This is a genomic window from Roseomonas sp. CAU 1739 (assembly GCF_039839775.1).
GTDB lineage: Bacteria > Pseudomonadota > Alphaproteobacteria > Acetobacterales > Acetobacteraceae > Neoroseomonas.
In genome coordinates, this window is sequence record NZ_JBDOQQ010000017.1 from 1 (window position 1) to 54,129 (window position 54,129).

Sequence of the window (54,129 nt, forward strand, 5' to 3'; positions counted from 1 at the left end):
CGCCGCCGCCACCGGCTCGCGCGCCACCGCCACCGCCACCGCCGCCGGCGGCCCGTGCGCCGCCACCACCGCCGCCGCGCCCCTGGAACTGGCCCTGCCGGCTGGCGGAGCCGCGCTGTGCCGCCGCACGGTCGCGCCCGCCATCGCCCATGCCCTGGAAGCCTTGCGGCTGGCGCGCGGGTCTCTGCGCCGGGCGGGCCTGCGGGCGTCCGCTCGGGCTCTGGCTGATCGCGGGGCGCTGCGCCGCGCCACCGGGCCCGCCCGCACCACCAGGGCGGCCAGCACCGCCGATGCCACCAGCACCGCCCGCACCACCAGGGCGACCAGCACCGCCGATGCCGCCCGGACCGCCAGCACCGCCGGGACGATCGGCCCCACCAATGCCACCCGGGCCGCCGGGCCGGCCGGCACCGCCAATACCGCCCGGACCGCCGGGGCGATCAGGACCACCTATGCCACCTGGGCCGCCCGGGCGGCCGGCACCACCGATGCCGCCAGGACCGCCCGCACCGCCGGGCCCACCAATGCCACCCGCCCCACCGGGACGCCCGGCACCGCCAATGCCACCCGGGCCACCGACACCACCGGCCCCGCCCGGGCCGCCGCGGCCGCCGATACCCTCGCCACGCTGCGCCTGGTCCACCCGGCCGCGCATCTGGTCGCGCGCCTGGGCGCGGTTCGCGCCATCGCCTCCCGGGCGGTTCGCGCCCACCTGGTTGCGGACCCGGTCGTTGGAATAGGCCACGCCGCCCCGGTGCGTGGTGTCATGCGACCAGTTGTTGCCGCTGATCTGGTTCCGGTTGGCGTTGATGTTGTTGTAGCGGTTGGCATTGACGTTGATGTTGCCGCCGCCCCAGTTGGCGCTGCCCCAGCCCCACAGCGAACCGACGATCGCGGCGCCGCCGGCGAAGGCCATGCCGGTCAGCAGCGCGCTGCCCAGGCCCCAGCCGACCGGCGGCGGGTAGTAGGCCGGCGGACTCTGCGGATAGGGCCAGCTGCCGTAGACGACGTTCGGATCATAGGCCGGCACATAGACGGTGTCCGGCTGGGTCGGCGCGATGGTGATGACCTGCGGCGGCGGCGCCACCACCGCGGCCGGCGCACCCGCGGCCGGCGGCGGCACGTTGACCGTCTGCGTCACGTTCACCGTCTGCTGCGGGCCCGATTGCAGCGTGCCGGCCGCCTGGGCGCGGCTGCGCAGCACCTGGATGGAATTCATCACATCCTGCTGCTGCGCCAGCACCGCGTCGCCCAGCTGCTGCGTCCAGTCGAGCTGGTCGTTCATCATCGTCAGCACGTCGGGGAAGGGCACCAGCGACTTGATCGAAGGATCCCAGGATTGCGCGACCAGCGCCTGCGCCAGCGCATCGCCGCGCAGCGCGGCGTTCTGCCCCTGCCCGAGCCAACGCTTCGCCTGCACGATCTCCAGCGGATAGGTCGAGGCCATCAGCATCTGCACCAGCAGGTCGTCGGGATACAACGCGATAGGCGCGAGCAGCTGCTCGAGTTGCGCCTGGGTCAGGCTGTCCTGCTGGGGCGCCGTCGCCACCGCCCGCGGCGTGACAGCGGGCGCGGCCTGGCCCAGCGCGACACGCGGCGGTGCCGCCATCACGGCCAGCATCGCCAGAGCCCCGGCGAGCAGGGCACTCGACCCCAGCAAGCCATGCCGCCGGCTTTCGCGGCGCGAAGGCCACCCACACAGAGCCATGCCATTCCTCCCTCGCCGGCGCCAACGCGCCGGACCTTCGCCAAGCCTACGCCGGACCATGTGCGCCAGACAGCATGCTTTTCGCGGCCGCCTCACCCATAATGGTGCGTGGCGGACAGGCGCGTGACGTCAACTCGTAGCGGAGAGGGGAGGGTGCCGGCATGATCTGCGTCAACCGCAACGGCGCGAGGCGGGGCTTGTCGGCCGCGCCGCCGCGACAGGCGTGAAGCCTGCCGTTTCCGTGCTGGCCGGCGCGGCGATGCTGCTGTGGCCGGCTCTGCTGAATGGCTATCCGCTGGTGTTTAGCGATACCGGCGGCTTCCTGCACCAGACTCTCGGGCCGCTGATGCTGTGGGACAAGCCCTGGGTGTATGGGCCGTTGCTGCATCTGTTCCATTGGCGGGTGACGCTGTGGCTGCCGCTGGTCGCGCAGGGGCTTGTCGTGTCGTACCTGCTGTGGCTGGTGCAGCGCGTGCTGCGAGGCGCCGCGTCGCCGGGGTTGCACCTGCTGGCCTGCCTGGTGGCCGTCACGCTGACCACGGCCCCCTTCACCGTCGCGATGCTGATGCCGGACCTGTTCGCGCCGGTGGTGGTGCTGGCGCTGTTCCTTCTCGGGCCGGGGCGGGATGCGCTGGGGTTCGCCGAGACAGGCTGGCTGGTGCTGCTCGCGACCGTTGCTATCGCCGCGCATCTGTCGCACCTGCCGATCGCCGCGGCGATGGTGGTGCTGGCGTTGCTGGCCGGGCTGCCGCGCCGCCGCGCGGTCGCCGACGCGGCGTGGGTGGCGCTGCCGCTCGGCGCCGCGGTGGCGTTGCTGCTGGCCACCAACGCGGTGGGGCATGGCCGCGCCGCGGTGTCGCCGCATGGCGCCACCTTCATGCTGGCGCGGCTGCAGGCGGATGGACCGGCGGCCGCGGTGATCCGCGCGCGCTGCCCCGACGCGGGCTGGTATCTGTGTGCCTTCGCCGACCGGCTGCCGATGGATGCCAATGACTTCCTGTGGCAGGCCGACAGCCCGGTGAACCGCGACGCACAAGGGCGGCCGCGCTTCCTGGGCGGCGCGCTGATCTCGGCCGAGGCCGGCGAGATCGTCGCCGAGACGTTGCGCGCCCATCCGGTCGCGGTCATCGGCGCAGTGCTGCGCAACACGTGGCGCCAACTGCTCACGGCCGGCATCGGCGATACGCTGGGGCCGGAGAACCTCGCCACCGCCTTGCGGCCGCGCATCGCCGAGGGCTTCCCGCCCGGTGAACTGGCCGCTTTCGATGCCGGCCTGCAGGCGCAGGGAGGTCTGGCCGGATCAGTCGCCTGGTTGGCACCGGTGCATGTCGCGGCGCTGTTGCTGGCGCTGCCGCTGCTTGGCCTGGCCGGGTTGCGGGCCTGGCGGGCGGGTAACGCGCGCGCGCTTGCCTTCCTCGCCTTCATCGTGGTGGGGGTGGCGGCGAATGCCGCGGCGACGGGCGGTCTGTCCGGCGTGTTCCCACGATACCAGGCGCGCATCGCCTGGCTGCTGCCGGTAGCCGCGGTGCTTCTGCACGCGTCGCTGCCGAGGAGACGCGTGTGATCCCGATCCTTGCCATCCTTGCCGGTGCCGCGCTGTTCCTGTGGCCGGCGCTGCTGAACGGCTATCCGCTGGTGTTCATCGACAGCGTCTCCTATCTCGGCCAGACGCTGTTCCCCGAATGGCCGTGGGACAAGACGCCGGTCTATGGCGCCTTCCTGCACCTGTTCCATTGGGGTTGGTCGCTGTGGCCGCCGGTTCTGGCGCAGGTTGTCATCCTGTCGCACCTGCTGTGGCTGACCCAGCGTGCGATGCGCGGCGAGGCGACGGTCGCCGGCCATCTGCTGCTGTGCGGCGGGCTGGCGGTGTTGACCTCGGCGCCATGGTTCGCGGTAACGCTGATGCCGGATGTCTTCGCCGGCATCGCGCCGCTGTGCCTGCTGCTGCTGGGCTTCGCCCGGGACCGGCTGACGCTGGCCGAGGCGGTGTGGCTGGTGCTGCTCGGCGCGGTCGCGGTGGCGGCGCATCTGTCGCATCTGCCGACGGCACTGGCGCTGGTGGTGTTCATCGGCATCGCGGCGCGCGGCGTCGTGCCGGCTCTGCGGGCGGCACTGCCGGTCGCGATCGCCATGGGCGGACTGGTGGCGGTCAATGCCTGGGCGACCGGCCGGCCGACCCTGTCACCGAACGGCGCGGTGTTCCTGCTCGCGCGGCTGCAGGCCGATGGACCGGCAGCGGCGACCATCCGCGCCCATTGCCCGCGCGCCGGCTGGCACCTTTGCGGCTTCGTCGATCGCCTGCCGATGGATAGCGACACCTTCCTGTGGGACGCACAGTCGCCCCCCAACCGCACCTTGGCGGGGCAGCCAATCCCGATGGGCGGGATGCGCCTCGCCCCCGAGGCCCAGGACATCATAGCGGCGACGCTGCGCGAGCATCCGCTGGAGGTCGCCCAGGCGATGGCGCGCAACACGCTGATGCAGGCGCGGATGTTCGAGGTCGGCGACACGCTGGGCAACCGGCATCTCGCCGCATCGGCCCGCCGGGCGGTGGCGCGGCTGCCGGCATCGGAACTGGAAGCCTTCGACGACGCGGCGCAGATGCGTGGCGAATTGCCGATGATGGCGCAGTCCTTGCTTGCGCCGCAGGTGCCGGTGGTCCTGGCCTGCCTGGCACTTGTGCTGGTGGCGCTGCTGCGCGCGGCGTGGCGGCGCGACCGGGCCGTGGCAGGCATGCTGCTGGGGATGCTGGTTGCGATCGCGGTGAATGCCTTCGCCACCGGGGCGCTGTCGCTGCCGGCGGACCGGTACCAGGCGCGGATCATCTGGCTGCTGCCGCTGGCGGCGGCACTCGGTCTCGCGCCACGTTTCGGTGCGGGCCTGACTGACACCGAGCGGGTTCGTGCCAGGATGAACACATGGCAGACATCCTCCTCATCCTCCCCATCTTCCTGATTGCCGGCCTGGTGAAGGGCGTGGCCGGCTTCGGCCTGCCGACGATCAGCATCGCGCTGCTGGCACTGTTCCGCCCGCTGCCGGAGGCGATGGCGCTGATGCTGGTGCCGTCCTTGGTCACCAATGTCTGGCAGGCGGTCGCGGGCGGCACGCTGCGGCAGGTGGCACCGCGGATCGGCGTGTTCCTGGCGTGTTCGGCGGCGGCGGCCTTCCTGGCGGCGGGGCAGCTGGCGCGGGCGGATGCGGTGCTGCTGTCGGGACTGCTGGGGCTGTGCATGGTGGCGTCGGCCACGCTGGCGCTGGCGGCGCCACAACTGCCGGCACCCGCGGCGGTCACCGAGGTATGGCTGGGGCCGCCGATGGGGATCGCCTCGGGTGCCATCGCCGGGCTGACCGGCAGCTACCTGGTGCCGGCCGCGCCCTGGCTGCAGGCGATCCGGCTGCCGCGGGACCAGTTCGTGCAGGGCTTCGGACTCGGCGTGGTGATGGTGAATGCCGCCATGGCAGCGGGACTGTCGGGGGCCGGATTGCTGCCGGTGGGGCTGGGGCTGGCGTCCTGCATCGGGGTGCTGCCGGCCTTCGTAGGGATGGAGGCCGGGCGGCGGCTACGCGTGCGGCTGGACGAGGCGGCGTTCCGCCGGGTGGTGCAGGTGGCGCTGGGATTGCTCGGCGTGTGGCTCGCCGTGCGGGCGTTCCGGTAGAGCAGGTCCGGGTCAGGCAGGGTCATCTGCGACCGGGTGGCGATGGTCGCCCAGGCAAGGGTCTGGCGCGGATTCCGGGGGCGAGGCACACGGAATCCGCGCCCGCTGCGTCAGCTGGTGGGCGTGCCGCGCTGCTGGCGTTCAATCTCCAGCGCCCGGATCTGCTCGTCGCAGCGCGCCCGTTCGGCCGGGCTGCAGACGCTTCGCAGCGCCTCGATCCGTGCATCGATCCGCAGCATGTCCTCACTGGGCATGGTGCCGCCTCCCGGTGCGACCATGGCGACGGTGATGCTGCTCGGATAGGTTCCGGCGGCACCGGACGCCGCATCGACCGCAATGCCGATCAGGCCGCCAAGCAGGAGATTGGCCGCGGTCATCGCCTGGAAGCCGGGCTGGACGGTTGCGACAGCCTCGGGCAAGCCATCCCGGTTGCACCGGACGGCGATCTCGCGGGAGGATTTGCTGATCCGGACGGTTCCCGGCGTGGGATTTACGACGCCGATGATGTTGTCGGAGCGGCGCAATTCGCAGACGGCGCCAGGTGGCTCAGTGATCACGGTCAGGCTGTGGCTTGTGCCGGTGGTGATGGTCGCGCAGGCGGGCAGACCCAGGCCAAGAATGGCCAGGAGCATGAGACGACGAAGCATTCGCGGTGTTCTCCCGAAGTCCTGCAAGTGCCGCGTTGGCATTCCCGGCGCGTTACACTTGGTCAGGCACGACCATTGAACGGGCTCACGGCGCCGTTATGCAATACTTGGGTCGTTGGTCCGGCGCTTATCGGATGGCCAGCACATTTCCGGGACTGCCGATCCCCCCGCGCAGGTTCAGCGGCGCCGCGGTCATGAAGGCCGTGAAGCGGCCGGTTGCCACTCTGTCCTCGGCCAGCGACTCCAGGTCGAAGAATTCCTCCAGACACAGGCCGAGCCGTGCGATCGCCAGGTGCAGTGTGGCGGACCAGATCGGCCAGCACGCAACGCCCCGCGATGCCGTGGGCCAGCGCCTTGTCGATGCCGTTGCGGCTTGCCGCGCCATGCACGATCGAGGAGAGCGGCGCGTGGTTGTAGAAGCCATGCGTCGGGTCGGCGAAATGCGATAGCCCATCCCATTGCGTGCTGCCCTGCAGCCAGAACCCGTCGAGGCGATCATCGCGGGTGACGCGGCCGGGGTGTTCCTCGGCAACCATCACCGGATGCGGGGCGGCGCGGCGGCGATGCGCGCCATCAAGCGCCAGGCCGAAGGGTTCATCGAGCGGCAGGTTGAAGTTGAAGCGCCGGCCGGTGCGGATTTCCTCCCGCGCCGCGACGACGGTCGCCTCGGTGATCCGGTTCAGCGTGCCGACCTCGTCGTCCGGGCCCCAGACGCCCCAGGACAGCGGCAGGCCGGTCGGATCATCGGTCGGGCGCGGCAGGTCGTCATAGCGGGGCGGTGTGGTCATGGCGGCGATGGCAGCGCCGCCACGGCGCGCGTCACCTGCCGTCGCAGCACGGCGCGCCGGTGAAGGCCGACATGGCATGGCGGCGGACGGCGCTGATCGGCTCCCGCCGCTGCAGCACGCAACTGTCGATGGACGGCAGCGCGTCGCGCCCGGCGATCGAGGAGACATTCGGGCCGAGGTCACGGAGCAGCCCGTCATGCATGCCGTAGATCCAGCCATGCAGGTGCAGGTCGACGCCGCGCGCCCAGGCATTCTCGACGATTGGCGTCGCCGCCACGCGGCGGACCTGCATCTCGATGTTGATCTCGCACAGTTGCTCGAAGCGGTGCGCGTCGTCGGGCATGGCGTCGAACACCGCCCGGTGCTTGCGGAAGAACATCGACAGTGGTTGCAGCCAGTGGTCCACCAGCGCCCCGCGCCGGTCCACCATCGCCCGCTGCACCCCGCCGCAGCCGTAGTGCCCAGCCACGATCACATGCCGCACACCGAGCGTGTCGATCGCGTATTCCAGCACCGAGAGAATGTTGAGGTCGGAGGTGTGCACGACATTGGCGATGTTGCGATGGACGAAGACCTCGCCGGGGTCGAGGCCGAGCACGTCATTGGCGGTCACCCGGCTGTCCGAGCAGCCGATCCAGAGATAGTTAGGCGTCTGCTGTTCCGACTGGCGGCGGAAGAAGGTCGGATCCTCGCGCGTCTTGCGCTCGGCCCATTCCAGATTGCGGTCGAACAGGTGGTCCAAGGTCTCGGTCATGTCATCCCGGGTCCGTACCCCGGCAGCGGGGCGCCGGCGCAAGGTTGGCGCGCCGCCGGCATCCACGACAAGCCCATGGCGCGACGCGGCGATCACGGTCCTGGCGCGCGAGCCGGATATCCCGGTGCGGCGGCATGCGGCTCGTGCGCGCGGCCTGCCGTCGGCGCTGGCGGCGGCGGCCGTGCTGGGGCACATGGTGCAGTCGTGACCATGCATCGGACAATCTGGCGGGGGCCGACCGCTGCCCGCACCCGCAACCCTGGCCGACGGCGCCAGCGTTGGCGTTGTGCCCTGGGGCTGATGGGCCTGCTGGCCGGCCCTGCGGTGGCACAGGACGATATCGTGAGCGTGGTCGGCCAACCCGTCCTGGCGCTGGCGCAGCGACCGGAGTTGACCACCGGGCTGCGCTTCAACAGCGGGGGGCATCGCAGCGCGCTGGCCGCCAGGCTTCGCGACCCCGGCCCGCCAGTGGCGCTGCTGGACGAGAATTACCTGGTTGGCTGGGGCTGCCGGCCGACCGGCTGCGGCACGGGCGGGGTCTTCCTCGCCTACGACCGACGAGATGAGCGCATTTACATGATCCTGACGGATCGCGGCGCGGTGCGCCTGTCGGTGCCGCCCGACCCGCGTGGCTGGCCCGAGGCGCTCCGCCCTGGGCTGGCGGCGTTCGTGCCCGCCCTGGCAGAGGCGATGGGCCCACGATAGATGATTGGGCCTGGCCGTTGGCGGCGCGGGGCTATTCCGCGTTTCGCCCGATAGCGATGCCCCGAGTCCCCGCGGACGCATCGCAGGCCCGCAATGCCCTCGTCCTGGTGGCGATCAGGCCATGAAAAAGGGGAGAGGGCGTCACCGCCTTCCCCCCCATCATGCCGAGACCCACCCAAGCCCGGGTGGGTCCACCAGCGCGTCAGGCTTCCGTTGCCTCGTCGGCCACGTCCTGCTTCGGGCCGCTGTCGAGGCCCTTGGCAGCGACGTTGCGGTCGACCAGTTCGATCACCGCCATCGTCGCGGCGTCGCCATAGCGCACGCCGGCGCGCAGCACGCGGCAATAGCCGCCGGCACGGCCCTTGTAGCGGTCGGCGATCTCGGTGAAGAGCTTCGCCACCACCTTCTCGTCGCGGATCTGCGCCAGCGCCTGGCGGCGCGCATGCAGGCCACCACGCTTGCCGAGCGTGATGATGCGCTCGACATACGGGCGCAGTTCCTTCGCCTTGGGCAGCGTGGTCGTGATCTGCTCGTGCTTCAGCAGCGACGTCGCCATGTTGCGGAACATGGCGAGGCGGTGGGACGAGGTGATGTTGAGCTTACGCCCGGCCATTCCGTGACGCATGGTGGTGTATCCTTACCGAATTGTTCCGCCACCGCGATCCACGCCCCGCCCCTCGCCTTCCAGCGGGGCTGCGCGATCGCAGCGGGAGCCCTCAGAAGGGCTCCTCGACCTTCTTCGCGAGTTCCTCGATGTTCTCGGGCGGCCAACCGGTGACGGTCATGCCAAGGCCGAGGCCCATCGAAGCGAGGACTTCCTTGATCTCGTTCAGCGACTTGCGCCCGAAATTCGGGGTGCGGAGCATTTCCTGCTCGGTCTTCTGAACCAGGTCGCCGATGTAGACGATGTTGTCGTTCTTCAGGCAGTTCGCGCTGCGGACCGACAGTTCCAGCTCGTCCACCTTGCGGAGGAGGTTGCGGTTGAACGGCAGGTCGTCGCGGATCTCTTCCTCGACCCGCGCGCGCGGCTCGTCGAAGTTGATCAGGATCTGCAGCTGTTCCTGCAGGATGCGGGCGGCGACGCCCACGGCATCCTCGGGGGCCAGCGTGCCGTCCGTCTCGACCGTCAGGATCAGCTTGTCGAAGTCGGTGCGCTGGCCGACGCGGGTCGGCTCCACGCGATACGCCACGCGGCGCACCGGGGAATAGATCGCATCGACGGGGATCAGGCCGATCGGCGCATCCTCGGGCCGGTTCTCGGAGGCCGGGACATAGCCCTTACCGATATCGACCGTCAGTTCCATGGACAGCTTCGCGCCATCGTCGAGGGTGCAGAGCACCAGCTCGGGATTCGCGATTTCCATGTCGCCGGTGGTCTGGATCTGCCCGGCGGTGACTTCGCCGGGGCCGGTCGCGGTCAGCGCCAGCCGCTTCGGGCCTTCGCCCTGCATGCGGATGGCCAGCTGCTTCACGTTCAGGACGATGTCCGTCACGTCCTCGCGCACGCCCTGGATGCTGCTGAATTCATGCAGCACGCCGTCGATGCGGATGGCGGTGACGGACGCACCCTGCAGCGACGACAGCAGCACGCGCCGCAGCGCGTTGCCCAGCGTCATGCCGAAGCCGCGTTCCAGCGGCTCCAGCACGACGGTCGCCGTGCGCAGCGGGTCCGTCCCCATTTCGACGGACTTCTGCGTCTCGATCAGCGAACGCCAATTCCTCTCGAGCACGATCACTCTCTCCTTCAGGCAATACCGGCGTGCAGGCGTCGGGCCGCGACCAGGCGCGGCCCCCGGTGACGCGCCCTCGGACGCGTCACCTTGGGCGCGTCCTCAGACGCGACGACGCTTGCGCGGGCGGCAGCCATTGTGCGGGATGGGCGTCACGTCCTTGATAGCGGTGACATAGAAGCCCACCGCCTGCAGGGCGCGCAGCGCCGATTCGCGGCCCGAACCAGGGCCGGACACCATGATTTCCAGCGTTTCCATGCCGTGTTCGCGGGCCTTGCGGCCGGCGTCCTCGGCCGCGACCTGCGCGGCATACGGCGTGGACTTGCGGCTGCCCTTGAAGCCCTGGGAACCGGAGGATGACCAGGCGATCGCGTTGCCCTGGGCATCCGTGATCGTCACGATCGTGTTGTTGAAGGACGCCAGCACATGGGCAACGCCCGAGCTGATGTTCTTCCGTTCCTTGCGCTTCACGGGGCCGCGCGAGGCGCCGGCGCGGGGTTCGCGGGCCATCTTACTTCGTCACCTTCTTCTTGCCGGCGATCGCCACGGCCTTGCCCTTGCGGGTGCGGGCGTTGGTGTGGGTGCGCTGGCCGCGGGTCGGCAGACCCTTGCGGTGGCGCAGACCGCGGTAGCAGCCGAGATCCATCAGCCGCTTGATATTCATCGCCTGTTCACGCCGCAGGTCGCCCTCGACGCGATAATCACGATCGATCATCTCGCGGATGCGCAGGACCTCGTCGTCGGTCAGCTGGTTCACCCGGCGATCGTCGGGGATGCCGAGCTTCGTACAGATATCCTTCGCGTTCGACGGCCCGATGCCGAAGATGTAGCGAAGCGAAATGAGCACCCGCTTGGTGGTCGGGATGTTCACGCCGGCGATGCGCGCCACAGTGCCTCTCCTGGGGCCATGCCCCGAAATTCGCCGAGTGGAGCCGGGAGGCCCCTGCGGCGTCGTGAAAAAGTTCCAGCTGGAACCCAGTTGTGCAACGGTCATCGGCGGCCGGAGTAACCCCCGCCCGCGGGAGGGGGCGATCTAGCCTCGGTCGCCTGTCCCGTCAAGCCTTTCCGGACAGGATGACGCCGATCTGGCGTGCCACCTCGTCCATCGAAGCCATTCCGTCCACGCCACGCAGTTTTCCCTGCGCGTCGTAGTAAGGCAGCAGCGGTGCCGTCTGGCGGTGATACGCCACCAGCCGCGCGGCCACCGTCTCCGCATTGTCGTCGGCGCGGCGGGTGAATTCGGTCCCGCCGCAGACATCGCAGACGCCCGCCTTGGCGGTCGGCTTGAAGATGTCGTGATAGCCCGTCCCGCAGGACGCGCAGGTGAAGCGCCCGGCGATTCGTTCGACCAGCGCGCCGTCATCCACCTTCAGCTCGATCACATGATCGAGTCTGAGGCCCTTGTCGGTCAGCATCCGGTCGAGCGCCGCGGCCTGCGGTTCGGTCCGCGGGAAGCCGTCCAGGATGAAGCCACGGGCGGCGTCCGGGCGGGACACGCGCGCGGCCAGCATGGCGGTGATGACCTCGTCCGGGACGAGCTCGCCGCGTTCCATGATCGCCTTGGCCGTGAGGCCGATCTCGCTGCCCGACTTCACCTCGGCGCGCAGCATGTCGCCGGTCGAGATCTGGGCGATCCCGTACTGGTCCTCCAGGCGCTTGGCCTGCGTCCCCTTCCCCGCCCCCGGCGGGCCCAGCAAAATCAGATTCATCCTTCCCCCTCGTCGCGCTCAGCGTGGGCGCGGCATGCCGCGCCCACCCAGCCTGGCCTTCTTGATCAGGCCTTCGTACTGGTGGGCGAAGAGATGCGACTGCACCTGCGCCACCGTGTCCATGGTGACAGAGACGATGATCAGCAGGGAAGTGCCGCCGAAATAAAACGGCACGCCGTAGTGGCTGATTAGGATCTCGGGGATGATGCAGACGATGCACAGATAGATCGCCCCGATCACCGTCAGCCTGGTCAGCACCCGGTCCAGATAATCCGCGGTGTTCTGCCCCGGGCGGATGCCGGGCACGAAGCCGCCGTACTTCTTCAGGTTGTCCGCCGTCTCGGTCGGGTTGAACACCACGGCGGTGTAGAAGAACGCGAAGAACACGATCAACGCCATGTACAGCGCCATGTACAGCGGCCGCCCATGGGCCACCATGCCGGTGATGGTCTGCAGCCAGCCTTCCTGCGTCGGGTCGGTCGAGAAGCCCGCGATGGTCGCCGGCAGCAGCAGCAGGGAGGAGGCGAAGATCGGCGGGATCACGCCCGCGGTGTTCAGCTTCAGCGGCAGGTGCGTCGCCTCGCCGCTGAACATGCGATTACCGACCTGGCGCTTGGGGTATTGCACGGGGATGCGCCGCTGGGCGCGTTCCATGAACACCACGAAGGCGATGACCGCCAGCGCGACGATCAGGAAGAAGATGATGAAGACGGTCGACAGCGCACCGGTGCGCCCCAGCTCCAGCGTGGTGATCAGGGCATGCGGCAGGTTGGCGACGATGCCGGCGAAGATGATCAGGCTGATGCCGTTGCCGACGCCGCGCGCGGTGATCTGCTCACCCAGCCACATCAGGAACATCGTCCCGCCGACCAGAGTGATGACGCAGGACAGGCGAAAGAACATGCCGGGGTCATAGACTGCCGATCCGAACTGTCCACGCATCGATTCGAGTCCCACCGCGATGCCCCAGGCCTGGAACACGGCGATCAGCACGGTCAGGTAGCGGGTGTACTGGTTGAGCTTCTTGCGCCCCGCCTCGCCTTCCTTCTTCAGCGTCTCCCACGCAGGGATCGCCGCGGTCATCAGCTGCACGATGATGGACGCGCTGATGTAGGGCATGATGTTCAGCGCAAACACGGTCATGCGCCCGAGCGCACCGCCGGTGAACATGTCGAACATGCCGAGAATGCCCGACCCGTGCTGGGCCAGGATCTCACCCATCACCGCGGCATCGACGCCGGGGACGGGGATATAGGTGCCAATGCGGACCACGATCAGCGCACCCAGCGTGAACCAGATGCGCTTCTTGAGTTCGGTCGCCTTGGCGAGCACCCCGAAATTGAGGTTCGACATCGCCTGTTCAGCCGCCGACGCCATACCCATCCTCCTGGAGACCGATCGGCCGGGGCAGTACGCCGGCAGCCGCGACTCGGCCTCTCCGTATAAGCGCACTGCGGCGCACAGGTTCCCCCGCGCGCCGCAGCGAAGATCCGGACCCTGACCTAGCCAGCCGGCCGGTCAGGGACAAGGGGTCACTCGGACGCGGCTTCCGCCGGCGCCGCGGTGACGGTCACCGAACCGCCCGCCGCCTCGACCGCCGCGATCGCCGCCGCCGAGGCGCCGGAGACGGAGATGGTCACGGCGCGCTTGATCTCGCCCTTGGCCAGCAGCCGGACACCCGCCAGCTTGGCCGAGGCGCGCACCACGCCCGCCGCACGCAGCGCAACCTCATCGATCGGCTGGCCCGCCGGCAGGCGGCCCGTCTCGATCGCGGCATCGAGCGTGCCGAGGTTCAGCACCGCATAGTCCTTGCGGAAGATGTTCACGAAGCCGCGCTTGGGCATCCGCCGATAGATCGGGAGCTGACCGCCCTCGAACCCATTCAGCGACACGCCGGTGCGCGCCTTCTGGCCCTTCACGCCACGACCGGACGTCTTGCCCTTGCCGGAGCCGATACCGCGGCCGATTCGCTTGAACTTGGCGCGGGCGCCATCGTTGTCGCGGATTTCATTGAGCTTCATGGGATCAGCCCTCCACCTTCACGAGGTGGGCCACCTTGCGGATCATCCCACGCACGGCAGGAGTATCCTCCAGCTCACGCGTGCGGTGACGCTTGTTGAGGCCGAGACCGATGAGGGTCTCCTTCTGGCCAGGCTTGCGACCGATCGGCGACCCGAGCTGGGTCACCGTCACGGTCGGCTTCTTCTCGTCAGCCATTCGCGGCCTCCGTCGCCTCAACGGCGTCCTTCTTCTGGCCGAGCATGTCGGCGACCTTCTTGCCACGCCGCGCGGCAACCGAGCGCGGCGAGGTGCAGCGCCCGAGCGCCGCGAAGGTGGCCTTCACCATGTTGTGCGGGTTGGCCGAGCCCAGGCACTTGGCGACGACGTCGCCCATGCCCAGCGTCTCGAACACCGCGCGCATCGGACCGCCGGCGATGATGCCGGTACCCGCCGGTGCCGCACGGAGCAGCACGCGGCCGGCGCCGAATTCGCCAACCACGTCATGGTGCAGGGTACGGCCCTCGCGCATCGGCACGCGGATCATCGTGCGCTTGGCACGCTCCGTCGCCTTGCGGATCGCCTCGGGAACCTCGCGGGCCTTGCCCGCGCCCCAGCCGACCCGCCCCTTCTCATCGCCAACCACGACCAGGGCTGCGAAGGAGAAGCGACGGCCACCCTTCACCACCTTGGCAACACGGTTGATGGTAACGAGCTTGTCCTTCAGCTCATCGCCATCCTGGCGTTCCTGACGATTGCTGTTGTCGCCGTCACGACGGCGGCCACGGCGCTCGCGGCCGCCTTCGCCGCCACCTTCGCCGCCGGACCTGGGTGCATATGCCATCTGTCAGCCTCTCAGAACGACAGCCCGCCCTCGCGGGCGCCGTCCGCGAGCGCCTTGACGCGCCCATGATAGAGATAGGGACCACGGTCGAAGACGACTTCCGTCACCCCGGCCGCCAGCGCGCGTTCGGCCACCAGCTTGCCAACCGCGGCAGCCGCGTCCTTGTCGGCGCCGGTCTTCATCCCCTCGCGCATCGCCTTTTCGATTGACGAGGCGGCGGCAAGCGTCCGCCCCTGCTTGTCGTCGATGATCTGCGCGTAGATGTGCTTGCCCGAGCGGAACACCGACAGGCGCACGCGCCCGCCGGACTTCTGCCGGAGCTGGAAGCGGAGGCGACGCCGACGGCGTGCCTCGAGGTCGAGCTTGCTGGCCATTACTTCTTCTTACCCTCCTTCCGGAGGATCTGCTCGTTGTCGTACTTGACGCCCTTGCCCTTGTAGGGCTCGGGGCCACGATACGCGCGGATCTCGGCAGCCACCTGGCCCACCTGGCGCTTGTCCGAGCCTTCCACCTTCACGGCGGTAGGCTTCTCGCAGGTGATCTTGATCCCGGCGGGGATCGGGTAGCGGATCTCATGGCTGTAGCCGAGGTTCAGCACCAGATCAGAACCCTGCACCGCGGCGCGGTAGCCGGTGCCGTTGATCTCCATGGCCTTCACGAAGCCGGTGGAGACGCCCGTCACCATCGAGTTGATCAGGCTGCGCGTCGTCCCCCACATGGTCCGCGCACGACGGTCCGTGCGGCGGGGAGAGACGGCGACCTCGGTCGGCTTGATCTCGATATCCACGTCATCCGTGAGATCGAGCTTCAGCTCACCAAGCTTGCCCTTGGCGGTCAGCGTGCGGCCAGCCAATGCGAGCGTAACGCCCGCAGGCACCGGCACAGGATATTTTCCAACGCGAGACATCTGTGCAGCCCCCGTCAGAACACGCGGCAGAGGACTTCGCCGCCGACATTGGCGGCGCGGGCCTCGTTCTCGCTCATCACGCCGCGCGGCGTGGAGAGGATGGAAGTGCCGAGCCCGTTGTAGAACTTCGGCAGCTCCGCGATCTTCGAATAGACGCGCCGGCCAGGCTTGGAGACGCGCATGATCTCCTTGATGGCGGGCTCGCCTTCCGAATACTTCAGCTCGATGTCGATGAAGCGCACGCCGGGGCGCAGCTCCTCGGTGCGCCAGGCGCGGATGTAGCCCTCGCGCTTCAGCACTTCGAGCACGTTCTCGCGCAGCTTGGACGCCGGCGCCTTGCAGCGCGACTGGCGCGAGGACTGCGCATTGCGGATGCGGGTGAGCATGTCACCCAACGGATCGGACATGGACATGGCCGGTCCTTCCTTACCAGCTCGCCTTGACCACACCGGGGATCTGGCCCTTGGAGGCCAATTCCCGGAGCTGGTTCCGGCAGAGCTTGAACTTGCGGTAATTGCCGCGGGGGCGCCCAGTGATCTCACAGCGCAGGCGGACGCGGATCTTCGCGCCATTGCGGGGAAACTGTGCGAGCTTGAGCGTCGCTTCGAAGCGTTCCTCCACCGGCAGCTCGCGATCCATGATCACGGCCTTCAAGGCGGCGCGCTTCGGCGCGTGAAGCTTCGACAGCTTCTCACGACGCTTGTTCTTCTCGACAGACGAGGTCTTGGCCATACCGTCTAGGTCCTCCGGAACCTGCCGGGGCTGCCCCCGGCGGTTTTCCAAAAATTAGTTCTGGAAGGGAAGCTGGAAGGCCTTCAGCAAGGCCTTCGCTTCCTTGTCCGTCTTCGCCGTCGTGACGAAGACGATGTCCATGCCGCGAATCGCGTCCACCTTGTCGTAGCTGATCTCGGGGAACACGATCTGCTCCTTCAGGCCAAGGGAAAAATTCCCCCGGCCGTCGAAGCCCTTGTTCCCCGGCAGCCCGCGGAAGTCGCGCAGGCGAGGCAGTGCGATGGTCACGAGCCGGTCGAGGAACTCGTACATGCGCTGCTGGCGGAGCGTCACCTTCGTGCCGATCGCCATACCCTCGCGGATCTTGAAACCCGCGATGGCCTTCTTCGCCTTGGTCTTCACCGGCTTCTGGCCGGAGATCGCGGTCAGCTCGGCGACAGCGGCGTCGAGCTTCTTCTGGTCGCCGGCGGCTTCGCCGACGCCCATGTTGATCACGATCTTCGTCAGCTTCGGCACTTCCATCGGGTTCTTGTACCCGAATTCCGTGGAGAGGGCCTTGCGGACCTCCTCCTCGTAGAAGCGGCGCAGCCGCGGCTGTTCCTTCACGTCGCTCATGCGTCGAGCACCTCGCCGGAGGCCTTCGCCACCCGGACCTTCTTGCCGTCCTCGAGCACCTTGAAGCCGACGCGGGTCGGCTTGCCCGACTTCGGATCCAGCAGCGCGAGATTGGAGAGGTCGATCGACGCCTCCTTCTCGATGATGCCGCCGGGGCGGCCCATGCCCTGCGGCTTCTGGTGCTTCTTCGCCAGGTTGATGCCCTGCACGAAGGCGCGGCCTTCGGTCGGGCTCACCCGGATCACTTCGCCCTGGCGACCCTTGTCCTTGCCCGTGAGGACCTGGACGCGATCACCCTTACGGATCTTCGCTGCCATGATTACAGCACCTCCGGAGCCAGGGAGATGATCTTCATGAACTTCTTGGCCCGCAGCTCACGGACCACCGGCCCGAAGATGCGCGTGCCGATCGGCTCATTCTGCTTGTTGATCAGCACGGCCGCATTGCGGTCGAAGCGGATCACCGTGCCGTCGGCGCGGCGCACCGGGTAGGCGGTGCGCACGATCACGGCGCGCTCCACAGTCCCCTTCTTCACCTTGCCGCGCGGAATCGCTTCCTTGACGGAGACGACGATGATGTCGCCCACGCCGGCGGTCTTGCGCTTCGACCCGCCCAGCACCTTGATGCACTGGACGCGACGGGCGCCGGAATTGTCCGCGACCTCGAGGTTGGATTCGACCTGGATCATGGATCAGGCCTCCGCCGTCACGGCAAGGAAGGCCGGGCGATCGACCGAGGCGCCGTTGCGCTCGATCACCACCCAGGACTTCGACTTGCTGATCGGGCGGCATTCCTCGATCTGCACCACGTCGCCTTCCTTGCACAGGTTGGCGTCGTCATGCGCGGCGTACTTCTTCGAGCGCCGGATGAACTTCTTGTAGAGCGGATGCATCACGCGACGTTCGACCAGGACCGTAATGGTCTTGTCCGTCTTGTCGCTGGTGACCCGCCCGGTGAGGACGCGCTTCGGCATGGCCGTCGGTCTCCTCTCAGGCTGTGGTGGCGGCGCTGCGCGCGCGCTCGCCGATGATGGTCTTCACCCGCGCGATGTCGCGGCGGACCTGCTTGATGCGCGAAAGCGCCTCAAGCTGGCCGGTCGCGCGCTGGAAACGCAGGTTGAACTGCTCCTTGCGCAGGTCGAGCAGCATGGTGGACAGCTCATCCGCGGACTTCGCGCGGACATCGCCGATCTTGGTCGCAGCCATATCAGGCCTCCGCACCCAGACGGGTGACGAACTTGGTCTTGATCGGCAGCTTCGCCGCACCGAGCGTGAGAGCTTCACGCGCGGTGTCGGCGGGAACGCCGTCGATCTCGAACATGACGCGGCCCGGCTTCACGCGGCACACCCAATATTCGGGTGCGCCCTTGCCGGAACCCATGCGGACTTCAGCCGGCTTCGTCGAAACCGGGACGTCCGGGAAGATGCGGATCCACACGCGGCCCTGGCGCTTCATCGCGCGGGTGATCGCGCGACGGGCGGCCTCGATCTGGCGCGCGGTCACGCGCTCCGGCTCGAGGGCCTTCAGGCCGAACCCGCCGAAGGAAAGCGTGAAGCCACCCTTCGCCAGGCCGTGGATGCGGCCCTTATGGGCCTTGCGGAACTTTGTGCGCTTAGGCTGCAGCATTGTCCTTCACCTTCAGCGCTGAGGCGCCTGTTCCGCGGCGCGCTTGTCCTGCGCCATCGGATCGTGCCCCATGATCTCGCCCTTGAAGATCCACACCTTCACACCGCAGGTGCCATAGGTGGTCTTCGCCGTCGCCACGCCGTAGTCGATATCGGCGCGGAGGGTATGCAGAGGCACGCGGCCTTCACGATACCATTCCATGCGCGCGATCTCGGCCCCGCCCAGGCGACCAGAGCAGTTGATACGAATGCCGCCGGCGCCGAGGCGCATGGCGGACTGAACCGCACGCTTCATCGCACGACGGAAGGCCACGCGGCGCTCCAGCTGCTGGGCGATGTTCTCGGCGACCAACGTCGAGTCGATCTCGGGCTTGCGGATCTCGACGATGTTCAGCGCCACTTCGGCACCGGCCATCTTCATGAGGTCCTTGCGCAGCACCTCGATGTCCGCACCCTTCTTGCCGATCACGACGCCCGGGCGGGCGGCGTGGATCGTCACGCGGGGCTTCTTCGCTGGACGCTCGATCACGATGCGCGACACGCCAGCGCCCTTCAGGCGCTTCGCGAGCTTCTCGCGCAGCTTGAAGTCTTCATGCAGCAGCTTCGCGTAGTCGTCGCCGGCGTACCAGCGGCTGTCCCACGTGCGGTTGATGCCGAGACGGAGCCCGATCGGATTGACTTTGTGGCCCATATTACGCGGCCTCCTGCTCGGTGGTGGCAGCCAGCTGCTGTTCCGCCACCACGATCTTGAGGTGGCTGAACCACTTCTCCACGCGGGAGGAACGGCCGCGGCCACGCGCATGGAAGCGCTTCATGACCGACGCGCGACCAACCTCGGCGAGCGACACGACCAGGCGATCGACGTCCAGGCTGTGGTTGTTCTCGGCGTTGGCGATCGCGCTTTCCAGCGTCTTCTTCACCGTCACGGCGATGCGACGCTTGCTGAAGGTCAGCTCGGCGACCGCATCCTGCGCCCGCTTGCCGCGGATCAGCCCGGCAACCAGGTTCAGCTTGCGCGGCGAGACGCGGATGTTCCACGTCACCGCCTGCGCCGCGGTGTCTTCGAGCAGACGGGGGTGCTTCGGCTTGCTCATCTCAGCCCCGCTTCGCCTTCTTGTCGGCCGCGTGACCGGTGAAGGTCCGCGTCGGCGAGAACTCGCCAAACTTGTGGCCGACCATGTTCTCGGTGACCTGCACCGGCAGGAACTTCTTGCCGTTGTAGACACCGAAGACCAGGCCGACGAACTGCGGCAGGATCGTGCTGCGGCGCGACCAGATCTTGATGATCTCGTTGCGCGTGGAGGCACGGGCCGCCTCGGCCTTGTTGAGCAGGTAGCCGTCGACGAACGGCCCCTTCCATACGCTGCGCGACATCGTCGTCAGCCCTTCGTCGCGTTGCGGCGGCGGACAATGAAGCCGTCGGACCGCTTGTTGTTACGGGTCTTCGCACCCTTCGTGGGCTTGCCCCACGGGGTGACCGGATGCCGGCCACCCGAGGTACGGCCTTCACCACCGCCATGCGGATGGTCAACCGGATTCATCACCACGCCGCGGTTATGCGGCATGCGGCCCAACCAGCGGCTGCGCCCGGCCTTGCCGAGCTGCTGGTTGGAATTGTCCGGGTTCGACACCGCGCCGATCGAGGCCATGCATTCGGACCGGATCAGGCGAAGTTCGCCGGACTGCAGCTTCACCTGCGCGTAGCCCTGGTCCTTGCCGACCAGCTGCGCGAAGGTGCCCGCGGAACGGGCGAGCTTGCCACCCGCACCGGGCTTCAGCTCGATGTTGTGGATGATCGTGCCCACCGGGATCGCCGCCATCGGCATCGCGTTGCCCGGCTTGATGTCGGCCTTCTCGGCCGAGATCACGGCATCGCCCACCTTCAGGCGCTGCGGCGCCAGGATGTAGGACAGCTCCCCATCCTGGTACTTCACCAGCGCGATGAAGGCCGTGCGGTTCGGATCGTATTCCAGGCGCTCAACGAGGCCCGGCACGCCGAACTTCGCGCGACGCTTGAAATCCACCAGGCGATAGGCGCGCTTGTGTCCGCCGCCACGGAAGCGGACGGTGATGCGGCCATGCTGATTGCGGCCACCGGAGGAATGCTTCCCCTCGGTTAGCCCCTTGACCGGCGCGCCCTTCCAAAGCTCGGAACGATCGATCAGGATCGTCCCGCGGAGCGAGGGGGTGACCGGATTGAAACTCTTGAGCGCCATGACTTACGCGAGCCCCGTCGTCAGGTCGATGCTCTGGCCTTCGGCCAGGCGCACCATCGCCTTCTTCCAGTCGGACCGCTGACCAGGACGGCCGCGGAACTGCTTCGACTTGCCCTTCACCACGATGGTGTTCACGGCAAGCACCGTCACGCCGAACAACCCTTCGACCGCCGCCTTGATCTGCGGCTTCGTCGCGTCCGGAGCCACCTTGAAGGTAATCTGGCCGCGTTCGCTGTTCAGCGTCGCCTTCTCCGTCACCAGCGGCGACAGGATAGTCTGGTACATGCGCTCCCGGCCGATCACCGGGCGCTTCTGCTTGGCGTCGCTCATGCCAGCCGCTCCTTCAGCGCTTCGACGCCGGCGCGGGTGACCGCGAGGACATCGTGCTTGAGGATGTCATAGACATTCGCGCCGATGGTCGGCAGCACCTGCACCTTCGGCAGGTTGCGGATCACGCGGGCGAAGTTCTCGTCCGCCGCGGCATCCACCACCAGCGCGCTGTTCCAGCCCAGCGCCTTCAGCTGCTTGGCCACCGCGCCGGTTTTGGCGTCGGCGCCGAGCGTCGCGGTGTCGAGCACCACGAGCTTGCCTTCCGCGGCCTTCTGGCTGAGCGCCGAGATCAGGCCCAGGCGACGGACCTTCTTGTTCAGGCTGTAGCCATGGTCGCGCACGACCGGGCCATGCACCACGCCGCCCTTGCGGTACTGCGGAGCGCGCAGCGAACCCTGGCGGGCGTTGCCTGTGCCCTTCTGGCGGTAGGGCTTCTTCGTGGTCCCGGAGACCTCGCCCATGCCCTTCGCCTTGTGGGTGCCGGCGCGGCGCTTGGCGAGCTGCCAGTGCACGACGCGCGCCATGATGTCGGCGCGCGGCGCGGCGCCGAACAGCGCCTCCGGCAGCTCGATCTCACCGGCGGCGGCGTTGTCGAGAGTGATGACGTTGATCTGCATCTTCAGCGTCCTCAGGCCGCGGCCGTCGGGAAGGGCGCATCGGCATGACGCGCACGCTTCTCAGCGTCGCGGATCATCACGTAGCCACCCTTCGAACCGGGCACCGCGCCCTTGATCAGCAGCAGACCCTTCTCCGCGTCAACGAGCGCCACTTCCAGGTTCTGGGTGGTCACGCGCTCGACACCGAGATGGCCGGCCATCTTCTTGTTCTTGAAGGTCTTGCCCGGATCCTGGCGATTGCCGGTCGAACCATGCGAACGATGGCTAACGGACACGCCGTGGGAGGCTTCAAGACCCGCGAAGTTCCAGCGCTTCATCGCACCGGCGAAGCCCTTGCCGACCGTCACGCCCGTGACGTCGACCTTCTGGCCCTTCACGAAGTGCGCTGGCGACAGCATCGTGCCGGGCTCCAGCACCGCATCGGTGCCAACCCGGAACTCCACCACCTTCTTCGGCGCTTCCAGACCGGCCTTCGCGAAGTGACCCTTGTTCGCCTTGGAGACGTTCTTGGGCTTCGCCACGCCGATACCGAGCTGAACGGCCTCGTAGCCGTCCTTCTCAACGGTGCGCTTCGCCACCACGCGGACCTGGTCCACATGGAGCAGCGTCACGGGAACGGTCGAACCGTCCTCATTGAACAGCCGGGACATGCCCAGCTTTTTCGCGATCAGGCCGGTACGGCCCTTCTTCGCGGCCATGGCTCTATTTCCCTCTGGCCTTAGATCTTGATCTCGACGTCCACGCCGGCGGCGAGGTCGAGCTTCATCAGCGCGTCCACCGTCTGCGGGGTCGGATCGACAATGTCGAGAAGACGACGATGAGTCCGAATCTCGAACTGCTCGCGCGACTTCTTATCGACGTGCGGAGAGCGGTTCACGGTGAAGCGCTCGATATGCGTCGGCAGAGGGATCGGGCCCCGCACGCGCGCACCGGTCCGCTTCGCGGTGTTCACGATCTCCCGCGTGCTGCCATCGAGCACGCGGTGATCGAACGCCTTGAGGCGGATGCGGATGTTCTGGTTGTCCATGGTGGGACCCGCGTTCCTGCCGTTCTTACTTCGTGATCTGTGCGACGACGCCGGCGCCGACGGTGCGGCCACCCTCGCGGATGGCGAAGCGCAGCCCCTCATCCATCGCGATCGGCGCGATCAGTTCCACGTCCATTGACACGTTGTCGCCCGGCATCACCATCTCGACACCTTCCGGCAGCGAGACAACACCGGTCACATCCGTCGTGCGGAAGTAGAACTGCGGACGATAATTCGTGAAGAACGGCGTGTGGCGTCCGCCCTCCTCCTTCGTCAGCACATACGCCTCCGCCTTGAACTTCGTGTGCGGCGTGATCGAACCCGGGGCGGCCAGCACCTGACCGCGCTCCACATCCTCACGCTTCGTGCCACGCAGCAGCGCGCCGATGTTGTCGCCTGCCTGGCCCTGGTCCAGCAGCTTGCGGAACATCTCCACGCCCGTCACCACGGTCTTCACCGTGTTCTTCAGGCCCACGATCTCCACTTCCTCGCCGACCTTCACGATCCCGCGCTCAACACGGCCCGTCACCACCGTGCCGCGCCCCGAGATCGAGAACACGTCCTCGACCGGCATCAGGAACGGCTTGTCCACGTCGCGCGCCGGCTGCGGGATGTACGCATCCACCGCCGCCATCAGCTCCAGGATCGCGTTCTCCCCCAGCTCCGGCGACTTGTCTTCCAGCGCCATCAGGGCCGAGCCCTTGATGATCGGAATGTCGTCGCCCGGGAACTGGTAGCTGCTCAGCAGCTCCCGCACTTCCATCTCAACCAGCTCCAGCAGGTCGGGATCGGCCATGTCGCACTTGTTCAGGAACACCACCAGCGCCGGCACGCCAACCTGCCGCGCCAGCAGGATGTGCTCGCGCGTCTGCGGCATCGGGCCATCGGCCGCCGACACCACCAGGATCGCGCCATCCATCTGCGCCGCACCCGTGATCATGTTCTTCACGTAGTCGGCATGGCCCGGGCAATCGACATGCGCGTAGTGACGGTTCGCCGTCTCATACTCCACATGCGCCGTCGAGATCGTGATGCCACGAGCCCGCTCCTCCGGCGCCTTGTCAATCTGGTCATACGCCGTGAACGACGCACCACCCGACTTCGCCAGCACCTTGGTGATCGCCGCCGTCAGCGACGTCTTGCCATGGTCCACGTGACCAATCGTACCAATGTTGCAGTGCGGCTTGTTCCGCTCGAATTTCGCCTTCGCCATCGTCGTAATTCCCGAACGGGGTTTCGTTACCAGCGGTAATGGCTGAAGGCCTTGTTGGCCTCTGCCATCCGGTGCGTGTCTTCGCGCTTCTTGACGGCCGAGCCGCGGTTGTTCGCCGCGTCCATCAGCTCGCCCGAGAGGCGTTCTTCCATCGTGTGCTCGCCGCGCTTGCGGGCGGACTCGATGAGCCAGCGGATCGCCAGCGCCTGGCGGCGCTCGGGGCGAACCTCGACCGGCACCTGGTAGGTCGCACCACCCACGCGGCGGCTGCGGACCTCGACGGCCGGCTTCACATTGTCCATCGCCTCGTGGAACACGCGCAGCGGGTCGCTGTTCGGACCACCACGCTTCTTCAGCGTGTCCATGGCGGCATAGACGATCCGCTCGGCGGTGCTCTTCTTGCCGTCATACATGAGCACGTTCATGAAGCGGCTCAGCACGAGATCACCGAACTTCGGATCGGGAAGGACTTCGCGCTTTTCTGCGCTGTGGCGACGGGACATCTCTCAGTGCCTCACTTCGGACGCTTCGCGCCGTAGAGCGAACGGCGCTTGCGGCGCTTGCCGATGCCCTGGGTATCGAGCACGCCGCGCAGGATGTGGTAGCGAACGCCCGGAAGGTCCTTCACGCGGCCGCCACGGATCAGGACCACGGAGTGTTCCTGCAGGTTGTGGCCTTCGCCGGGAATGTAGCTGACGACCTCGAAGCCGTTCGTCAGGCGCACCTTGGCGACCTTACGAAGGGCCGAGTTCGGCTTCTTCGGCGTGGTCGTGTAGACGCGCGTGCAGACGCCACGCTTCTGCGGGCTGCCCTTCAGTGCCGGAACCTTGTTCCGGGCCGGCTTCGTCTCACGCCCCTTGGCGATGAGCTGGTTGATCGTCGGCATGACGCCCCTTCAAAACCTTCCTGTCCCCAGCCCTGCCCTTGCAAAGAGCGACCGCCCGGCGGACGCGCGTCAGCGCACCTTCCGGGCATCCGTCTCGCTGCCGGCCTCAGCTCCGGGAATCGGAGCGGCGCCGGCGGCGCAGTGATGTGGACCAAAACCTGACAGGGCACCGTTGCCGGGGCCCTGCCGAGGGGGGGCTTCTACGCGGCACCCCGGAGTGAGTCAAGCGCATCACGCGGCGATTCCGCGCGTCGCGTCCGTTCTGCCGGGGCAGGTCCCGGTCCGGTGCCGCGCACAGCCCGACGCGCATTGAGCAAGCCCTTGAGAACGCTGGGGCGTTCCATTCGTCACGGCCGGCAGATGAAGGGAAGAAAGGTCCCGGACATGCCGGCGTTCAGCGCCAGGACGGTCATCAGATCCGCCATCGCATAATCCTCGCGGGTCCGTGGGCAGGCGTTCCGCTGGCGGCAGCCACTCGACAGGAAGGCGGCGTGGCCCTCCAGGAAGGCCGCAGACAGGTCCTGCGCGCCCTGCCGCCGCATCGCCTCGGTCCACGCCCGGCCGTAGCGGTCGCACTTCTCCTCCGGCCATGTCCGTGACGCGGCGGGGTGGCTACCCAGCAGCAGCACCGGCAACAGCACCGGCAACAGCAGCAGATATCGCACCATCGGCCAGCCCCTTCACAAGCAAAGGGCCGGCACCCTCCCGGATGCCGGCCCTCGCGACTCGCTATCGTGCGGCCATCACTCCGCCGCGTGCGGTTCCGGCAGTGCAGCGGCATTGGACGGCAGGCGTCCCTTGTCGCGCTGGGCGGCAAGCGCCCGCAGGCGGTTCATCACCGAGCCCGTTCCGGCCGGGATCAGGCGCCCGACGATTACGTTCTCCTTCAGGCCCGCCAGGTAATCGACCTTGCCCGCGGTTGCGGCCTCGGTCAGCACCCGCGTCGTCTCCTGGAAGGAGGCGGCGGAGATGAACGAGGTGGTCTGCAGCGACGCCTTGGTGATGCCCTGCAGGACCGGCTCGGCAACGGCCGGGCGCTCCTTGGCGGCGACTCGCGTCTCGTTCTCGATCTCGAACTCGATGCGATCCACCTGCTCGCCGATCAGATAGGTGGTGTCGCCCGGATCGGTGACCTCCACCTTCTGCAGCATCTGCCGGACGATGACCTCGATGTGCTTGTCGTTGATCTTCACGCCCTGGAGTCGATAGACCTCCTGGATCTGCTCAACGAGGTAGTCGGCCAGCTTCTCGACGCCCAGCACCCGCAGGATGTCGTGCGGCACGCGCGGCCCGTCGACCAACGGGTCGCCGCGCTTCACGTAGTCGCCTTCCTGAACCGAGACGTGCTTGCCCTTCGGCACCAGGTATTCGCGCGCGACTGGAGTCTCGTCGCCCACCTGCTCCGGCACCACCAGGATGCGGCGCTTCGCCTTGTAGTCCTTGCCGAACTCCACGCGACCGTCGATCTCGCTGATGATCGCGTGATCCTTCGGGCGCCGCGCCTCGAACAGCTCCGCCACGCGCGGCAGACCGCCGGTGATGTCGCGGGTCTTGGACGATTCGCGCGGCAGGCGGGCGAGCACGTCGCCCGCCGCCACCTGCGCCCCATTGTCGATCGAGAGAATCGTGCCCGGGGTGAGGAAGTAGATCGCCTCCGTCCCGTTGTCGCGCTTGACGACGTTGTTCTTCTCGTCGCGCAGGATGAGGCGCGGCCGCAGGTCGGCGGCCTTGCCCGGCGCCTTGTATTCGACGACCTCCTTGAAGGACAGGCCGGTCACGTCATCCTGGCGATCGACCAGGGTGACGTTCTCGATCAGGTCGGAGAATTCGACCTTGCCCAGCTTCTCGGTGATGATCGGCAGGGTGAACGGATCCCATTCGGCCAGCTTCTGGCCGCGGGTGACCGTCATGCCGTCCTCGCCGATCAGCCGCGCGCCATAGGGCACGCGCTGGCGAGCGCGCTCGCGGCCCTGGGCGTCGATCAGCACGATCTCGCAATTGCGTGACATCACAATCGGATGGTTCTGGCTGTTGGCCACCACCACGCGGTTCAGCACCTTGATGGTGCCGTCGCCCGATGCCTCCACCGCCGACTGCTCGGCGCCACGCTGCGCCGCACCGCCGATGTGGAAGGTACGCATGGTCAGCTGCGTGCCTGGCTCACCGATCGACTGCGCGGCGATGACGCCCACAGCCTCGCCGATGTTCACCGGCGTGCCGCGCGCGAGGTCACGGCCATAGCAACGGCCGCACACACCCTGGCGCGCATCGCAGGTCAGCACGGAGCGGATCTTCACCTGCTCCACGCCCGACTTCTCGACACGCTCCGCGGCGACCTCGTCGATCAGCTCGTTGCGGCCGACGATCAGCTCTCCCGTCGCCGGGTCCGCCACGTCTTCCTGTGAGGTCCGGCCGAGGATGCGCTCGGAGAGCGAGGAGACGACCTCCGCCCCGTCCATCGCGGCACCCACGGTCAGGCCACGCTCGGTTCCGCAATCCTGCTCGACGATGATGCAGTCCTGCGCCACGTCCACCAGACGCCGCGTGAGGTAGCCGGAGTTCGCGGTCTTCAGCGCCGTATCCGCGAGGCCCTTGCGGGCGCCGTGGGTGGAGTTGAAGTATTCAAGGACGGACAGGCCTTCCTTGAAGTTCGCGATAATCGGCTGCTCGATGATCTCGCCCGACGGCTTGGCCATCAGGCCGCGCATGCCGGCAAGCTGGCGCATCTGCGCGGGCGAACCACGCGCGCCGGAATGCGACATCATCCAGACGGAGTTGGTCGGACGACCGATCTCCTGCTTCTGGATCTCCTTCATCATCGCGCTCGCCACCTCGTCGGTGCAGCGCGACCAGGCGTCGACCACCTTGTTGTAGCGTTCGCCGGCGGTGATCAGGCCGTCGAGATACTGCTGCTCGAACTCCTTCACCTCGGCCTTGGTCTTGGCGATCGAACCGACCTTGCTGTCCGGCACGACCATGTCGTTCTTGCCGAACGAGATGCCGGCCTTGGCCGCCTGCTTGAAGCCCAGGCCCATCAGCCGGTCGGCGAAGATCACGCTCTCCTTCTGACCGCAGTGGCGATACACCGCGTCGATCACGTCGGAGACGTTCTTCTTCGTCAGCATGCGGTTGACGAGGCTGTAGGGCAGCTGCCGGTCAAGCGGCAGCAGAGCGCCGATCATCATGCGGCCCGCGGTGGTGACCACGCGCTCGATGATGGTCTCGCCTTCGGCATTCATCGCCCGGCGGCGCGCGCGGATCTTGCTGTGCAGCGTGATCGCACCGGCCTCGAGCGCCTGCTCGATCTCACCGACATTGGCGAAGACCGGCGTAGTCTTCTCCTCGGTGGCGAGGAACTCCGGCGTCTCCAGGCTGAGGTAGTACAGCCCGAGCACGATGTCCTGCGACGGCACGATGATCGGCTTGCCGTTCGCCGGGCTGAGGATGTTGTTGGTGGACATCATCAGCACGCGCGCTTCCAGCTGGGCCTCAAGGCTTAGCGGGACGTGCACGGCCATCTGGTCGCCGTCGAAGTCGGCATTGAAGGCGGTGCAGACCAGCGGATGCAGCTGGATTGCCTTGCCCTCGATCAGCACCGGCTCGAAGGCCTGGATGCCCAGGCGGTGCAGCGTCGGCGCCCGGTTCAGCATGACCGGGTGCTCGCGGATCACCTCCTCGAGGATGTCCCACACCTCGGGACGCTCCTTCTCCACCATCCGCTTGGCGGCCTTGATGGTGGTGGCGTGGCCGTACTTTTCCAGCTTGGAGTAGATGAACGGCTTGAACAGCTCGAGCGCCATCTTCTTCGGCAGGCCGCACTGGTGCAGCTTCAGCTCGGGACCGACGACGATCACCGAACGGCCGGAGTAGTCGACGCGCTTGCCGAGCAGGTTCTGGCGGAACCGGCCCTGCTTGCCCTTCAGCATGTCGGACAGCGACTTCAGCGGGCGCTTGTTGGCACCCGTGATGGCGCGGCCGCGACGGCCGTTGTCGAACAGCGCGTCCACCGATTCCTGCAGCATGCGCTTTTCGTTGCGCACGATGATGTCCGGCGCGCGCAGCTCGATCAGCCGCTTCAGGCGGTTGTTGCGGTTGATGACGCGACGATACAGGTCGTTCAGGTCCGAGGTCGCGAAGCGGCCGCCATCCAGCGGCACCAGCGGGCGCAGCTCGGGTGGAATGACCGGCACGACGTCGAGGATCATCCACTGCGGATGCGCGCCCGATTCGCTGAACGACTCAATCAGCTTCAGCCGCTTCACGAGCTTCTTGCGCTTCGCCTCGGAGGTCGTCTCCTTGAGGTCCGCGCGCAGCTTCACGCCTTCGGCCTGCATGTCGATGCCGCCGAGCATCTGCTTCACGGCTTCCGCGCCGATGCCGACGCTGAACGCGTCCTCACCGAACTCGTCCATCTTCTGCTGGTACTGGTCCTCGTTCAGCAGCTGATGGAGCTTGAGATCCGTGAGGCCGGGTTCGAGCACCACATAGGACTCGAAGTACAGGACCTTCTCCAGCTCCTTCAGCGTCATATCGACCATCAGGCCGACACGGCTCGGCAGCGACTTCAGGAACCAGATATGCGCGACCGGGGAGGCCAGTTCGATATGGCCCATCCGCTCACGACGCACCTTCGCGAGGGTGACCTCGACGCCGCACTTCTCGCAGATGATGCCGCGGAACTTCATGCGCTTGTACTTGCCGCACAGGCACTCGTAGTCCTTGATCGGCCCGAAGATGCGGGCGCAGAACAGCCCGTCCCGCTCCGGCTTGAAGGTGCGGTAGTTGATGGTCTCGGGCTTCTTGATCTCGCCATAGGACCAGGACCGGATCTGTTCCGGAGAAGCGATCGTGATCTTGATCTGGTCAAAGGTGGCGGCCTGGCCAGTCTGGCCCAGGATCTTCATCAGCTCGTTCATGCGGTCCTCGTGAATGAGGCCGCCGCCGTGGACGACCCACGGCGGCTGAGCGTTACGAAAAGAAAGGAGCGCCGGCGGATCACGCCGGGCGGTTCTCCAGATCGACGTTGAGGCCGAGCGACTTCAGTTCCTTCACGAGTACGTTGAAGGATTCCGGAATGCCCGCCTCGAAATTGTCCTGGTCGCGGACGATCGCCTCATAGACCTTGGTGCGGCCCGACACGTCATCCGACTTCACCGTCAGCATCTCCTGCAGCGTATAGGCGGCACCGTAGGCTTCGAGGGCCCACACCTCCATTTCGCCGAAGCGCTGACCGCCGAACTGCGCCTTGCCGCCCAGAGGCTGCTGGGTAACGAGCGAGTAGGGGCCGATCGACCGCGCGTGGATCTTGTCATCCACCAGGTGGTGCAGCTTCAGCATGTAAATGTAGCCGACCGTCACCTTGCGCTCGAACTTCTCGCCGGTACGCCCGTCATGCAGCCACACCTGCCCAGACGTATCGAGGCCAGCCTTGGTCAGCATGCCTTCGATATCCGCCATGCGGGCACCGTCGAAAACCGGTGTCGCGATGGGTATGCCCTTGCGCAGGTTCTCGCCGAGCTCGACCAGCTGCTCGTCGCTCATCGGCGCGATGTCGCGGGCGAAGATTTCGTCGCCATAGACATCCTTCAGCTTCGCTTCGAGCTCGGTGCGACGGGCACCGCGATGGCGGTACTCCTCCACCAGCTCGCCGACCTGCTTGCCGAGCGAGGCGCAGGCCCAGCCCAGATGGGTCTCGAGGATCTGCCCGACATTCATGCGCGACGGCACGCCGAGCGGGTTCAGCACCAGGTCGACATGGCTGCCGTCTTCGAGGAACGGCATGTCCTCGATCGGCACGACGCGGGAGACGACGCCCTTGTTGCCATGGCGGCCGGCCATCTTGTCGCCCGGCTGCAACTTGCGCTTCACCGCGACGAAGACCTTGACCATCTTCATCACGCCAGGCGGCAGCTCGTCGCCGCGCTGCAGCTTCTCGACCTTCGATTCGAAGCGCTTCTGCAGCTTCTCGACCGCGGCGTCGAACTCACGCTTCAGCGCCTCGATCTCAGCCATCGCCGCATCGTCCGCCACGCCGATCTGGCGCCAGGTCGCCTTGGCGAACTGGTCCAGCACCTCATCGGTGATCGGCGTGCCGGACTTCACGCCCTTGAAGCCGCCCGAGGCCTTCTTGTTCAGCATCCGCTCGCGCAGACGGGAATAGAAGGAACGCTCCTGGATCGCCTTCTCGTCGTCGCGGTCCTTGGCGAGCCGCTCGATCTCGGCGCGCTCGATCGCCATGGCGCGCTCGTCCTTGTCCACGCCGCGGCGGGAGAAGACGCGAACGTCCACGATCGTGCCCGCCACGCCCGGCGGCAGCTTCAGCGACGTGTCGCGCACGTCGGAGGCCTTCTCGCCGAAGATCGCGCGGAGCAGCTTCTCCTCCGGCGTCATCGGGCTCTCGCCCTTCGGCGTCACCTTGCCGACCAGGATGTCGCCCGGATTCACCTCGGCGCCGATGTAGACGATGCCGGCCTCGTCGAGGTTGCGCAGCGCTTCTTCACCGACATTCGGGATGTCGCGGGTGATTTCTTCCTGGCCCAGCTTGGTGTCGCGGGCCATGACTTCGAATTCCTCGATGTGGATCGAGGTGAAGACGTCGTCCTTGGCGATACGCTCGCTGATCAGGATGGAATCTTCGAAGTTGTAGCCATTCCAGGGCATGAACGCGACGAGCACGTTCCGCCCCAGCGCCAGCTCACCGAGTTCGGTCGAAGGACCATCGGCGATGATGTCACCGCCCTGCACCTTGTCGCCCACGCGCACCAGCGGACGCTGGTTGATGCAGGTCGACTGGTTGGAACGCATGAACTTGCGCAGCCGGTAGATATCGACGCCGCGCGTCGTGCCGTCATCGCCCGATGCGCGCACCACGATGCGCGCGCCGTCGATGCTATCCACCACGCCGTCGCGCTTGGCAACGATGGTGGCGCCGGAGTCGCGCGCCACGGCCGCTTCCATGCCGGTGCCGACCAGCGGCGCGTCGGCGCGCACCAGCGGCACCGCCTGGCGCATCATGTTCGAGCCCATCAGCGCGCGGTTGGCGTCGTCGTTCTCGAGGAACGGGATCAGCGCCGCGGCGACCGAGACGAGCTGCTTCGGCGAGACGTCGATCGCCGTCACTTCCTCGGGCTTCACCAGGCGGAAGTCGCCGCTCTGGCGCACCGACACCAGTTCGTCCTTGAACGACCCGTCGGTGTCCACATTCGCGTCGGCCTGCGCGACAACGAGGCGCTCCTCCTCCATCGCTGACAGGTAGCGCGGATCACCGACGATCTTGCCGTCCTTCACCAGGCGATACGGCGTCTCGATGAAGCCGTACTTGTTCACCTTGGCGAAGGTCGCGAGCGAGTTGATCAGGCCGATATTCGGACCTTCCGGCGTCTCGATCGGGCAGATGCGGCCGTAATGCGTCGGGTGCACGTCGCGCACCTCGAAGCCGGCGCGCTCGCGCGTCAGACCGCCCGGGCCAAGCGCCGAGAGGCGACGCTTATGCGTCACCTCGGACAGCGGGTTGGTCTGGTCCATGAACTGGCTGAGCTGCGAGGAGCCGAAGAACTCGCGCACCGCGGCCGCGGCCGGCTTTGCGTTGATCAGGTCATGCGGCATGACGGTGTCGATATCGACCGACCCCATGCGCTCCTTGATCGCGCGCTCCATGCGCAGCAGGCCGACGCGGTACTGGTTTTCCATCAGCTCGCCGACCGACCGAACCCGGCGATTGCCGAGATTGTCGATGTCGTCGATCTGCCCGCGCCCGTCCTTCAGGTCGAGCAGCACGCGCAGCGTCGCCACGATGTCCTGCTTGCGCAGGGTGCGAATGTGGTCCGGCACTTCCTCGGCACCGAAGCCGAGGCGCATGTTCATCTTCACCCGGCCGACGGCCGAAAGGTCATAGCGCTCGCCGTCGAAGAACAGGCCCTTGAACAGGGTCTCGGCGGTTTCCGGCGTCGGCGGCTCGCCCGGGCGCATCACCCGGTAGATGTCCATCAGCGCTTCGTCGCGGTTGGTGTTCTTGTCCACCGCCAGCGTGTTGCGGATCCACGGCCCCACCGACTGGTCGATGGCCAGCGTCGGCAGCCGGTCCAGGCCCGCCGCCTCGATGGCGGCAAGGCGCGGCTCGGTCAGCTCATCACCGGCCTCGGCCCAGATCTCGCCGGTCTGCAGGTCGACCAGGTCCTCGGCGACGAAGCGGCCAAGCAGGTCGGCGCGACCGACCAGCACTTCCGTCGTGCCGGCCTCGGCGATCTTGCGGGCCGAACGCGGGGTCAGCTTGGCGTCCTTGTCGGCCACAACCAGGCCGGAGCGGGCGTCGATCAGCGGCTCGATCAGCTTCACGCCGCGGAAGGCGTCAGGGTCGAAGGCGCGCGACCAGCCCTTCAGGCCGCGGCTGAACACGACCTGCCCGTAGAACAGATTGAGGATCTCCTCGGCATCCATGCCGCGGATCTCGTTGGGTTCCATCTCGCGGCCGGCGGCGACGGCATCGGCGCGCAGCCCCTCGGTCCGCTCGGAGTCGAGGGCCAGCAGCAGCGTCGTGGTCGGCAGCTTACGCTTGCGGTCGATGCGGACGTAGCAGATGTCCTTGGCGTCGAATTCGAAGTCGAGCCACGACCCGCGATAGGGAATGACGCGCGCGGCGAACAGGTACTTGCCGCTGCTGTGCGTCTTGCCCTTGTCGTGGTCGAAGAACACGCCGGGCGACCGGTGCATCTGCGAGACGATGACGCGCTCGGTGCCGTTGATGATAAAGGTGCCATTGTCCGTCATCAGGGGCATGTCGCCCATGTAGACGTCCTGCTCCTTGATGTCGCGGACGGACCGGCTGCCGGTATCCTCATCCACGTCCCACACGATGAGACGCAGGCGCACCTTCAGCGGCGCGGCGAAGGTCAGCCCGCGCTGGATGCATTCCTCGACATCGTATTTCGGCTCTTCGAGCTCGTACTGCACGAACTCCAGGCGGCCACGCCCGGCGAAATCGTCGATCGGGAAGACGGACTTGAAGACCTCCTGGAGGCCGGCATGCATCCGGCTGTCCGGGCTGACCTCCATCTGCAGGAAGGCTTCGTAGGAAGCCCGCTGCACGTCGATGAGGTTCGGCATCGGTGCCACTTCGGGCAACCGCCCAAAGCTCTTGCGGATCCGCTTCTGCCCCGTGAACGACTTCGTGATAGCGTTCATGCCTGTCCTGCTTCCCTTCATCCCCGGCCTGAACACCCCGGCCAGCTGGGGTCGAATTCGCGCTGCCCTGGTCAGGCAACGCAGGAACGGGCGGGGATGCCGAACCCTTCCGGCAACCCCACCCGCACCCGATCGTACTGTCCCCCCATTCCCGCCCTTTGCCGGACGGGAACGGGGGTCGAGATCACTTGACCTCGACCTTGGCGCCGTTCTCTTCCAGCACCTTCTTGATCTTCTCCGCCTCGTCCTTCGAGACCGCTTCCTTCACGGTCTTCGGGGCGCCTTCGACCAGATCCTTGGCTTCCTTGAGGCCCAGGCCGGTGATGGTGCGGATCTCCTTGATCACGTTGATCTTCTTGTCGCCGGCGGCGGCAAGGATCACGGTGAACTCGGTCTGGAATTCCGCCGGCGCGGCAGCGGCAGCCGGCGCGGCAGCGGCAACAGCCACCGGCGCGGCGGCGGAAACGCCCCACTTCTCCTCAAGCAGCTTGGAGAGCTCGGCGGCCTCCAGAACGGTCAGGGCGGACAGCTCGTCCACCAGCTTCGCGAGATCGGCCATGTTTGAATGCTCCTCGATCTAATGGCTTGACTTCGGTTGTGCAACCCCCGCGCCGCCGACCCGTATGAGGTCGGAACAACCCGGGGGCGGTTCCTGCGGCCCTCAGGCCGCCTGGGCCTCGTCCTTCTTGGCGTAAGCCGAAAGGACCCGTGCCACCTGCCCACCAGGGGCCTGGAGGATGCCGGCGATGCGCGTGGCCGGGGTCTGGATCAGACCAACCAGCTGCGCCCGCAGCATCTCCAGGGACGGCAGCTCGGCCAGCGCCTTGATGCCGGTGGCATCGAGGGTCTGGGTTCCGAGCGCGCCGCCCAGGACAACGAACTTGTCGTTCGTCTTGGCGAACTCCACGGCGGTCTTCGCCACGGCCACCGGATCCGTCGACCACGCAAGCGCAGTCGGACCCTTCAGCAGCGGCGAAACGCCCTGGAAACGGGTGCCTTCGAGGGCGAGGGTGGCCAGGCGGTTCTTCGCGACCTTGTACGACGCACCCGCCGCGCGCATCCGGCGACGCAGTTCGCTCACATCCGCGACCGTGAGACCCTTGTTCTGGGCCACGAGCACGAAGGAGGTCTCTGCGAAGACGGTCGCCAGCGAAGCGACGAACTCACGCTTCTCCGTACGGTCCACTCCACGTCTCCGTCGGTGGCCGGCGCCTTCTGGAAGGGCTCCGGCCGGTTCACACGGGGGCTTGCGGCGGGTTGCCGCTCACCCCGGTTCGCCTGTCAGGCCGGAACACCAAGTCAAGCCACCCGAGGGACCAGCCCCCGGGGACATCACTGTGGCACCCCGTCTCTCCCCTGCTCGGCGTGATGCCGGTTCAAGGCCCGAAGGGCCGCAGGAGGTCTCCGACAGGTTTCGGGCGCGGCCGAAGCCGCCCCCTGCCCGCCCGCCCCGAAGGGCGGGCGTATCTCGTCAGCCGCCGGCCGAAAGGCTGGCGACGTCCACCTTCACGCCCGGGCCCATGGAGGAGGACACCGCGACCTTCTTCAGGTAGGTGCCCTTCGCCCCGGTCGGCTTGGCGCGCTGGATGGCGTCCACGAAGGCGCGCGCATTCTGCAGCAGCGCGTCCTCGGCAAACGATGCCTTGCCGATGCCGGCATGCACGATGCCCGCCTTCTCGGCGCGGAATTCGACCTGGCCGGCCTTGGCGGCCGTCACGGCGCCCTTCACGTCCATGGTCACGGTGCCGAGCTTCGGGTTCGGCATCAGGCCGCGCGGGCCGAGAACCTTACCGAGGCGCCCGACCAGCGCCATCATGTCCGGGGTCGCGATGCAGCGATCGAACTCGATCTTGCCTTCCTGCACCAGCGCGGCGAGGTCGTCCGCGCCCACCACGTCGGCGCCGGCCGCCTTGGCTTCCTCGGCCTTCGGGCCGCGGGCGAAGACGCCCACGCGGACCGTCTTGCCGGTGCCGTTCGGCAGGCCGACCACGCCGCGGACCATCTGGTCGGCATGACGCGGGTCGATGCCGAGGTTCATCGAGATCTCGATGGTCTCGTCGAACTTCGCCTTCGCATTGGCCTTGGCGATCTTCACCGCCTCGGTCAGCGCGTAGGAGGTCTCACGGTCGAAACCGGCGTAGATCGCCTTGAGGCGCTTGCCCTGCTTGGCCATGGATCAGCCCTCCACCACGGTGAGGCCCATGGAGCGCGCGGAACCCGCGAGCATCCGCACGGCCGCGTCCACGTCGTTCGCGTTCATGTGCTGCATCTTGGTCTTGGCGATCTCAGCGAGCTGAGACTTCGTCACACGGCCGATCGAAGCCCCCTTGCCCGGCGCCGTGCTGCCCTTCTCGAGCTTGGCGGCCTTGAGCAGGAAGTAGGTGTTCGGCGGCGTCTTGGTGATGAAGGCAAAGGTGCGGTCGGTATACGCGGTGATGACGACCGGCGTCGGGGTGCCGGGCTCCATCTGCTGCGTCGCCGCGTTGAATTCCTTCACGAACTGCATGATGTTCAGGCCGCGCTGACCGAGCGCCGGACCCACCGGCGGCGACGGATTCGCCTTGCCAGCCGGGATCTGCAGCTTGATGTAGCCTGCGATCTTCTTCGCCACTGTAACGTCCTCTGTCCAAGTCAGAGGCCCGCGGTGCATGCGACCGCCCGAAGGCGATCTCCCGCGTTCCCTGAAACGCCGAATGCCGGGGAACAACCCCCGGCCGGTCGGCGAGGGCGGGCGTTTAGCGGTGTTGGGGCGGGTTGTCCAGGGTGAGATTGCGGCGCAGCACGTGATCGGAGAGGGCTTTACCCCCTCCGCCCCCCCACCAAGGGCCAGTGGGCCTTTGGAAACCATCACTCGGCATCGGGCAAGGCTGTCGCTCCCCCTGGGGAAGTGCCGCTCGCGCTCGGCAGCGCAAAAAATCGCCACGGCGCCGGGCACGGTGCATGAGCCCAAGCGATGAAACACGCCCCCTGCCCAACGCCAAAAGCCCGCATTCCAAAGGGCCGTAGCCCTTTGGTGGGGTGAGGTTCGGAGAGGGGCGAAGCCCCTTTCCGCCCCCCTGCTAACCGCCCGCCCCATCCCAACGTATAAACCACGCACCTCCGGAGACTGCACCCGCATGCCCTGGCGCGACCGCAGCGGCGCATTCGCCCCGCTCAAGGCCCTGGCCTTCGTCCTGCTGTTCGTCCCCGCCATCCTATTGGCCGAGGCCGCGTGGCAGCACACGCTCGGCCCCAAGCCCTGGCAGGCGGCGACGCGCGACATCGGCACCTGGGCGCTCCGGCTCCTGCTGGTTTCGCTGGCCGTCACCCCGGCCCGGCAGATGCTGCGCCAGCCGCGCATCGCCGAATTGCGCCGGATGATCGGCGTGGCCTGTTTCGCCTATGCCGTGCTGCATCTGGCGCTCTATGCGGGCGACCTGCGCTGGGACTGGGCCAAGGTGGTCAGCGAGATCGTCCTGCGCTTCTACCTCACCATCGGCTTCGTCGCGCTGCTCGGTCTCGGGGTGCTGGCGGCGACCTCGACGGACGGCATGCTGCGCAGGCTGGGCGGCGTGGCGTGGCGAAGGCTGCATTGGTGGGTGCATCCGATCGCAGTGCTCGCACTGGTGCATTTCACCCTGCAGTCGAAGGCGGATGTGACGGAGCCGATGCTGATGGCGGGCCTGTACGCCTGGCTGATGGGCTACAGGACGCTCGCACCGGCGGGCGGTGCGCCGGGCCTGCTGGCCCTGCTGGGGCTGGCGGTGGCCGCCGCCGTGGCGACGGCGGGGATCGAATTCGCCTGGTATGGGCTGGCCACCGGCATCGACCCATGGCGAGTGCTCGAGGCCAATCTCGATATCACCTTCGGCTTCCGCCCGGCGGTCTGGGTCGGCATCGCCGGCGTCGGCGCGGCCGCGCTGCGCATCGTGCCGATGGTGCGGCGGCGCCGTGCGCCGCGCCAGGCGGCGGCCTAACCGGCGGCGCTATCGCGCCACCGCCGCCAGGATCCAGTCGCGGAACGCGGCCAGCGCCGGGTCTGTCGCGCGTCCCTGGCGATGGACCAGATACCACCCGCCCCCTTTCGGCACGGATACGGCGAAGGGTGCGACCAGCCGCCCCGCCGCGAGGTCGTCGTCCACGTAGGGCCGGATCCCCATCGCGATGCCGACGCCATCCGCGGCGGCCTGTTGCGCCTGGCCATAGAAGTCGAAGACCGGCCCGGCCGCGCGCAGGGTGGGCACACCGGCAGCCTCGGCCCAGCGCGGCCAGTCGCCCGGCGCGTGGGCAACACGCAGCAGGATGGCCGGCAGCAGGTCGCCCGGCTTGCGCAGCCGCGCCGCCGTGGCCGGCGTGCAGACCGGCAGCAGATCGGCAGCGATCAGCGGTTCCGCGACGAGGCCGGGCCAGGTTCCGTCCCCGAGGCGGATGCCGCAGCTCCAGCCTTCGGCGAAGGGTGCGGCGGCGCCGCCGGTGGCGATGCGGACCTCGATGCCCGGATGGCGGCGGGTGAAATCGGCGAGGCGCGGGATCAGCCAGCGCACCGCGAAGGACGGCCCGGCGCCGACCGTCAGCACCTGGGCGCCGCCGGCCGCCACCACCTCGGCCGTCAGCCGTGCCAGGCGGTCGAGCAACGGCGTCAGCCCGGCGCGGAAGGCCTCGCCGGCCGGGGTCGGGGTCAGGCGGTTGGCGTGGCGGTCGAACAGGATGACGCCGAGGCGTTGTTCGAGCAGCCGGACCAGGCGGCTGACCGCGGCGGGGGTGACGCTGAGCTCGGCCGCGGCGGCGGTGAAGGCGCCGGTGCGGGCCGCGGCCTCAAAGGCGCGGACCCCGTTCAGCGGCGGCAGGCGGCGTGGTTCCAGCATCAGGAAAACTTGGCCTCAGGCTCAGCAAACGCTATTTGTGGCTGCGTTGCAACGGGCGCAGAAGGGGGTCAGGAGACCAAGCCCATGTCATCCCTCGTCACCGCGGCGCTGATCCTGACCATGGTCGGTACGTCCCTGCTCTCGGGAGTCTTCGGCATGGCCGGGGGGCTGGTGCTGGTCGGCGTCCTGCTGGTGCTGCTACCGGTGCCCGATGCGATGGCGCTGCATGCGGTGACGCAGATCGCGTCGAATGGCTGGCGGGCGATGCTGTGGTGGCGGCGGATCCGGCCGGTGCCGGTGGTCGCGCATGTCGTCGGCTGCCTGGTGGCGCTGGGCGCCTGGTCGCTGGTGCTGCTGGTGCCGGACCGGGGCTTCGCCCTGCTGCTGCTGGGGGTAAGTCCGTTCCTGGCGCAGGCGTTGCCGGCCGGCATTCGCCCGAACCCGGAAAAGCCGCTGCACGGCGCAATCGTCGGCGCGATCTCGATGTCGCTGATGGTGCTGACCGGGGTGTCGGGGCCGTTGCTCGATCGTCATTTCCTCGGCGGTGCGATGGACCGGCGGGAGATCGTGGCGACCAAGGCGGCGTGTCAGACGGTCGGGCATGCGCTGAAGCTTCTGTATTTCGGTGCCATGGTGGCCGATCCGGGCCACATCGACCCGGCGCTGGCGGCGATGGCGGTGCTGGCCTCGATGACGGGGACGATGCTGGCGAAGCGGCTGCTCGATGCGATGAGCGACACCACCTATCGGCTCTGGGCCGGGCGTATCGTCGCGATACTGGGGGCTTTCTACATCGGCCAGGGAAGCTGGCTGCTGCTGACGGAGTAGCGCGCTGGTACACTGACGGCCTGGAGGAGGTTGGAATGTCCGAGTCGCTGCGGCCGCTGATCCTCGACCTCGTCGCCTTCGTGGCGGACCGGCCGCGCCCCTATGCCGAGGTGCTGGACGCCTGGCGGACCAGCTGCCCGCGCCTGACGGTGTGGGAGGATGCGGTGGAAGCGGGGCTGGTCACGCTGCAGGACGGCGTGGTGCGGGCCACCGATCGCGGCCGCGAAGCGTTGGCGCGGCGCTGATACCAACGACCCGCGTCCTTGACCCGGGCCGAGGCCACGAAGGCGGCCCGCCGGTCATCTGGCGAAAGCCTGGAAAACCGGAGGCTTACGCCCAGCGCTTGATGGCAGGATACCAGCGGTCCAGGCCATGGGCCGCCGGTATGAGCCTCCCGCATCCGCCCCCCCCCGAAGCGCGGCCCTGCCGCGATCCGCGAGCGCGAGACGCGACCGCGCCCAGACCATCGGCCACGGCGGGAGCAGTCAGCGCAAGGTGCTGCGGCGAGCGGCCAGGATGGGCCGCGCCCGCCGTATGAGGGATGCAAAGAAGCTCAGCAACGGTCGCTGAAAGCGACCGTTGCGATCAGAGCTTCTCGACCTGCCCGTATTCCAGATCCACCGGCGTCGAGCGCCCGAAGATCGACACCGACACCTTCACGCGGCCCTTCTCCTCGTCGACTTCCTCGACCACGCCGTTGAACGACGTGAACGGGCCGTCGGCGACGCGGATCTGCTCGCCCACCTCGAACAGGATGGCGGGCTTGCGGGGCTTCTCGACGCCCTCCTGCACCTGCTGCAGCAGGCGCTGGGCCTCGCTGTTGGGCACCGGCTGCGGCTTGTTGCGCGCACCGAGGAAGCCGGTGACCTTGGGCGTGTCCTTCACCAGGTGCCACGCCTCGTCGGTCATCTCCATCTTCACCAGCACGTAGCCGGGGAAGAACTTGCGGTCGGTATCGACCTTCTGGCCGCGGCGGACCTCGGTGATCTGCTCGGTCGGCACCAGCACCTCGTCGAACTTGTCGGCGAGGCCCTTCTGCGCGGCCTGCTGCTTGATCTGCTCGGCGATCTTCTTCTCGAAGCCCGAGTAGACATGAACGACGTACCACTTCTTGTCGGCCACGGTGCCGTCTCCCCTCAGCCGATCTTGAACACGAGGCGCATCACCAGCTGGATCAGCTGGTCCGCCACCAGGAAGAACACGGCCGCCAGCGCGGACATGCCCAGCACCAAGCCTGTGGTGACGAGCGTTTCCTTGCGGGAAGGCCAGGTGACCCTGGAGACTTCCTGTCGGACCTCCCGGACGAACTGCGCCGGATCGAGCTTGGCCAAGTCAGCTTCCTCAGGAATGGTGGCGGAGTGCGGCCCGGTTGGGCCGCCCCCCGACGCGACGGGTCTGTCGGCGCGGTGCGGCGGGTGGCAGGGGCGGAGGGTCTCGAACCCCCAACCTCCGGTTTTGGAGACCGGCGCTCTAGCCAATTGAGCTACGCCCCTCGACGCGCTCGCGCGACGGAGGGGGCGGTCTATAATTCAGGCTTGGCGCCCTGTCGAGGCTCGCCCGCCCATGGAAACCAAGTCCCTCCGCCAGCGTTGACGGATCCGACGATCCAGGGATGGGGCAGCCATGACCGGCCGACGCCTGCGGGCGATGATTGTCGACGCGCTGCGCGGCTTCATCGCGGATGAATGTCTCAGCCGCGCGGCGTCCATCGCCTATTTCACCCTGTTCTCGCTGTCGCCGCTGCTGGTGATCGCGGTCGCCATCGCCGGGGCCGCGTTCGGCGAGGACGCGGCGCGCGGCGCCGTGCAGGCCCAGCTGCGCGACCTGCTCGGCCCCGACGCAGCCGAGGCGATCCAAGCCGCGATCCGCGGTGCGGCCGATACCGGCCGTGGCACGCTGGCCGGGGCGATCGGCCTGGGCGTGCTGCTGCTGACGGCAAGCGGCACCTTCGGCGAGATCCAATCCGCCCTGAACGCCGTGTGGAAGACCGAGGTGCCGCCAACCGGTGGCGTGTCCCAGTTGCTGAAGGCAAAGGCCGCGGCGATCGGACTGGTGGCGGCCACCGGCTTCCTGTTGCTGACCTCGCTGGTCGCCAGTGCGGCGATCGCCGCCCTCGGCAGCTGGATGCAGGGCCGATTGCCGGGCAGCGCCGCGCTGATCGAGGCGGTGAACACGGTGGTTTCGCTGCTGCTGCTCTCGGCGCTGTTCGGCGCGATCTACAAGGTGCTGCCGGACCGGCGCATCGCCTGGGGCGACGTGGCGGTGGGCGCGCTGATCACCGCGCTGCTGTTCACCGTCGGGAAGTCGGCGATCGGGCTGTATATCGGGGGTGCGGGCATCGCCGGCAGCTTCGGCGCGGCCGGGTCGCTCGCGGCGGTGCTGGTGTGGATCTACTATTCTGCCCTGATCTTCCTGTTCGGAGCCGAGATCACCCGCGCCTGGGCGAATCGGGAAGGGTCGCGGCAGGCGAAGCCGGTGCCCGCGGTGGCGGCGCCGGCACCGCCCAAGGTGATCGTGGTGGACCGGCCGGCCGTGGCGCCGCTGGGGGCAATCAGCGCGACGCTTGCCGCCGTCGTCGGCGTGCTGATGCTGCGGCGGCGCCCGCAGGCGTGAACCTGGCCTCGCGCAGCATTCCCGCGGTCACGTCGATGCCCGTTGCGCCGATGACAGACCCATTGACCCGATGCGGCGCATCGGATCGCGAGCGCAATGCGCGACAGCGCCCAGGCCAACCATCGCCGGCGATGCGGCCGGGCACTGCGCGAGCCAAGGCCACGCGGGTGGCCGACGGCGGTCGATACCAGCGGCGCGAATTCCCGCCTCGGGCCGCGGCAGCACACGCGGCCCGCCGGTCGCTTCACGAAGCCAAGCGAACCGCGTCCGGCGTCCGAAGGCGGGAACGTCAGCGCTTGGTCACATCCCAGAAGACCGGCAGCGGACCGGCCACGATTCCGTCCAGCGACGTCCGCCACGCCTGCTTGTTCAGGTAGAAGCCGGTCGGCACGAAGACCACGTGTTCCAGCGCATCGGCGTTGAGCTGGCGCGCCACGACCTTCTCCGCATCGAGATCAGGCGCGTCGAACCAGGCGCTGATGCCCGCCTCGACCTTCGGGCTGTCGGGCCAGCCGAACCAGGCGCGTTCCCCATTGGCGCGCAGGCCGAGATAGGAGGCCGGATTGATGCAATCCGTCCCGGCATGGGTGGCGGAAAAGGCGCTCCAGCCGCCCTGGCTCACGGGCCCCTTGTTGCCGCGGCGGGTGGCGATGGTGGCGAAGTCGGTCGCCACCATCTCGACGTTCAGGCCGAGCTGGCGGAACAGTTCGGCCGAGACCTCGCTCGCCGCCTTCATGGTGTGGATGTCCTGCGCCGCGAGCAGCACCACCGGCTCATTGTTGTAGCCCGCCGCCCGGATGGCGGCACGCGCGGCCGCGATGTCACGCGGGCGCCGGAGGATCTCCCCGCCTTCCTCGTTGTAGAGCGGGCTGCCCGGCGTGAAGTAGCCATGCATCGTCTTCCGCATCGCCGGGTCGTCGCCGATGATGGCGCGGGTGTAGTCGTCCTGGTCCACCGCCATCAGCAGCGCGCGGCGGATGCCCGGATTGTCGAAGGGCGGCTGCCGGTGGTTCAGGCGGATCGCCGTGACCGTGCCCAGCGGATTGGCAATGGCGGCGCGCACGCCACGGCTGCGTTCGAGCAAAGGCACCAGGTCCGGCTGCGGGGTTTCGAGCCAATCGACCTCCCCGGCGCGCAGCGCGGCAGCGGCGGTACCCGCATCAGGCATGATCAGCCATTCGATCCGGTCGAAATGGATGCGCTTGCCGCCCGCCATCCAGGAGGCGGGCTCGGCACGCGGGACATAGCCGGGGACGCGTTCGAAGGCCGCCTTCGATCCGATCACCCATTCATCCTTCAGGAAGCGCATCGGGCCGCTACCGATGAATTCCGTGATCAGCCGGAAGGGATCGGTCTGCGCGATGCGTTCGGGGAAGACGAAGGAACAGGGCGTGTTCGACTTCGCCAGCGCGTAGAGCATTTTCGAGAAGGGCCGCTGCAGCGTCCAGCGAAAGCGGCGATCATCCAGCGCCACCAGGCTTTCCTGGATGGCGGTGATCTGCTGGCCCATCGTGTCGCGCACGGCCCAGCGCTTCAGGCTTGCGACCGCATCCGCCGCGCGCACCGGCGCGCCGTCATGAAAGACCTGCCCGGGCCGCAGCGTGAAGGTCCAGACGCGGCCATCGGCCGAGACCTCCTCGCTTTCCACCATCTGCCGCTGCGGGCGCAGCTGGTCGTCCACGCCGTAGAGCGTGTCCCATACCAGGAAGGCGGCATTGCGGATGTTGTAGGAGGTGGACCAGACCGGATCCATGTTGGACAGGTCGGAACCAGGCACGAAGCGCAGCACCCTGGACGACGATTGCGCCCGTGCCGAGGTGACGAGCGCCGGCAGTGCCGCCGCGCCGGTGAGAAGGGTTCTGCGTCGCATCACTGGCATCCTCGCTTCCGCTGGTTGATCCCGGTGAAGCAAGGATAATACCGCCACGCGCGCTCGTCGCGCGCATCAGCCATGCCACATGCCGCGCTCCAGCGGGCAGGGACCCGGAGAGGGGCTTTGCCCCTCTTCGAACCTCACCCTACCAAAGGCTTAAGGCCTTTGGAAACCTCGACTTGGCGCCCAACAACAGGGGCGGAACGACAATGGCGGATAGGTGCCAAGTTCCCGCGGTCCAGGGGCCCGCTGGCCCCTGGCGGGGTGGCTTGGAGGGGCGGCGCCCCTCCAACGAAAAGAGCGGCGCCCGGTTCCCCGAACGCCGCCCTCCGCGCCATCCCTCGCGGGACGAAAGCCGCTACTTCGTGATCTGTGCGACGACGCCGGCGCCGACGGTGCGGCCACCCTCGCGGATGGCGAAGCGCAGCCCCTCATCCATCGCGATCGGCGCGATCAGTTCCACGTCCATTGACACGTTGTCGCCCGGCATCACCATCTCGACACCTTCCGGCAGCGAGACAACACCGGTCACATCCGTCGTGCGGAAGTAGAACTGCGGACGATAATTCGTGAAGAACGGCGTGTGGCGTCCGCCCTCCTCCTTCGTCAGCACATACGCCTCCGCCTTGAACTTCGTGTGCGGCGTGATCGAACCCGGGGCGGCCAGCACCTGACCGCGCTCCACATCCTCACGCTTCGTGCCACGCAGCAGCGCGCCGATGTTGTCGCCTGCCTGGCCCTGGTCCAGCAGCTTGCGGAACATCTCCACGCCCGTCACCACGGTCTTCACCGTGTTCTTCAGGCCCACGATCTCCACTTCCTCGCCGACCTTCACGATCCCGCGCTCAACACGGCCCGTCACCACCGTGCCGCGCCCCGAGATCGAGAACACGTCCTCGACCGGCATCAGGAACGGCTTGTCCACGTCGCGCGCCGGCTGCGGGATGTACGCATCCACCGCCGCCATCAGCTCCAGGATCGCGTTCTCCCCCAGCTCCGGCGACTTGTCTTCCAGCGCCATCAGGGCCGAGCCCTTGATGATCGGAATGTCGTCGCCCGGGAACTGGTAGCTGCTCAGCAGCTCCCGCACTTCCATCTCAACCAGCTCCAGCAGGTCGGGATCGGCCATGTCGCACTTGTTCAGGAACACCACCAGCGCCGGCACGCCAACCTGCCGCGCCAGCAGGATGTGCTCGCGCGTCTGCGGCATCGGGCCATCGGCCGCCGACACCACCAGGATCGCGCCATCCATCTGCGCCGCACCCGTGATCATGTTCTTCACGTAGTCGGCATGGCCCGGGCAATCGACATGCGCGTAGTGACGGTTCGCCGTCTCATACTCCACATGCGCCGTCGAGATCGTGATGCCACGAGCCCGCTCCTCCGGCGCCTTGTCAATCTGGTCATACGCCGTGAACGACGCACCACCCGACTTCGCCAGCACCTTGGTGATCGCCGCCGTCAGCGACGTCTTGCCATGGTCCACGTGACCAATCGTACCAATGTTGCAGTGCGGCTTGTTCCGCTCGAATTTCGCCTTCGCCATGGCCTGTCCCGCGTCCTCGTTCCGATATCGTGTCTGTCTGGACCGTCAACCGCTCGCGCAGCGCTGGAGCGGGTGACGGGAATCGAACCCGCACAACCAGCTTGGAAGGCTGGGGCTCTACCATTGAGCTACACCCGCGCCGCGAAGCGCCGAACCAACCAAGTCCCCGCCGCCCGGCCGGGAAAGTGTTCCCGTGACGAACGGGTGGGCGGATATGGAGGGGGTTGGATTCGAACCAACGTAGGCGTACGCCAGCGGATTTACAGTCCGCCCCCTTTAGCCACTCGGGCACCCCTCCGCAGCCGCCGCACCCAGTCGGGTCAGCGGGAGCGCGCGGACTATCCGCTTTGGCCATCCGCTGTCAACGTAGCGCGGTGTTTTGCTGGTAACGCTTGCGTCGCGGACGCCACTGGTGAGGATGCGCGCCATGCGACGCCCCCCTCCGAAGCGGCCTGAAGGCCGCAAACCCGCCCGTCCCTCGGGACCCCCTGCCCAGCGGGGCTCTGCGCCGCGCCCCGACCGCGACGGCGATGACGCGCGCAAACCCGCGCGGGGCCGCCCCGACCGCGACGCCGAGGAACCGCGCCGGCCGCCCCGCGGCCGTGCCGAGCGGATCGGCGACGCCACGCGCCCGCCCGCCCGCGCCGAGCGCGGCGATACTGCGCCGAAGCCCGCCCGCGGCCGCGCCGAACGGTTCGGCGATGACCCGCGCAAGCCGGCCCGCCCCAGGCTTGACCGCAATGCCGAGGCGCCGCCCAGGCCGGGGCGCGGCCGCTCGGATCGGCGCGGCGAGGAGCCGCGCGGCGCCGGTCGCGGCGAACAGCCCCGCGGCACCGGGCGCGGCGAACAGCCGCGCGCGGCTGGCCGCGGCGAGGACCCGCGCGGGACGGGCCGTAGCGCGCCGCCGGGCCGGACTGGCCGCGGCCGCCCCGAACCGATCGCCGCCCCGCTGCCCGATCCCACCCCTGAGCCACCGCGCCCCGGCGCAGGTGCCGGATCGGGCGCCTATTGGATCTATGGCCATCACGCGGTGCTCGCCGCGCTGTCCAATCCGCGCCGCAAGCCGCGCCGCCTGCTGACCACCACCGATGCCGAAATTGCCCTGCGCGACGTTTTCGACGGACCGTGGCGCGTCACCCCCGAACGCGCCGACCGCGCCCGCTTCCATACCTTCCTGACCGAGGATGCGGTGCACCAGGGCATCGCGCTGTTGGCCGAACCGCTCGAATCGGTCGATCTGGAGGATGCGATCGAAGCATCGGACGGGCCCGTGCTGCTGCTCGACCAGGTCACCGACCCGCGCAATGTCGGCGCGGCGCTGCGCGCGGCGGCGGCCTTCGGCGCGGCGGCGGTGGTGCTGCAGGACCGCCACGCCCCGCATGAAACCGGCACGCTGGCGCGCTCGGCCTCCGGCACGCTCGACATCGTTCCGGTGGTGCGGGAGGTGAACCTCTCGCGCGCCATCGCCACGCTGCAGAAGGCCGGCTTCTGGGTGCTCGGCCTGGCCGGTGACGCCAAGCGCACGCTTGCCGAGGCCGCCCCGCGCGACCGTCGCGTGGCACTCGTGCTGGGTGCCGAGGATGCCGGCCTGCGCCGCCTGCAGCGCGAGACCTGCGACGAGCTGGTGCGCCTGCCTATGGCCGAGGGTGTCGAGAGCCTCAACGTATCGGCGGCGGCGGCGGTGGCGCTGTACGAGATCGTGCGACGCTGATCCGGGAAGGGAAGGAACCCACCATGGCATCCGACGCCGCCGAGGCCATTCTCGAGGCGCGCCGCAGCAGGCGCATCCTTGCCCCGCTCGGCGCCCTGGCGCCCAGAACGCCGGAGGCCGGCTACGCCCTTCAGAAGGAGATCGCGCTGCGCCTGGGCGGGCTGCCGCCGGCCGGCTTCAAGATCGGCGCGACGACGAAGCAGATGCAGGTCTATCTCGGCCTGGCTGGCCCGGCCGCCGGCTTCGTGCCAAAGGCAGGGTTGCGCGCCAGCCCGGCCACCGCGCGGCATGCTGATTTCGTCGATCCCGGTGTCGAATGCGAGGTCGGGCTGCGGCTGGCCCGCGACATCCCCCCCGGCCCCTGCACGCGCGACCAGGCGGCGGCGGCGGTCGGCGAGGTTTTCGCGGCCATGGAGATCGTCGATCGCCGCTATGGCGACCTGGCCGTGCTCGGCACGCCGACGCTGATCGCCGACCAGGTGTTCCATGCCGGCGGTGTGCTCGGGACGCCGGTCGTGGATTGGCGGACGCTCGACCTTGCCGCCACGCGCGGCCGGCTGATCGTGGACGGGGTTGTCCGCGGCGAAGGCGTAGGCGCCGACCTGCTCGGCCATCCGTTCGAGGCGCTGGCCTGGCTTGCCGCTTCGGCCGGTGCCGCGGCCTTCGGCGGTTTGCGGGCAGGCCAGGTGGTGTTCCTCGGTTCGGTCACGCCACCGATATGGCTCGATGGTCCCTGCACCGCGGTGGTCGATTTCGACACGCTGGGCCAGGTTGCGTTGACCTTGACCTGACCCGGCCGGCCCCGCTCCTGGGGCGCAGGGCCGCCGACGATGTTGTCAGCCGCCCGCACACCACTCGTTAACCCACCGCGGCCATCATCGGCCTGCGGCTCGACAAGCCAAGACCACCGCCAGGACGGCGATGACCCGGATGGGAAACGCCATGCGGCCGGCCGGCTGGAATCACCTTGCTGAAGACGTGCAACTCGTCCTGTCGCGCGAAGCCTTGCGCCGCGCGGCCGAAACCCTTGCGGACCACGCGGAGATCCTGGCGCGCGAGATGGAGGACGGCGCCCTGCTCGACCGCGGCGGGCCGGATGCGTTGCGGCTGTTCGCCGCCGTGGTGCGCAGCACCAACCGGGACGCCTTTGGCGAGGTCGGCCATGCCTGAGCCGATCGTCGCGACAGATGCGCGACTGCGGGACCTGCGACGTTCCACCGGCCGCCGAGTCGCGGCCGTGGATCGGGACATTCCCCATGGATGGGGGCTTCGGGCTCCGCCTGGGGCCACAGCCGTCGCCGGCCATGCGCGGCGCTGCCCATGCGTGGGCCCGGCGGCGAGGTCCATGCCCTGCCCATCACCACGCGCGGCCGCGGCCATTGGGTGATCGGCCGGGGCCAGGCTGAATAAGGCATCGCCCCGCATCGCCTCGCTGCGCCGGAAGCCTCCGGGGAAACCGGCCTACCCAGCCAAAGGCCGGGGCCGGGCCGATCGGTGCCCATGCCTGCCGCATGCGCCTGCCGGACGGTCGTCGCACGATGTGCACGGTCGAGGTCCTCGCCCGCACCGTGGAAGCCCGCGCGGCGGACCGGCCCGGTCGCGGCTAGCGACGCAAGCGCCGCGCCGCGCCCAGGGAAGCGGCACAACGCGTCCCCGGCCCGGGGGCTCGCCGGCACGCTGCGCGCGGGGCTCACCGCCCGTACAGGATGTAGTTAATCGTCAGGTCGATGGTGACCTGCTCCTCGGCCGAACCGGGCGGGAAGGGCGGCAGCTGGGCGCCGCGGAACACGTTCTGCGAGTAGAAGTTCAGGTGGATGGAGCGCGACGCCGTGCGCAGTTCCACCCCGCGCACGCGGCCATCCGGGCCCGTGTTGATGCGCACCGTCACCGGCCCCTGTTCGCGCAGGTCGATCGCTTCACGCGGATAGCGCAGGTTCTGGTCGAGCCACTGGCGGAAGGCGTTGCGCCAATCCGGCCCGGCCTCGGCGCCGCGCACGCGCAGTTGCTCCACTTCCCCCGGCCCGGGCAGGTGCGCCCCCGGGCTGAGGTCGAGGCCACGGCGCGGCGCGCCCGGCCGCGACGGCTCGCCGAGGTTGATCGGCGGGCGCTGTGTCAGGTCCAGCGGCGGGACGCGCTGCGCGGTCTGCGCCGGAGCCGGCGGCGCCAGAGGTGGTGGCGGCGGCGGAGGCGGCGGCGGCAAGGGCAGTTCAGCCACCACCGGAGGACGGATGGCGTCGGGTGCAGGCGCGCGCTGCGGCGGCGGTGGCGTTGGCGTGGCAGGCGCCTGGGCCGGACGCGCGGGGGGCGGCGGTGACGGCAGCGGCGGGGGTTCGGCGGCGACGGGCGGCGGGCTGGGCGGCGGCGGTTCGGCCGGGCGCGGTGGCGGCGGTGCCGGCGCGGCCTCGGCCAGCCGGGGCGGCGGCGGGGGCGGCGCGGGTGCGGTGACGCGGGGCGGTTGCGGCGCGGGCGGCGCCGGTGGCGAAGGCGGGGCAACCGAGGTGGGCGGCGGCGCCGGCGGTGGTGGTGGTGGCGGGGCCGGCGGCTGGGCCATGGTGGGAACGGGGGCTTCGTCCGGTGCCTCGGCACCGCGCGGTGCCTGGTCGGACCCACCCTGGAACACCACTGCGAAGGAGGGCGGCGGCAGTTCATCCGGCGGCCGGCTGCGCGGGTCGAGGTCAAGCAGGATCGCCACCACCAGCCCGATGTGCAGCAGCGCCGAGACCAGCGCCGACCAGCGCAGGGTGCGCCGCGCGCGCCGACGCGGCACCAGCGGACCGGGCGGCTCGGGCACAGACAGGGCGGCCGGCGCGGGCGGCGGCTGGCGGTCTCGCGGGGACAGGCGCATCGGGAGGTTGGGCAACCCCTGGCAGATTGGGTGGCAGACACGCCGAATCGAGGATCCGGACGGGTTGCCGCATGGAAAGGCTCTGCTACACCAAGGCGGCGCGCCGGGTTAGCACAGTGGTAGTGCAGCGGTTTTGTAAACCGAAGGTCGGGGGTTCGAATCCCTCACCCGGCATGGGTGCCCCGCTGATACTAGGTAGCGCCTCAAGTCCAGGGAAAATCTAGCTTCCAAGCCGTCCCATGGGTACACAGCATGGGTCTTTGCAGAACTTAACCCTGCGGACGTTCCGCCGAGCAGGTTCGACACGCTCAAGAAGTTTCCTAGCCAACGGACCATAGAAATGGGCAGGACCACAAGCGGGGGCTGGTCGGGGCCAACCCCATCCCCACCGGGGGGTGTTCAGCACGGCGCCCCCCACGATCGGGGAGCAGACATGCGAACATCGAACATCTGGTTCCACGATCAGTAGCTACCCGCCATAGCGCCAGCCACGCAGCGCGCCACCGGCCGGCATTCCGGGAAGTGTTGAACGTCGGCCACAGGCATCGGGCCGCCATACAGCATGTTACTGCCGGCGACGTCTCAACCGCCCTCGGCCGTGCGTTTGCTCGCCTCGCTTTCAGGGGGGCGTAAAGCCCCAAGGCCATCGGGTCGTGGCGTCGTGTTGAACGTTCCGGAATGTCACTCCTTCCAGCCTGCTTCCCCTTAGGTCCGCGCCGCGCAAGTCACCTATGATGGTCGCTCCACGAAGGTCTGCGTCCCGCAGGTTGGCGTCTCTGAGGTCAGCGTTGAAAAACGCTGAGCGTAGGTCGGCACGGGCGAAGTTGGCGTTCTGAGCCTGTCCTGAGATGATCGTGTTTCGGAAGATGTTTCCAGAAAGGTCCAGCCCATCGAGGTTGAGGGACCGCCACGATTGACCGGAAAAATCCTGCACGCCGACACACGCTCGATCTGTCCCTATCAGCCCACGGTCGTTGGGATTGAAGCCCGGTGGAAACCGCGTACGGCAGTCAAAGCGCGCAGCATAAAATTCCGCATCGTCAAGCGTGGCTCGCGACAAGTCGGCGCCTTCCAGGCGCGCCGTATGAAGCTGCGCGCGGGACAGGTCTGCGGTTCCAAAGTCCACTCCGACGAACGACGTTGCGTTCAGACGCGCGCCAGTAAGAGAGGCTCCGTCGAGAAGCGCTCCATCAAATATCGCATTGTACATGCTCGCGGCCCCGGATGCTCCCCGCAAGTCGATGCCGCTGTATGATCCATTATGCCTGTTCCAGAATAACGTGCCCTCAATCCGCGCACCTCGCAGGTTGGCACCGGAGAAATCGCCTCGCAGAGACGTGCCGACCAGCGACGCTTCTTCAAGGCTGATTCCGACAAAGCGGCCTCCTTCGAATCTAGTACGTGAGAGGTCACGTCCACGAAGATCCAATCCTGAGAGATCGATGTCGCTCAGCACTAGGTCACGGAGGTCGCCGGTCGCAAAGGCCTCGCGGTCGCCGCTTCGCAGCCGAGCGAGGCGGAGAAAGCTTGTTGTATCGCTATCGGGAGGTGCCAACCCGGACGCAATCAGAAGCGGCGGGACGGCATCGGCAAACCGGCCGGCCCGATACAGACTACGTCCGAGGGCCGCCTGCGCCGTCGCCGATCTAGGTTGCAACTGGACGAGTGCCCCGTATGTCTCAGCGGCGTTGGACCAATCCTGCCATTCCTCAAGGAAGCGACCGAGTTCGATCAGAGGCCGCGGGCTCTGGGGTGCAGCAGCGACAGCAGCTTCATGGACATTCCGTGCTGCGCGATAGCGCTCAACCGCAGCGCCGAAGTCGGGGGCGGTCAACTGATACATGCTACATTGGCTTACACTGAATCCTCCTTGCGCCCGCGACGACGCGTAGAAGGTCATCGTGTCGCCAACGGGGAAGTGGGTGTAACCGCACGCGCTGCTTATCGTGTGACTATAAACGTCGACGCGGTCGCCAACGTTGCCGCGCCAACGGTCAGTGACCTCTACGGTGGCAATCACCGTCGCATTGTCGCGGTCCCGTTCCCAGGGCACTTGCCGCACTGAGACAACGCGGCCTTGAAAAATAGCACCAGCGTGGCGAATGGCCTGTTCCGCCGAGGACCGATTGCATGAGCACGCCCATGCCGATTGCCAAGGCGCAATGCTCAGGCCGATGAGAACCAGCAACAACCCGGCGTATGATAATCGCATTTCCAGAAGGGATGCTCTCTCGATCATTTGGCTATCATTTCACAATAACCGCCCGGTGCAACTTTCTTCTAGAGCGTTTTCCGACCTGCTTGAATCTTTGTTCTTCCGCGACGCGGGAGGGATCTGATTCAAGCTGACGGTCGAAGTGGAGGCCGACGGTCATGGCCAAGGCGCTGTCGGAGGATCTTCGGGAGAGGGTGATGGCGGCGGTGGATGCGGGAGCGACGCTCCGCCAGGCGTCGGAGCGGTTTGAGGTGAGCGCGGCGAGCGTGAGTCTGTTGCACTTGCCGCCCTACAGCCCCGACCTCAACCCCATCGAGAATGCCTTCGCCAAGCTCAAGGCCATGCTGCGCAAGGCAGCCGAGCGAACCATCGAAGGGCTTTGGTCTTCCATCGGCAGATTGATCGACGCCTTCAATCTAACCGAATGCAGCAACTTCTTCCGCAACGCCGGATATCGATCAAGTTGATCGAAAAACGCTCGAATGAAGTTCTGGGATCGCGCGCCGCTCCGGCTGCTGCGTGCGCGGATTAAGCGAGATCACATGACCAAGTCGGCCATTGTTGGTGGTCTCAGATGTCGCGGTGATACGCCCGCCGCAGCCCGTCGAGCCACGCGATTTTCTCAGTGGTCAGGACGATGCGCGCGCCGGGCTCTGCACGCCCACGCCTCTCCATGGTCCGCGTTGCAGAGGATGATGGGGTCGTCGTCGGGAGGTGACGCCATCGCGCATCGCCGGAGGCCCTTGCCCTGCGACACGCCATGGGTACACAATCGCGACACAGACGGAGCGGAAACCCAGGTTTTTCCTAAGGTTTAGGGTGCTACCTTCATTTCCCTCACCCGACATGGGTTTCGGCGCAGGCGTCGTGCACCCTCCCCAACCTCGCCCTCCCCGTTGCGCACGCTCCTTCCCTCAATGCCAGGCGCACCGGCCTGTCGCGCCCGGTCAATACGTCCGGACGATCGCGCTCGCAAAGGCCATCCTCCGGACATCCACCCGCGCCTTGGACGGTCCGCCCGGCGCCTCTGACCCCTATGGCTGCCCGATGAATCGCAGCCTGTCTCAGAGCCGCCGCAGCGCCACCTGCGCCTCGGCACAGAAGGCAATCGTCAGGGGATGCGCGACGAGCGCCTCATGGACTGCGCGCACGACCCCGTCCCCCCACCATTGCCCAAGGCTGTAGTCGTCAACAGCGATCACGCCGCCGGACCGGACCTTTGCGACCGACAGCGCGATATCCTGCCGAACCGCGTCATAGCTGTGGTCGCCATCGATATAGACGAAGTCAAGCGACTCATCGGCCTGCCTGGAGAGCCAGGGAACGGAGCCGGAGCGCACGACCTCCACGCGCCCAGCATAAGGCCTGTTGCCAAAAATATGTGTCACCTCGCCATGGATCTTTTCCATGTCGTTCTGGCCACCCGCGGCATACCACGATGCGGCGTGCTCCGGTCGCGCGCTGTTCTCCCACGGGTCCACGAGGAACAGCTTCTTCGGCCGGGCATTGGCGAATATCACGCGCGAAAAGCTGCCCCGGAAGACGCCGATCTCCGCACCGATGCCGCCCTTTGGAAGCACTTCGACGATCGTGGCTCGCGCATTGATCACGACATGCATTGGATGCCCTCATCGCGGTGCCATCGATCCCGCTCAGCGCCGAAGCCGGGCTCGAACCGCAAGTGCTGGTTGTTGGATTCGCGAAACATTAGGGATGAACCATCCGACACCTGTAAAGATGCCGTCGAGCCCGCTGCATCCATCTTTG

General features: G+C 67.9%; 62 protein-coding genes and 4 tRNA genes. 14 read left to right on the forward strand and 52 right to left on the reverse strand.

Annotation, left to right across the window (positions count from 1 at the left end; all coding sequences use genetic code 11):
- Positions 1–1,708 (reverse strand): DUF3300 domain-containing protein (locus AAFN86_RS22845; RefSeq protein ID WP_347545871.1); only part of this gene is annotated, 1,708 nt, incomplete at its 3' end.
- A gap of 223 nt (positions 1,709–1,931) precedes the next feature.
- Here AAFN86_RS22845 and AAFN86_RS22850 point away from each other — a divergent pair.
- From AAFN86_RS22850 to AAFN86_RS22860, 3 genes are read left to right on the forward strand one after another with little or no spacing between them, the layout of a single operon-like run.
- Positions 1,932–3,272 (forward strand): hypothetical protein, encoded by a 1,341-nt coding sequence (locus AAFN86_RS22850; RefSeq protein WP_347545872.1) that lies wholly within the window; start codon positions 1,932–1,934, stop codon positions 3,270–3,272.
- The gene (locus AAFN86_RS22855; RefSeq protein WP_347545873.1) at positions 3,269–4,663 is read left to right on the forward strand and encodes a hypothetical protein; all 1,395 of its coding nucleotides are present in this window, start codon (positions 3,269–3,271) and stop codon (positions 4,661–4,663) included. Before AAFN86_RS22850 ends, AAFN86_RS22855 begins: the two co-directional genes overlap by 4 nt.
- A complete protein-coding gene (locus AAFN86_RS22860) occupies positions 4,627–5,364 on the forward strand; it encodes a sulfite exporter TauE/SafE family protein (protein ID WP_347545874.1) in 738 nt (245 codons plus the stop codon). The genes AAFN86_RS22855 and AAFN86_RS22860 overlap by 37 nt, the downstream gene beginning before the upstream one ends.
- Positions 5,365–5,474: 110 nt before the next feature.
- Here the strand turns inward: AAFN86_RS22860 and AAFN86_RS22865 are convergent, their stop codons facing one another.
- The 3 genes from AAFN86_RS22865 to AAFN86_RS22875 are packed head-to-tail and all read right to left on the reverse strand — an operon-like array spanning position 5,475 to position 7,553.
- Positions 5,475–6,038: a hypothetical protein gene (locus AAFN86_RS22865; RefSeq protein WP_347545875.1), complete on the reverse strand. Its 564-nt coding sequence runs from the start codon at positions 6,036–6,038 to the stop codon at positions 5,475–5,477.
- A 35-nt stretch (positions 6,039–6,073) separates the two neighbouring features.
- Entirely contained in the window at positions 6,074–6,799 is a 726-nt protein-coding gene (locus AAFN86_RS22870) for a hypothetical protein (RefSeq protein ID WP_347545876.1), read from the reverse strand.
- A gap of 31 nt (positions 6,800–6,830) precedes the next feature.
- The gene (locus AAFN86_RS22875; RefSeq protein ID WP_347545877.1) at positions 6,831–7,553 is read right to left on the reverse strand and encodes a carbonic anhydrase; all 723 of its coding nucleotides are present in this window, start codon (positions 7,551–7,553) and stop codon (positions 6,831–6,833) included.
- On the opposite strand from AAFN86_RS22875, the gene AAFN86_RS22880 reads away from it, so the two are divergent.
- Together AAFN86_RS22880 and AAFN86_RS22885 are read left to right on the forward strand one after the other, a co-directional pair.
- Entirely contained in the window at positions 7,552–7,761 is a 210-nt protein-coding gene (locus AAFN86_RS22880; protein ID WP_347545878.1) for a hypothetical protein, read from the forward strand. The two genes, AAFN86_RS22875 and AAFN86_RS22880, sit on opposite strands and share 2 nt — an antisense overlap.
- A 134-nt stretch (positions 7,762–7,895) precedes the next feature.
- The gene (locus AAFN86_RS22885; RefSeq protein ID WP_347545879.1) at positions 7,896–8,258 is read left to right on the forward strand and encodes a hypothetical protein; all 363 of its coding nucleotides are present in this window, start codon (positions 7,896–7,898) and stop codon (positions 8,256–8,258) included.
- A gap of 202 nt (positions 8,259–8,460) precedes the next feature.
- Here the strand turns inward: AAFN86_RS22885 and rplQ are convergent, their stop codons facing one another.
- The 37 genes from rplQ to rplK all read right to left on the reverse strand — a co-directional run bounded on the left by rplQ (position 8,461) and on the right by rplK (position 36,498).
- Positions 8,461–8,883, reverse strand: coding sequence for a 50S ribosomal protein L17 (gene rplQ, locus AAFN86_RS22890; protein WP_347545880.1), 423 nt, complete (start codon positions 8,881–8,883; stop codon positions 8,461–8,463).
- 91 nt (positions 8,884–8,974) lie between these two features.
- Entirely contained in the window at positions 8,975–9,991 is a 1,017-nt protein-coding gene (locus AAFN86_RS22895; protein WP_347546016.1) for a DNA-directed RNA polymerase subunit alpha, read from the reverse strand.
- 99 nt (positions 9,992–10,090) lie between these two features.
- Positions 10,091–10,498, reverse strand: a complete 408-nt coding sequence (gene rpsK / locus AAFN86_RS22900; protein WP_347545881.1) for a 30S ribosomal protein S11 — start codon at positions 10,496–10,498, stop codon at positions 10,091–10,093.
- Position 10,499: 1 nt separating this feature from the next.
- A complete protein-coding gene (rpsM, locus tag AAFN86_RS22905; RefSeq protein ID WP_347545882.1) occupies positions 10,500–10,877 on the reverse strand; it encodes a 30S ribosomal protein S13 in 378 nt (125 codons plus the stop codon).
- A gap of 166 nt (positions 10,878–11,043) precedes the next feature.
- Positions 11,044–11,697, reverse strand: coding sequence for an adenylate kinase (locus AAFN86_RS22910; RefSeq protein ID WP_347545883.1), 654 nt, complete (start codon positions 11,695–11,697; stop codon positions 11,044–11,046).
- Between the two features lie 18 nt (positions 11,698–11,715).
- A complete protein-coding gene (gene secY, locus AAFN86_RS22915) occupies positions 11,716–13,074 on the reverse strand; it encodes a preprotein translocase subunit SecY (protein ID WP_347545884.1) in 1,359 nt (452 codons plus the stop codon).
- Positions 13,075–13,229: 155 nt separating this feature from the next.
- Positions 13,230–13,718, reverse strand: coding sequence for a 50S ribosomal protein L15 (rplO, locus tag AAFN86_RS22920; RefSeq protein ID WP_347545885.1), 489 nt, complete (start codon positions 13,716–13,718; stop codon positions 13,230–13,232).
- A gap of 4 nt (positions 13,719–13,722) precedes the next feature.
- The gene (gene rpmD, locus AAFN86_RS22925) at positions 13,723–13,914 is read right to left on the reverse strand and encodes a 50S ribosomal protein L30 (RefSeq protein WP_347545886.1); all 192 of its coding nucleotides are present in this window, start codon (positions 13,912–13,914) and stop codon (positions 13,723–13,725) included.
- Entirely contained in the window at positions 13,907–14,539 is a 633-nt protein-coding gene (rpsE, locus tag AAFN86_RS22930; protein WP_347545887.1) for a 30S ribosomal protein S5, read from the reverse strand. Before rpsE ends, rpmD begins: the two co-directional genes overlap by 8 nt.
- 11 nt (positions 14,540–14,550) lie before the next feature.
- Positions 14,551–14,913 carry a 50S ribosomal protein L18 gene (gene rplR / locus AAFN86_RS22935; RefSeq protein WP_347545888.1) on the reverse strand — a complete coding sequence of 121 codons (363 nt, stop codon included), beginning with the start codon at positions 14,911–14,913 and terminating at the stop codon, positions 14,551–14,553.
- Complete coding sequence (gene rplF / locus AAFN86_RS22940; protein ID WP_347545889.1) at positions 14,913–15,446, reverse strand: 50S ribosomal protein L6; 534 nt, start codon at positions 15,444–15,446, stop codon at positions 14,913–14,915. Before rplF ends, rplR begins: the two co-directional genes overlap by 1 nt.
- A gap of 14 nt (positions 15,447–15,460) precedes the next feature.
- A complete protein-coding gene (gene rpsH / locus AAFN86_RS22945; protein WP_347545890.1) occupies positions 15,461–15,859 on the reverse strand; it encodes a 30S ribosomal protein S8 in 399 nt (132 codons plus the stop codon).
- Positions 15,860–15,872: 13 nt separating this feature from the next.
- The gene (rpsN, locus tag AAFN86_RS22950) at positions 15,873–16,178 is read right to left on the reverse strand and encodes a 30S ribosomal protein S14 (protein ID WP_230167479.1); all 306 of its coding nucleotides are present in this window, start codon (positions 16,176–16,178) and stop codon (positions 15,873–15,875) included.
- 54 nt (positions 16,179–16,232) lie between these two features.
- Complete coding sequence (rplE, locus tag AAFN86_RS22955) at positions 16,233–16,793, reverse strand: 50S ribosomal protein L5 (protein ID WP_347545891.1); 561 nt, start codon at positions 16,791–16,793, stop codon at positions 16,233–16,235.
- Positions 16,790–17,110, reverse strand: coding sequence for a 50S ribosomal protein L24 (gene rplX / locus AAFN86_RS22960; protein ID WP_347545892.1), 321 nt, complete (start codon positions 17,108–17,110; stop codon positions 16,790–16,792). Before rplX ends, rplE begins: the two co-directional genes overlap by 4 nt.
- Positions 17,111–17,112: 2 nt before the next feature.
- Positions 17,113–17,481 (reverse strand): 50S ribosomal protein L14, encoded by a 369-nt coding sequence (gene rplN, locus AAFN86_RS22965; RefSeq protein WP_347545893.1) that lies wholly within the window; start codon positions 17,479–17,481, stop codon positions 17,113–17,115.
- Between the two features lie 3 nt (positions 17,482–17,484).
- Positions 17,485–17,766: a 30S ribosomal protein S17 gene (gene rpsQ, locus AAFN86_RS22970; protein ID WP_347545894.1), complete on the reverse strand. Its 282-nt coding sequence runs from the start codon at positions 17,764–17,766 to the stop codon at positions 17,485–17,487.
- 16 nt (positions 17,767–17,782) lie between these two features.
- The gene (gene rpmC / locus AAFN86_RS22975) at positions 17,783–17,998 is read right to left on the reverse strand and encodes a 50S ribosomal protein L29 (protein WP_347545895.1); all 216 of its coding nucleotides are present in this window, start codon (positions 17,996–17,998) and stop codon (positions 17,783–17,785) included.
- Position 17,999: 1 nt separating this feature from the next.
- Positions 18,000–18,419 (reverse strand): 50S ribosomal protein L16, encoded by a 420-nt coding sequence (gene rplP / locus AAFN86_RS22980; protein WP_347545896.1) that lies wholly within the window; start codon positions 18,417–18,419, stop codon positions 18,000–18,002.
- A gap of 12 nt (positions 18,420–18,431) precedes the next feature.
- Positions 18,432–19,109, reverse strand: a complete 678-nt coding sequence (rpsC, locus tag AAFN86_RS22985) for a 30S ribosomal protein S3 (protein ID WP_347545897.1) — start codon at positions 19,107–19,109, stop codon at positions 18,432–18,434.
- 1 nt (position 19,110) lies between these two features.
- Positions 19,111–19,512, reverse strand: a complete 402-nt coding sequence (gene rplV, locus AAFN86_RS22990; RefSeq protein ID WP_347545898.1) for a 50S ribosomal protein L22 — start codon at positions 19,510–19,512, stop codon at positions 19,111–19,113.
- 1 nt (position 19,513) lies between these two features.
- Complete coding sequence (gene rpsS / locus AAFN86_RS22995; RefSeq protein WP_188970925.1) at positions 19,514–19,792, reverse strand: 30S ribosomal protein S19; 279 nt, start codon at positions 19,790–19,792, stop codon at positions 19,514–19,516.
- A gap of 5 nt (positions 19,793–19,797) precedes the next feature.
- Positions 19,798–20,634 (reverse strand): 50S ribosomal protein L2, encoded by an 837-nt coding sequence (rplB, locus tag AAFN86_RS23000; protein ID WP_347545899.1) that lies wholly within the window; start codon positions 20,632–20,634, stop codon positions 19,798–19,800.
- A gap of 3 nt (positions 20,635–20,637) precedes the next feature.
- Positions 20,638–20,964 (reverse strand): 50S ribosomal protein L23, encoded by a 327-nt coding sequence (locus tag AAFN86_RS23005; protein WP_347545900.1) that lies wholly within the window; start codon positions 20,962–20,964, stop codon positions 20,638–20,640.
- Positions 20,961–21,581, reverse strand: coding sequence for a 50S ribosomal protein L4 (gene rplD, locus AAFN86_RS23010; protein WP_347545901.1), 621 nt, complete (start codon positions 21,579–21,581; stop codon positions 20,961–20,963). Before rplD ends, AAFN86_RS23005 begins: the two co-directional genes overlap by 4 nt.
- Positions 21,582–21,592: 11 nt before the next feature.
- Positions 21,593–22,279 carry a 50S ribosomal protein L3 gene (rplC, locus tag AAFN86_RS23015; protein ID WP_347545902.1) on the reverse strand — a complete coding sequence of 229 codons (687 nt, stop codon included), beginning with the start codon at positions 22,277–22,279 and terminating at the stop codon, positions 21,593–21,595.
- A gap of 20 nt (positions 22,280–22,299) precedes the next feature.
- The gene (gene rpsJ, locus AAFN86_RS23020) at positions 22,300–22,608 is read right to left on the reverse strand and encodes a 30S ribosomal protein S10 (RefSeq protein WP_137127378.1); all 309 of its coding nucleotides are present in this window, start codon (positions 22,606–22,608) and stop codon (positions 22,300–22,302) included.
- A gap of 25 nt (positions 22,609–22,633) precedes the next feature.
- Positions 22,634–23,821, reverse strand: coding sequence for an elongation factor Tu (gene tuf, locus AAFN86_RS23025; protein WP_347545903.1), 1,188 nt, complete (start codon positions 23,819–23,821; stop codon positions 22,634–22,636).
- 26 nt (positions 23,822–23,847) lie between these two features.
- Positions 23,848–24,324, reverse strand: a complete 477-nt coding sequence (gene rpsG, locus AAFN86_RS23030; RefSeq protein WP_188973753.1) for a 30S ribosomal protein S7 — start codon at positions 24,322–24,324, stop codon at positions 23,848–23,850.
- Positions 24,325–24,335: 11 nt separating this feature from the next.
- Positions 24,336–24,707, reverse strand: coding sequence for a 30S ribosomal protein S12 (gene rpsL, locus AAFN86_RS23035; RefSeq protein ID WP_347545904.1), 372 nt, complete (start codon positions 24,705–24,707; stop codon positions 24,336–24,338).
- Between the two features lie 347 nt (positions 24,708–25,054).
- Positions 25,055–25,375, reverse strand: coding sequence for a hypothetical protein (locus AAFN86_RS23040; protein WP_347545905.1), 321 nt, complete (start codon positions 25,373–25,375; stop codon positions 25,055–25,057).
- Between the two features lie 75 nt (positions 25,376–25,450).
- The gene (rpoC, locus tag AAFN86_RS23045) at positions 25,451–29,623 is read right to left on the reverse strand and encodes a DNA-directed RNA polymerase subunit beta' (RefSeq protein ID WP_347545906.1); all 4,173 of its coding nucleotides are present in this window, start codon (positions 29,621–29,623) and stop codon (positions 25,451–25,453) included.
- Positions 29,624–29,702: 79 nt separating this feature from the next.
- Positions 29,703–33,887, reverse strand: coding sequence for a DNA-directed RNA polymerase subunit beta (rpoB, locus tag AAFN86_RS23050; protein ID WP_347545907.1), 4,185 nt, complete (start codon positions 33,885–33,887; stop codon positions 29,703–29,705).
- Between the two features lie 184 nt (positions 33,888–34,071).
- Positions 34,072–34,446 carry a 50S ribosomal protein L7/L12 gene (gene rplL, locus AAFN86_RS23055; RefSeq protein WP_347545908.1) on the reverse strand — a complete coding sequence of 125 codons (375 nt, stop codon included), beginning with the start codon at positions 34,444–34,446 and terminating at the stop codon, positions 34,072–34,074.
- Between the two features lie 102 nt (positions 34,447–34,548).
- A complete protein-coding gene (gene rplJ, locus AAFN86_RS23060) occupies positions 34,549–35,073 on the reverse strand; it encodes a 50S ribosomal protein L10 (protein ID WP_347545909.1) in 525 nt (174 codons plus the stop codon).
- Positions 35,074–35,358: 285 nt separating this feature from the next.
- Positions 35,359–36,060 (reverse strand): 50S ribosomal protein L1, encoded by a 702-nt coding sequence (rplA, locus tag AAFN86_RS23065; RefSeq protein WP_347545910.1) that lies wholly within the window; start codon positions 36,058–36,060, stop codon positions 35,359–35,361.
- 3 nt (positions 36,061–36,063) lie between these two features.
- Positions 36,064–36,498: a 50S ribosomal protein L11 gene (gene rplK / locus AAFN86_RS23070; RefSeq protein ID WP_347545911.1), complete on the reverse strand. Its 435-nt coding sequence runs from the start codon at positions 36,496–36,498 to the stop codon at positions 36,064–36,066.
- A gap of 505 nt (positions 36,499–37,003) precedes the next feature.
- Here rplK and AAFN86_RS23075 point away from each other — a divergent pair.
- Positions 37,004–37,843 carry a protein-methionine-sulfoxide reductase heme-binding subunit MsrQ gene (locus AAFN86_RS23075; protein WP_347545912.1) on the forward strand — a complete coding sequence of 280 codons (840 nt, stop codon included), beginning with the start codon at positions 37,004–37,006 and terminating at the stop codon, positions 37,841–37,843.
- A gap of 9 nt (positions 37,844–37,852) precedes the next feature.
- Here AAFN86_RS23075 and AAFN86_RS23080 read toward each other — a convergent pair whose 3' ends face one another.
- A complete protein-coding gene (locus AAFN86_RS23080; RefSeq protein ID WP_347545913.1) occupies positions 37,853–38,731 on the reverse strand; it encodes a LysR substrate-binding domain-containing protein in 879 nt (292 codons plus the stop codon).
- Between the two features lie 84 nt (positions 38,732–38,815).
- Here AAFN86_RS23080 and AAFN86_RS23085 point away from each other — a divergent pair, with 84 nt between their 5' ends.
- Together AAFN86_RS23085 and AAFN86_RS23090 are read left to right on the forward strand one after the other, a co-directional pair.
- The gene (locus AAFN86_RS23085; RefSeq protein ID WP_347545914.1) at positions 38,816–39,559 is read left to right on the forward strand and encodes a TSUP family transporter; all 744 of its coding nucleotides are present in this window, start codon (positions 38,816–38,818) and stop codon (positions 39,557–39,559) included.
- A 35-nt stretch (positions 39,560–39,594) separates the two neighbouring features.
- Positions 39,595–39,804, forward strand: a complete 210-nt coding sequence (locus AAFN86_RS23090; protein ID WP_347545915.1) for a hypothetical protein — start codon at positions 39,595–39,597, stop codon at positions 39,802–39,804.
- 340 nt (positions 39,805–40,144) lie between these two features.
- Here AAFN86_RS23090 and nusG read toward each other — a convergent pair whose 3' ends face one another.
- The 3 genes from nusG to AAFN86_RS23105 all read right to left on the reverse strand — a co-directional run bounded on the left by nusG (position 40,145) and on the right by AAFN86_RS23105 (position 41,052).
- A complete protein-coding gene (gene nusG, locus AAFN86_RS23095; protein ID WP_347545916.1) occupies positions 40,145–40,681 on the reverse strand; it encodes a transcription termination/antitermination protein NusG in 537 nt (178 codons plus the stop codon).
- 14 nt (positions 40,682–40,695) lie between these two features.
- The gene (secE, locus tag AAFN86_RS23100; protein WP_347545917.1) at positions 40,696–40,890 is read right to left on the reverse strand and encodes a preprotein translocase subunit SecE; all 195 of its coding nucleotides are present in this window, start codon (positions 40,888–40,890) and stop codon (positions 40,696–40,698) included.
- Between the two features lie 85 nt (positions 40,891–40,975).
- Positions 40,976–41,052 (reverse strand) — tRNA-Trp (locus AAFN86_RS23105).
- Between the two features lie 130 nt (positions 41,053–41,182).
- Between AAFN86_RS23105 and AAFN86_RS23110 the strand changes: the two genes are divergently transcribed.
- On the forward strand, positions 41,183–42,172 hold the full coding sequence (locus AAFN86_RS23110) for a YihY/virulence factor BrkB family protein (RefSeq protein WP_347545919.1): 990 nt from the start codon (positions 41,183–41,185) through the stop codon (positions 42,170–42,172).
- 289 nt (positions 42,173–42,461) lie between these two features.
- Here AAFN86_RS23110 and AAFN86_RS23115 read toward each other — a convergent pair whose 3' ends face one another.
- The 4 genes from AAFN86_RS23115 to AAFN86_RS23130 all read right to left on the reverse strand — a co-directional run bounded on the left by AAFN86_RS23115 (position 42,462) and on the right by AAFN86_RS23130 (position 45,889).
- Positions 42,462–44,042 carry an ABC transporter substrate-binding protein gene (locus AAFN86_RS23115; RefSeq protein ID WP_347545920.1) on the reverse strand — a complete coding sequence of 527 codons (1,581 nt, stop codon included), beginning with the start codon at positions 44,040–44,042 and terminating at the stop codon, positions 42,462–42,464.
- 361 nt (positions 44,043–44,403) lie between these two features.
- Positions 44,404–45,591, reverse strand: a complete 1,188-nt coding sequence (tuf, locus tag AAFN86_RS23120; RefSeq protein WP_347545903.1) for an elongation factor Tu — start codon at positions 45,589–45,591, stop codon at positions 44,404–44,406.
- Between the two features lie 64 nt (positions 45,592–45,655).
- Positions 45,656–45,729: transfer RNA gene (locus AAFN86_RS23125), tRNA-Gly, on the reverse strand.
- A 77-nt stretch (positions 45,730–45,806) separates the two neighbouring features.
- A tRNA-Tyr gene (locus tag AAFN86_RS23130) sits at positions 45,807–45,889 on the reverse strand.
- 129 nt (positions 45,890–46,018) lie between these two features.
- Between AAFN86_RS23130 and rlmB the strand changes: the two genes are divergently transcribed.
- The 3 genes from rlmB (at position 46,019) to AAFN86_RS23145 (ending at position 48,472) form a co-directional block, all read left to right on the forward strand.
- Positions 46,019–47,302 (forward strand): 23S rRNA (guanosine(2251)-2'-O)-methyltransferase RlmB, encoded by a 1,284-nt coding sequence (gene rlmB / locus AAFN86_RS23135; RefSeq protein WP_347545921.1) that lies wholly within the window; start codon positions 46,019–46,021, stop codon positions 47,300–47,302.
- Positions 47,303–47,325: 23 nt separating this feature from the next.
- Entirely contained in the window at positions 47,326–48,093 is a 768-nt protein-coding gene (locus AAFN86_RS23140) for a fumarylacetoacetate hydrolase family protein (protein WP_347545922.1), read from the forward strand.
- A 130-nt stretch (positions 48,094–48,223) separates the two neighbouring features.
- Positions 48,224–48,472: a hypothetical protein gene (locus AAFN86_RS23145; protein WP_347545923.1), complete on the forward strand. Its 249-nt coding sequence runs from the start codon at positions 48,224–48,226 to the stop codon at positions 48,470–48,472.
- 520 nt (positions 48,473–48,992) lie between these two features.
- Here the strand turns inward: AAFN86_RS23145 and AAFN86_RS23150 are convergent.
- Positions 48,993–50,147, reverse strand: coding sequence for an energy transducer TonB (locus AAFN86_RS23150; protein WP_347545924.1), 1,155 nt, complete (start codon positions 50,145–50,147; stop codon positions 48,993–48,995).
- A gap of 102 nt (positions 50,148–50,249) precedes the next feature.
- On the opposite strand from AAFN86_RS23150, the gene AAFN86_RS23155 reads away from it, so the two are divergent.
- Positions 50,250–50,321: transfer RNA gene (locus AAFN86_RS23155), tRNA-Thr, on the forward strand.
- A gap of 445 nt (positions 50,322–50,766) precedes the next feature.
- On the opposite strand, the gene AAFN86_RS23160 is transcribed toward AAFN86_RS23155, so the two are convergent.
- The gene (locus tag AAFN86_RS23160) at positions 50,767–52,386 is read right to left on the reverse strand and encodes a pentapeptide repeat-containing protein (RefSeq protein ID WP_347545925.1); all 1,620 of its coding nucleotides are present in this window, start codon (positions 52,384–52,386) and stop codon (positions 50,767–50,769) included.
- Between the two features lie 134 nt (positions 52,387–52,520).
- Between AAFN86_RS23160 and AAFN86_RS23165 the strand changes: the two genes are divergently transcribed.
- A complete protein-coding gene (locus AAFN86_RS23165) occupies positions 52,521–52,829 on the forward strand; it encodes a transposase (protein WP_408906626.1) in 309 nt (102 codons plus the stop codon).
- Positions 52,830–53,426: 597 nt separating this feature from the next.
- Here the strand turns inward: AAFN86_RS23165 and AAFN86_RS23170 are convergent.
- Complete coding sequence (locus tag AAFN86_RS23170; protein WP_347545926.1) at positions 53,427–53,981, reverse strand: class I SAM-dependent methyltransferase; 555 nt, start codon at positions 53,979–53,981, stop codon at positions 53,427–53,429.
- Positions 53,982–54,129 lie beyond the last annotated feature (148 nt).

Coding starts and splice junctions, on each gene's coding strand:
- AAFN86_RS22860 (WP_347545874.1), top strand. CDS start 4,627: ATGGCAGACATCCTCCTCATCCTCCCCATCTTCCTGATTGCCGGCCTG.
- AAFN86_RS22870 (WP_347545876.1), bottom strand. CDS start 6,799: ATGACCACACCGCCCCGCTATGACGACCTGCCGCGCCCGACCGATGAT.
- AAFN86_RS22880 (WP_347545878.1), top strand. CDS start 7,552: ATGTCATCCCGGGTCCGTACCCCGGCAGCGGGGCGCCGGCGCAAGGTT.
- AAFN86_RS22875 (WP_347545877.1), bottom strand. CDS start 7,553: ATGACCGAGACCTTGGACCACCTGTTCGACCGCAATCTGGAATGGGCC.
- rplQ (WP_347545880.1), bottom strand. CDS start 8,883: ATGCGTCACGGAATGGCCGGGCGTAAGCTCAACATCACCTCGTCCCAC.
- rpsK (WP_347545881.1), bottom strand. CDS start 10,498: ATGGCCCGCGAACCCCGCGCCGGCGCCTCGCGCGGCCCCGTGAAGCGC.
- AAFN86_RS22910 (WP_347545883.1), bottom strand. CDS start 11,697: ATGAATCTGATTTTGCTGGGCCCGCCGGGGGCGGGGAAGGGGACGCAG.
- secY (WP_347545884.1), bottom strand. CDS start 13,074: ATGGCGTCGGCGGCTGAACAGGCGATGTCGAACCTCAATTTCGGGGTG.
- rplO (WP_347545885.1), bottom strand. CDS start 13,718: ATGAAGCTCAATGAAATCCGCGACAACGATGGCGCCCGCGCCAAGTTC.
- rpmD (WP_347545886.1), bottom strand. CDS start 13,914: ATGGCTGACGAGAAGAAGCCGACCGTGACGGTGACCCAGCTCGGGTCG.
- rpsE (WP_347545887.1), bottom strand. CDS start 14,539: ATGGCATATGCACCCAGGTCCGGCGGCGAAGGTGGCGGCGAAGGCGGC.
- rplR (WP_347545888.1), bottom strand. CDS start 14,913: ATGGCCAGCAAGCTCGACCTCGAGGCACGCCGTCGGCGTCGCCTCCGC.
- rplF (WP_347545889.1), bottom strand. CDS start 15,446: ATGTCTCGCGTTGGAAAATATCCTGTGCCGGTGCCTGCGGGCGTTACG.
- rpsH (WP_347545890.1), bottom strand. CDS start 15,859: ATGTCCATGTCCGATCCGTTGGGTGACATGCTCACCCGCATCCGCAAT.
- rpsN (WP_230167479.1), bottom strand. CDS start 16,178: ATGGCCAAGACCTCGTCTGTCGAGAAGAACAAGCGTCGTGAGAAGCTG.
- rplE (WP_347545891.1), bottom strand. CDS start 16,793: ATGAGCGACGTGAAGGAACAGCCGCGGCTGCGCCGCTTCTACGAGGAG.
- rplX (WP_347545892.1), bottom strand. CDS start 17,110: ATGGCAGCGAAGATCCGTAAGGGTGATCGCGTCCAGGTCCTCACGGGC.
- rplN (WP_347545893.1), bottom strand. CDS start 17,481: ATGATCCAGGTCGAATCCAACCTCGAGGTCGCGGACAATTCCGGCGCC.
- rpsQ (WP_347545894.1), bottom strand. CDS start 17,766: ATGCCGAAGCGCGTCCTCACCGGGCGGGTCACCAGCGACAAGACGGAC.
- rpmC (WP_347545895.1), bottom strand. CDS start 17,998: ATGGCTGCGACCAAGATCGGCGATGTCCGCGCGAAGTCCGCGGATGAG.
- rplP (WP_347545896.1), bottom strand. CDS start 18,419: ATGCTGCAGCCTAAGCGCACAAAGTTCCGCAAGGCCCATAAGGGCCGC.
- rpsC (WP_347545897.1), bottom strand. CDS start 19,109: ATGGGCCACAAAGTCAATCCGATCGGGCTCCGTCTCGGCATCAACCGC.
- rplV (WP_347545898.1), bottom strand. CDS start 19,512: ATGAGCAAGCCGAAGCACCCCCGTCTGCTCGAAGACACCGCGGCGCAG.
- rpsS (WP_188970925.1), bottom strand. CDS start 19,792: ATGTCGCGCAGCGTATGGAAGGGGCCGTTCGTCGACGGCTACCTGCTC.
- rplB (WP_347545899.1), bottom strand. CDS start 20,634: ATGGCGCTCAAGAGTTTCAATCCGGTCACCCCCTCGCTCCGCGGGACG.
- AAFN86_RS23005 (WP_347545900.1), bottom strand. CDS start 20,964: ATGAGCGACGCCAAGCAGAAGCGCCCGGTGATCGGCCGGGAGCGCATG.
- rplD (WP_347545901.1), bottom strand. CDS start 21,581: ATGCAGATCAACGTCATCACTCTCGACAACGCCGCCGCCGGTGAGATC.
- rplC (WP_347545902.1), bottom strand. CDS start 22,279: ATGGCCGCGAAGAAGGGCCGTACCGGCCTGATCGCGAAAAAGCTGGGC.
- rpsJ (WP_137127378.1), bottom strand. CDS start 22,608: ATGGACAACCAGAACATCCGCATCCGCCTCAAGGCGTTCGATCACCGC.
- tuf (WP_347545903.1), bottom strand. CDS start 23,821: ATGGCGAAGGCGAAATTCGAGCGGAACAAGCCGCACTGCAACATTGGT.
- rpsG (WP_188973753.1), bottom strand. CDS start 24,324: ATGTCCCGTCGCCACAGCGCAGAAAAGCGCGAAGTCCTTCCCGATCCG.
- rpsL (WP_347545904.1), bottom strand. CDS start 24,707: ATGCCGACGATCAACCAGCTCATCGCCAAGGGGCGTGAGACGAAGCCG.
- AAFN86_RS23040 (WP_347545905.1), bottom strand. CDS start 25,375: ATGGTGCGATATCTGCTGCTGTTGCCGGTGCTGTTGCCGGTGCTGCTG.
- rpoC (WP_347545906.1), bottom strand. CDS start 29,623: ATGAACGAGCTGATGAAGATCCTGGGCCAGACTGGCCAGGCCGCCACC.
- rpoB (WP_347545907.1), bottom strand. CDS start 33,887: ATGAACGCTATCACGAAGTCGTTCACGGGGCAGAAGCGGATCCGCAAG.
- rplL (WP_347545908.1), bottom strand. CDS start 34,446: ATGGCCGATCTCGCGAAGCTGGTGGACGAGCTGTCCGCCCTGACCGTT.
- rplA (WP_347545910.1), bottom strand. CDS start 36,060: ATGGCCAAGCAGGGCAAGCGCCTCAAGGCGATCTACGCCGGTTTCGAC.
- AAFN86_RS23075 (WP_347545912.1), top strand. CDS start 37,004: ATGCCCTGGCGCGACCGCAGCGGCGCATTCGCCCCGCTCAAGGCCCTG.
- AAFN86_RS23080 (WP_347545913.1), bottom strand. CDS start 38,731: ATGCTGGAACCACGCCGCCTGCCGCCGCTGAACGGGGTCCGCGCCTTT.
- AAFN86_RS23085 (WP_347545914.1), top strand. CDS start 38,816: ATGTCATCCCTCGTCACCGCGGCGCTGATCCTGACCATGGTCGGTACG.
- AAFN86_RS23090 (WP_347545915.1), top strand. CDS start 39,595: ATGTCCGAGTCGCTGCGGCCGCTGATCCTCGACCTCGTCGCCTTCGTG.
- AAFN86_RS23110 (WP_347545919.1), top strand. CDS start 41,183: ATGACCGGCCGACGCCTGCGGGCGATGATTGTCGACGCGCTGCGCGGC.
- AAFN86_RS23115 (WP_347545920.1), bottom strand. CDS start 44,042: ATGCGACGCAGAACCCTTCTCACCGGCGCGGCGGCACTGCCGGCGCTC.
- tuf (WP_347545903.1), bottom strand. CDS start 45,591: ATGGCGAAGGCGAAATTCGAGCGGAACAAGCCGCACTGCAACATTGGT.
- rlmB (WP_347545921.1), top strand. CDS start 46,019: ATGCGACGCCCCCCTCCGAAGCGGCCTGAAGGCCGCAAACCCGCCCGT.
- AAFN86_RS23140 (WP_347545922.1), top strand. CDS start 47,326: ATGGCATCCGACGCCGCCGAGGCCATTCTCGAGGCGCGCCGCAGCAGG.
- AAFN86_RS23145 (WP_347545923.1), top strand. CDS start 48,224: ATGACCCGGATGGGAAACGCCATGCGGCCGGCCGGCTGGAATCACCTT.
- AAFN86_RS23150 (WP_347545924.1), bottom strand. CDS start 50,147: ATGCGCCTGTCCCCGCGAGACCGCCAGCCGCCGCCCGCGCCGGCCGCC.
- AAFN86_RS23160 (WP_347545925.1), bottom strand. CDS start 52,386: ATGATCGAGAGAGCATCCCTTCTGGAAATGCGATTATCATACGCCGGG.
- AAFN86_RS23165 (WP_408906626.1), top strand. CDS start 52,521: ATGGCCAAGGCGCTGTCGGAGGATCTTCGGGAGAGGGTGATGGCGGCG.
- AAFN86_RS23170 (WP_347545926.1), bottom strand. CDS start 53,981: ATGCATGTCGTGATCAATGCGCGAGCCACGATCGTCGAAGTGCTTCCA.